This window comes from Salinimicrobium terrae DSM 17865 (genome assembly GCF_000424665.1).
In the GTDB taxonomy this organism is placed as follows: Bacteria; Bacteroidota; Bacteroidia; order Flavobacteriales; family Flavobacteriaceae; genus Salinimicrobium; species Salinimicrobium terrae.
The window spans coordinates 57,672-115,342 of sequence record NZ_KE384221.1 but is presented as its reverse complement, the minus strand read 5'-3'; the positions used below and the strand labels follow the sequence as shown (position 1 = coordinate 115,342).

Below are 57,671 nucleotides of genomic sequence, written 5' to 3'. Positions count from 1 at the left end.
TTCTCGTCGGACTCCATCAGCGGAAAAAAGATCGATCTAAATCCTTGCTCTAAATGACTTTCAGACAATACTACAGCGGCATCCTTTTCGGCCAGTGCCATGGCATTTTTGGTCTGGTGATCTTCGGCCACGTTTGGTGACGGAACAAAAACTACCGGCTTACCAACTATGCATAATTCAGAAACTGTTCCTGCGCCGGCACGGGAGATGATAATATCTGCCGCAGCATAAGCCAGGTCCATCCTCTTCAAAAATGCAAATGTCTGGATGTGTTCAAGTTCAGCGTATTTCCTATAATCATTAAAATATGACGTTCCGGTTTGCCAAAGCACCTGAAGGTTGTGTTTCTCAAACTCCTTCAGGTGATCCTCTACCAATTGATTGATCTTAAGAGCACCCAGGCTTCCGCCAAGTACCAGTACCGTCTTTTTTGAAGGATCAATTCCGAAGAATTCAAAAGCCTCCTCCCGCTTTTCTTCCACCTTGAGCAGATCCTGCCGTACAGGATTGCCCGTAAGGACGATCTTCTCTTCAGGAAAAAACCTTCCCATGTTTGGATAAGCCGTACATATAGTGTTAGCTCCCTTTGCCAGGAGTTTATTAGTAATCCCCGGATAGGAATTCTGTTCCTGGATCAAAGTCGGGATGTTTTCTCTATTTGCCATCTGCAGTAATGGACCGCTGGCAAAACCGCCGGTACCAATAACTACATCTGGCTGAAATCTTTTGAGAATATCCCGCGCCTTCCACAAACTCTTTACAAGTTTAACCGGAAAGAGCAGGTTTTTAACCGTCATGCGACGTTGAAAACCGCTTATCCACAGACCTTCGATCTTGTAGCCCGCTTCGGGGACTTTTTGCATTTCCATTCTATCCTCTGCCCCCACAAATAAAATCTCACATGTGGGATATCTAAGTTTTAACTCATTGGCAATAGAAATAGCAGGAAAAATATGTCCTCCCGTACCTCCACCAGAAATGATCACTCTCAATTGATTTTTCATATTGCCTCGCTTAAAATTTCCAGCGGATTATCTTCATCCGCCTTTGTTACCTGTTCTTTTTCCTGAAGTTCTTCTTCCCGTTTGGCACTTACGCTCAACACCATTCCAAGTGCCAGGCAGGTCATCCAAATTGAAGAACCTCCACTACTTATAAGCGGCAAAGTTTGTCCCGTGACCGGGAACAATTCGACCGCAACAGCCATATTCACCAAAGCCTGAAAAATTATAGGCAGGCCTACACCAATAACCAGTAATTTTCCAAAAACAGAATTGGCTTTTGTGGCCACAATAATTATCCTGAAAAACAGAAGTAGATATGCAAGCATTACTCCTATTCCTCCAATTAATCCCATTTCTTCTACGATAATCGCATAAATAAAATCTGAAGAAGATTGCGGAAGAAAATTGCGTTGCACGCTTTTCCCAATGCCCTGCCCGGTTACGCCACCGCTTGCAATAGCTATTTTGGCATATTCAATTTGATAGTCCCCTTCAGTAACTTCATCATTCGTAAAATTTTCTACCCGGCTTATCCATGTATCCACCCTGTTAGGGAAAAGTCCCGGAAAAGCTTTGGCTGTCAACATAAAAATTGATAGTACCACTATTCCCGCACCAATAATACCAAGCAAATATTTCCATGGATACCCACCAATAAAAGTCACCAGCAGGACCATTAGAAATAAAATTGCGGTGGTCGAAAAATTGGCAGGTAAAATAAGTCCCAGCACCAGGGCTACAGGTATCCAAAGCGGGAGAACAGACTGCTTAAAAGTGAAGGTTTTATCTTTCATTTTTGCCATGTACCTCGCCACATAAGTCAATAAAACTACCGATGCCAGGGTAGAAGTCTGAAATGTTTTATTTATAAAGGGAATAGTCACCCACCGGCTGGCATTGGCCCCGTCAATCACCATTCCCTGGGACACCGTAAAAGCCAGCAGCAGAATAAGAATGGGTAGCACCAAAATTGAAAGGCCCACAAAATAATGATATGGCACTTTGTGCACAAAGAACATGATCACAAAACCAAGAAACAGGTAAATAAAATGATTTACCAGGTACGGGAACGTACTGCCGTCACCGTACAGGTAAGCCAAGTTACTACTTGCACTGTAAACCGGAAGAAACGAAAATATCGCCAGCAGTCCGGCCGAAGCCCAGATAGTTTTATCACCTTTTATTCTTGAAAAAAATCCTGTCATTATTTACCCTTTTTCACACTTTAATTTTTAAAGATTCCTTACTGCTTCTTTGAATTGTCTACCCCTGTCTTCGTAATTTTGAAATAAGTCAAAGCTTGCACAAGCCGGCGACAATAGAACTGCATCTCCTTTTTCGGCAAGCTTGTAGGCCTGTTGCACAGCTTCTTCCATTGATCGTGTCTCAAAAATTTGATCAACACAATTTCCAAAAGCATTTAAAATAGGTTCATTGTTTATCCCAAGGCAAACTATCGCTTTCACTTTTTCATTTACCAACGGCAGCAATTCGGCATATTCATTTCCTTTATCAACTCCGCCTACAATCCAAATGGTTTCAGATTCCATACTTTCCAGGGCGTAATACGTGGCGTTCACGTTGGTAGCCTTAGAGTCGTTGATGTATTGAACGTTATTTATTTTAAGGACCTTTTCAAGCCGATGTTCCACCCCCTGAAAACTCTCCATGCTCTGTCTTATAGTCTCTTTTCTAATGCGTAATAATTGTGCAACTGTAGCTGCGGCCATCGCATTCTTGGCGTTGTGTTTTCCTTCAAGGGTTAAATTTGATGTTGGCATGGTCATTTCTGAATTTTCTGTACGTACAATAAGTTGTTCATCTTTTATAAAAGCTCCTTTTTCAAATTCCTCCCGGAGTGAAAAAGGCAATTTTTGGGACTGTATCGGGTTTTCTTTAAGCCATTTTGTGATCACGGGATCATCGGCATCATATATAAAATAATCTTGGTCTGTCTGGTTCATTACAATCCTGAACTTACTTGCGATGTACTGGTTAAAGTCATGCCGGTAACGATCAAGATGATCTGGAGTTATATTAGTTAACACTGCAATATGCGGCCGGAATTTCTCTATTCCATCAAGCTGGAAGCTGCTAAGCTCCAATACATAATGGTCTGCATTTGTTTCGGCAACTTGTTTGGCAAAACTTTGTCCCACATTACCTGCCATTCCAACATTTAATCCGCCTTCCTTTAGAAGGTGATGTGCAAACATGGTAGTTGTAGTCTTACCATTACTACCGGTAATTCCTACCAGTACTGCATTAGTAAAAGCGTAGGCAAATTCAATTTCAGAAATTACTGGTATTCCCTTTCCTCTTAGCCGGCTGACGAGGGGGGCATCGTCAGGTATTCCCGGACTTTTCATTACCAGGTCGGCTTCAAATATTTTTTCTTCGGAATGCTGCTCTTCTTCCCAGTCTATTTCATGTGCATTAAGCTGAGCCTTGAACTGATCCTTTATCTTTCCTTTATCTGAAACAAATACGCGGAAGCCTTCCTTTTTTCCAAGGATGGCAGTACCCACACCACTCTCGCCTCCTCCAAGGATGACAAGAAAATTACGGTCTCTATTTTTTCTTCCTCCTGCCATTACCTAATCTTAAGAGTTACAATGGTTACTATCGCCAAAAAGATCCCAATGATCCAAAATCTCACTACGATTTTACTTTCGTGAAATCCTGACTTTTGAAAATGATGATGTAAAGGCGACATTAAGAAGATCCTTCTTCCTGCCCCGTATTTTCTTCGGGTGTACTTAAACCATCCCACCTGCATTACTACCGAAAGGTTTTCAATAAGAAAAACTCCGCATAAAACTGGAATCAACAATTCCTTTCTTGTCGCAAGAGCAAGCACGGCAATAATTCCACCGATTGTAAGACTTCCGGTATCTCCCATAAAAACCTGTGCAGGAAAAGTGTTGTACCAAAGAAATCCTACTAAAGCTCCGGCAAAAGCCGAAATATAAATTGTCATCTCTCCTGTCCTCGGGATGTACATCACATCAAGATAATCTGAGAATATAATGTTACCAGATACCCATGCAAAAATCCCAAGGGTAAGCACTATAATAGTGGAGGTTCCGGCTGCGAGTCCGTCAATCCCGTCGGTGAGATTAGCTCCGTTTGAAACAGCAGTCACGATGAAAATTACAATAGGAATAAAGATTAGCCACGCGTATTGCGCCCATTCAGGATTGATCCAGGTAATTAAATCTGCATAGTCCAATTCATTGTTTTTTACGAATGGAATGGTGGTCTTGGTAGATTTTTCTTCCACAGAAGTGGTGACAGGATTCTCAGCAGATGAAATTAGCTCTACGGCATTTGCACTTCCGGGCAACTGCGGATTCTCATTTATCGTAATATCCGGATGAAAATAAAGTGTAGCACCTACTATGAGTCCAAGTCCAACCTGGCCTACCACTTTAAAAATGCCTTTTAGACCTTCTTTATCTTTCCTGAAGGTTTTGATATAATCATCCAGAAAACCAATAGCTCCCATCCACAGCGTGGTTACGATCAACAGGATGACATAAATATTGTCGAGCTTAGCCACGAGCAATACCGGAATAAGAGTGGCAATAATAATAATTAAGCCTCCCATGGTTGGAGTGCCCGCTTTCTGGCTTTGCCCTTCCAATCCAAGGTCTCTTACGCTCTCTCCAATCTGTTTCTTCTGAAGAAAATTGATGATTTTCTTTCCATAAATAGTCGAAATCCCCAAAGAAAGAATGATTGCTACAGCCGATCTAAAGGAGATATACTGATATAGTCTCTCCCCCGGAAAGGTGTAGGCATCTTCAAGATATTCAAACAGATGGTATAACATATGCTTTGACTTTCCCTGCTGGAGAAATTATTTTTTCAGTTCCTTTAAATATTCGCTTACGATCTTGAAATCGTCAAAATCTTTTCTAACTCCGTTGATCTCCTGATAAGTCTCATGACCCTTCCCGGCGATGAGGATGATATCATTCTTATTTGCCAGCTGGCAGGCAGTTTTTATAGCCTGCAGCCTGCTGGTAACCGACATTATTTTTTTAAAATTTTGAGGTTCCACCCCGGACTCGACCTCTTCGATGATCTTATCGGGATCCTCGGTGCGGGGGTTATCACTGGTAAAAACCACTTTGGTGCTAAGAGCCGAGGCAATGTGACCCATTTTTGGCCTTTTTGAGCGGTCACGATCTCCGCCACACCCAACTACAGTGATCAATTCTTCATTCTTGGTCCTAATGCTGTTAATGGTATCCAGTACGTTCTGCAAAGCATCTGGCGTATGAGCGTAATCCACAATTGCAGTGATTTTCCCTTCGGAAATATGATACTGAAAACGCCCGCTTACGGCATTAAGTTCGCTGATGTACTTCAGGCTTTCCAGGGTTGTTAATCCAAGTAATTCTGAAGCTGCGTATATCGCCAGAATGTTATATGCATTAAAACTCCCAATTAGTTTGGTCCAAACTTCCTGCTCGTTGATTTTCAGTAGCATTCCACCAAAACTATTCTCCAGGATCTGCGCCTTATAATCGGCTACAGATTTGAGAGCGTAGGTATATTTATTTGCTTTTGAATTCTGAAGCATTACTCCTCCATTCTTATCATCGCCATTTGTCAAAGCAAAAGCTGAAGCAGGAAGCTGATCAAAAAAGGCTTTTTTGACATCCCTGTATTCTGCAAAGTTGCTGTGGTAATCGAGGTGCTCGTGAGTAAGATTGGTGAAAATTCCGCCGGCGAATTTCAATCCGGTCGTGCGATGTTGGGCAATTCCGTGAGAGCTCACTTCCATAAAACAAAACTCCACCCCCGCTTCATTCATCTTTTTTAAATAAGAATTGATGGTAAGGGAATCTGGTGTAGTATGCGTAGCAGGAAATTTCTCCTCTCCCACCATAACATTCACGGTAGAAAGCAATCCTACTTTAAATCCTGCTTTAGTAAATAACTGGTACAGGAGAGACGCAACTGTAGTTTTTCCATTAGTTCCTGTTACCCCTACAAGCTTTAAATTTCCTGAAGGATTCTCATAGAAGTTATCGGCCATGTAAGCCATAGCCTGCTGCGAATTCTTAACCTTAACATAGGAAACACCATTGACGATCGTCTTTGGCATTTCCTCACAAACAACTGCTAGTGCACCCTGTTCTACGGCTTTTTCAATGTAGTCGTGACCATCTGTTTGGGTACCACGAATGGCCACAAATACATCATTGAATCTCACTTTTCGCGAATCAAAATGGATTTCATTGACTGCGATGTTGGTATTGCCAACAACTGCCTCCAAAGAAACCCTGTATAATATGTCTTTTAAATAGATCAACTTAATTTTAATTTTATCACCTGGCCTTCTCCGATCCTTGTACCCGGTTTTACAGATTGCTGACTAACTTCTCCATTCCCGGAAAGTTCATACTTGACTCCCAGATTTTCCAAAAGAGAAACTGCATCCATAGCAGGCAGTCCCATAAGATTTGGCATCACCTCACCAAGGTTCCTGGCTGTGGTAAAATATTTCTCGTAATTCTTTTCAATAACAGGATTCACGGTCTCCAAAGTCTCGAATTCATCGAGCACCGGAGTATCTGTGAAGATCTTTTGTGCGATTCTTTTAAAGACAGGTCCGCTAACGTCGGCCCCGTAGTATCCAACTTTGTTATCAGGTTTATGGATTACCACGATACAGGAATATTTAGGATTCTCCACCGGGAAGAATCCAACAAATGAAGAAATATATTGCGGATTCTGCGCCCAGCCTTCTTTCCAGTATTCTGTTTGTGCAGTTCCGGTTTTACCGGCCATTGAAAAATTAGGATCATACAGGCTCTTTCCTGTTCCCCGCTCCACAACATTCTTTAATAAATCTGTGACTTTTGCAACTGTTTCGGGGCTACATATTTGGGGATCAATGATTTTCTTTTCAAATTTTTCGATAGTCTTGTCCCACTCCTTTACTTCTTTAATAAAACGTGGCTTTACCATTTCACCTCCATTGGCTATGGCATTGTAAAAGGTGAGCGTTTGCAGCGGAGTGATCTGGATACTTCCGTAGCCGTAGGCCATCCACGGCAGGGATAATCCACTCCAGGTTTTATCTCCTGGGGTGGGGATGTAAGGAACTCCTTCTCCCTTAATGGCAAGACCAAGATTTTCATCAAGATGCATGGCTTTTAAGCGGTTCACGAATTTTTGAGGCTGATCCTTATAATTTTCATAAATAAGTTTGACGATCCCTACATTTGAAGAAACCTCGAAAGCCTTTCCTGCAGAAATCTTTCCGTAGCCGCCGTGTTTGGAGTCACGCACTCTTCTACGGTGAATGATCATCTGACCTTTTTCTGTATCAACCACAGTACTGGTGTCGATCATCTTATCTTCCAAAGCCACCACCATTGCCATCAACTTAAAGGTAGAACCGGGTTCATGAGCTTCGCCCACTGCATAGTTTAATTTTTCAAAGTATGTTCCTTTGGAGGTGCGGCCAAGGTTTGAGATCGCCTTGATCTCCCCGGTTTCAGTTTCCATTACCACTACAGAACCATGATCGGCTTCATATTTTTCCAGCTGCTTTAGCAAGGCATGATGAGCAATATCCTGGATCTTCACATCAATCGTAGAAATTAAATCATAACCATCCTTAGGCTCTACTTCATTGTTATCGCTGATAGGTTTCCACTGCCCTTTAGCAATACGTTGCTTAAGACGTTTTCCCTCTTTCCCTCGAAGATAAGGCCCAAAGGCTCCTTCCAGCCCCACACGGGTATAGTAGCCGCTGTCATCCTGCCGCTCATATCCCACGGTGCGCTCGGCCATTTTTCCAAGAGGATGCTCCCGAACCGTTCTTTGCTCCACAATAATTCCTCCCCGGTTAGAACCCAGTTTAAACATTGGAAAATTTTTGACCCTGATGTATTCTGAATACCCAAGGTTACGTGCAATAAGCAGGTAGCGATGTTTATTAACACGGGCAGACCGAAGTTTTTGCACCCAACGGGAAGAGGATTCGCCAAACATTTTGGCAAGCTCTTCTGCAAGGGGGCCCACATTTTCCTGAAAATTTTTATCTGAAACTGTTACCGCATCAAATCTTATATCGTATTTGGGAATCGAAGTTGCCAGTAAATTACCATTGGTGTCATATAGATTTCCCCGGTTTGCCGGAATTACAAAATTGCGATAAGTACGCTCCTCGGCTATCTCCCGGTAGTTTTCTCCCTCAACTACCTGGATATTGAGAAGCTTAAAGCCCACAGCACCTGCCAACAGGAACATTAGACCTGCTACAACATAGATGCGATATAGTATGTGCTTCTCGGTTGTTGCCATTATTCTTTTTCTCTAACTATAATTTTTGTAGGAGGAACATCTGAAGGTTTAATTCCCTTCGCTTCCATTCTCCTGGTAATTGTTGACTCCATTTTGAGCTTCATCAGGTTCGACCTGCCATCCAGAAACTCTGTCCTTAACTCCAGCACCTCATCATTTAGCCTTGCTATCTCATGAACTTTTTGCTCTGCACTATGAGAACTACCAATCATGAAAATTGCCAGCAGCGTACAGAAAAGAATAAAACGCCAGTTGTTAAAGGCATCGTTACTTATTAGAAATTTCCCTTTCAGGATATTGTATAAGCTCTTTTTCATGTTACTCGATTCTTTCGGCTATTCTTAATCTTGCACTCCGGGCACGATTGTTCTTTTTAATTTCCTCGGAAGAAGGCACGATCATTTTTCCCACTTTTTGAAAAGGAACTGAAATATTTCCGTAGAAATCCTTTTCAGGTTCGCCTTCGAACATGCCACTTCTTATATATCTTTTCACCAGCCTGTCTTCCAGGGAGTGATAGGAAATAAGACTAAGCCGGCCTCCAGGCCTCAATAGATTCTCGGTTTGCAAGAGGAACTCTTTTAAAACCTCAATTTCCTGATTCACTTCTATTCTTATTGCCTGGTATACCTGGGCAAGTACCTTGTGTTCCCGTCCTGCCGGTAAAAAAGGCTGCAAAACTTCTTTTAATCTTTCACTCGTAGCAATTTCCCCTTCCTTTCGGGCAGTGACAATGGTTCTGGCTATTTTAGGAGCGCTTCTCAATTCTCCATAGCTGAAAAGCACAGTTCTGAGTTGCTTTTCCTCATAATTATTCACTACTTCGAATGCGCTAAGACTGCTACCCTGATCCATTCTCATGTCAAGTCTGGATTGAAATCGGGTTGAAAAACCTCTTTCGGCCACATCAAACTGGTGAGACGAAACTCCGAAATCGCCAAGTATTCCATCAACTTTCTTCACATTATAGAATCGCAGAAAACGCTTCACAAACCTGAAGTTCTCATTAATAAGAGTGAACCTTTCATCATCGATCTTATTCTCCAGAGCATCCTTATCCTGGTCAAAAGCATAAAGCTTTCCCTGAGGTCCAAGCCGACTCAAAATCTCTCGGGAATGCCCGCCGCCGCCAAATGTGACGTCCACATAAACGCCCGAAGGCTGAATATTCAGCCCGTCAACACTTTCCTTCAGCAAAACAGGATTATGATAACTCATTTCCTTCGGCACTTTTATTACCCATTACACGTTCGGCGAGTTCGGCAAATTCCTCGGGCGGAGTATCTATTGCCTTCTCGTATTCTTCCTTATCCCATATCTCGATGATATCGATTGGAGAAGCGATCACTACTTCTTTATTGATTCCCGCAATTCGGATTAAATCTTTTGGTATAAGAAGTCGGCCGTTTGCATCAACTTCGACAAGTTTAACGCCTGCGGTAAACTTCCTTATAAAATCCATATTCTCTTTAACAAAGCGATTAAGCTTTCCCACCTCCTGCATTACTTCATTCCAACGTGCCATAGGATAAAGCTCAAGACAGTTCCCAAAAAGAGAACGTTTAAGTACGAAACCATCCTGTAGAATTGGCACAAGTTGCTTCTTCATAGGCGCAGGAACCATCAAACGGCCCTTAGCGTCTACTTTACATTCATATGTACCAATGAGATTTACCACTCCTATAGTTTACAGATTCAAATATATCGAAATTTAAACCACATTTTACCACTTTTTACCACATTGTTAATAAATTTTCCACTTCCTGACCCATTAGTGCCTGCTATACCAACTACTTGAAGCAGTTTCAGTTGTAATTTCATTTTGTTAAAAAAAACCTGTTAAGGATTAGTCTGGTGGAATTAAAAATCTGAAATTTGAAGAGGAGAAAATTATGGCAGCTTCGGTAAAATCAATATACTTGTAAGGAAATCATTATATTTGCGAAGCTAACAGCAAAGGCATCAATGGAAAATAATCTACGGGAAGAAGGGAAATTTAGTTATGTGGAGGAAGGTGAAGGAACACCAATAATAATCCTACACGGGTTAATGGGAGGCCTGAGCAATTTTGAAGGCGTCCTTGATTTTTACCCGAAACACGGTTACAAGGTTGTCCTGCTCAAGTTACCTTTATATGAACTTTCCTTACTTAAGACCAGTGTTGCCACTTTTGCAAAATACCTCAAGGAATTTATAGATCACAAGAAATTTCAAAAGGTGATCCTTCTGGGAAATTCTCTTGGTGGGCATATAGCATTGCTTTGCACCAAACTATATCCTGAATCCATAAAAGCTCTTGTCATTACAGGTAGCTCCGGTCTATATGAAAGCGCCATGGGAGAAAGCTATCCTAAAAGAGGAGATTACGAATACATTCGGAAAAAAGCCGAAAATGTTTTTTATGATCCTAAAGTGGCGACCAAAGAAATTGTTGATGACGTTTATGAGACAGTAAATGACCGTAATAAGTTGATCAAGACGCTCGCCATAGCGAAAAGTGCTATTCGCCATAACATGTCAAAAGATCTTCCAAAAATGCAAACCCCCACCTGTATTATTTGGGGACGTAATGATAACGTGACTCCGCCCGAAGTCGCAGAGGACTTCCATCGCCTGTTACCCGATTCCAACCTCTATTGGATAGAGAAATGTGGCCATGCAGCCATGATGGAACATCCCGATGCTTTTAACGAGATCCTTTACCGGTGGTTGACTGCCCGTAAATACTAAATCTTATGAAAATCAAATCGGCCGAATTTGTCATCAGTAATTCTGATGTTTCCAAGTGTCCTGATACAAAATTGCCGGAATATGCTTTCATAGGCCGAAGTAACGTGGGGAAATCGTCACTTATTAATTCGCTCACAAATCGTAAAGACCTTGCAAAAACTTCGGGCAGGCCGGGAAAAACTCAGCTAATAAATCATTTTTTGATCAATCAAAGCTGGTATCTGGTTGACTTGCCCGGTTATGGTTATGCCCGCGTGTCAAAATCGGCTAAGAAGACTTTTCAGAAGTTCATTACGCAGTACTTTGAGAAGCGGGAGCAAATGATTTGTGCTTTCGTGCTTATTGACAGTCGCCATAAACCTCAACCTATAGATTTGGAGTTCATGTCATGGCTGGGGGAGCATCAGGTGCCTTTTTGCATCATCTTTACCAAAGCCGATAAAATGAAACCAAAAGCTTTGGAAAGAAACATTAATGACTACCAGGCCGAGATGCTCCAAACCTGGACCGAAATGCCTCAGTATTTTGTTACCTCCTCAGCCAGCGGCAAGGGTCGGGAAGAAGTGCTGGAATATATACAGGGCATTAATGAAAATTTGCTTCCGCAGAAATAGGCTTCAAAAAGGCCCTTTTTAAAAGGTCTTATATTAAGGCCATGCTACCCGAATTTTGAGCTGCGTATTGACAAAGGTTTCTCGGCACTAACCCCCTACTTATCAAGTTCCTACAGAGCCTGAATCCAGTAAGTCCCCCCTGATCTGACCACCGAACACTGATTACTTTTTACTCTTTCTTGATCTCCATTTTATCTGCGAAGAAATCACAGAAATCTTTCATGGTATCACGCATCTTATCGTCCTGTGTAGCACGATAAAAGGTGTCACTCATGGTGACAAGGGTTTGATGGAAAAATATTTTCATATCATCCATGGGCATATCTTTTGTCCACAGATCAATCTTTAAAGTTTCCTTTTGTTCTCCATCCCACATGGACAGCAGCATTGCCTTAGCCTCCTGATTTTCCACTCCCCCGTCTTCGGCACTCCAGTGGAGTTCTTCGGGCACGCGGTTCTCATCAAGGGCTACATTTATATTGATGTTAGATTTCTTTACTATTGCCATTACTTTTGAGGTTTATATTTTGAATGTTTAAAAATTGTTGCTGCATCTGTTTGGACCATCTCTTCTACAGAAACATCATTTTTCTCCATGTATTGTCTTACAATTTCCCAGCCTATGAACTGCCCCAGGCGAGGAGGGGCTTCAGCATCAAGCTCCAGATAGAATTTTGAAAATGGTGCCGGGTACAAGAATCTGGTTTGAAGGTCGGAATCTGACGAATAAAGCAGTTCCCGTTCCACAAAGTACCTCCACACCTGTTCCTCATTGGCTTCGGCCCATTCCATTTCCTGTGGTAAATAAGTCATTTTCTGCGCATCGGTCTTAAAAGGGATGAGCAGGTCTTTCAGGTAGAGGATTTTTCCGTAGTAGATCATGTGCGCAAGGAAATCCCGGGAAGCGGGTCGCGGTACCACATTTTGTGCAAATGCTTCGGCAACATCAACTGTAACTTGTTCCTTTTGCATCTCCTTTTTTATATAATCCTGAACACCTGTGTAAAGTGGATGATCCATACCCAAATAAGTATCAAGAGCAATCAACAGCAGGGAATCTGCCCATACCACCTGGTTGCGGTAATCCACATCGCTGGTCAATGTTACCACCTTTGGAATCTTGCGCTGCGGAAAATAATATTTTATATGCTGAAAAAGCCTTTCAAGATTTTCTTCCGTTTCGTCCAAATTGGGAAATTCGGCAGCCACAGCTTTATTGAGTTCTAACTGGATGGTATCATTCATTTTTTCCACCCAAAGAATATCGGGATACTGCCGGGGAAAGAGGAACGCGAAATCTTTTTTTAGAGAGGGAAGACTATCGGCCGTAGCATTTGCAAAGCGTTGATCAAACCTTTCAACCTCCATATCTATGGAAATAGCTGCAATTTCTTCTTCTCTCCCGTCATCTTCTACACAAGAAAAAAGACTTGCAAATAAGAAAATAATTAGGAGTCTTTTGAGCATAAGCAAATTAAGAATGGTTTAACGTGAGCTATTTCGGCAAACTAGGCTGAAAAGCTATATTTGTTAACAAAGATATTGTTTCCGGCACAAACAGACCAACTATTATGAAAACTAAGCAAGTAATTGACCATATTGTAAACTGGCTAAAGGAATATGCCTCTAATGCTAAAATGAACGGTTTTGTAGTTGGAATAAGTGGAGGTGTAGATTCTGCAGTTGTTTCTGCCCTCTGCGCCAAAACGGGAATGAGAACTCTTTGTGTTGAACTTCCAATTCATCAGTCACAGGCGCAGGTTACCCGGGCCGGTGAGCATATAATGAATTTGAAAAAGAAGTTTGCCAATGTGACCGATGTAGAGGTAGATCTCACAAACACCTTTGACACATTTGCCCAAACAATGCCCCAGGTTGAGGAAAGTCCAAAGCTGCATCTTGCCCTGGCCAACGTTCGTGCCAGATTGCGTATGACTACTTTATATTATTTTGCCGGACTACACAACTACCTGGTAGCAGGCACAGGTAACAAAGTAGAAGATTTTGGCGTAGGTTTCTTCACTAAATACGGTGATGGCGGGGTTGACCTAAGTCCCATTGCAGATCTTATGAAGAGTGACGTCTACGAAATTGCAAGAGAACTTGATGTGATCGACAGCATTGTAATTGCCGCTCCTACAGACGGTCTTTTTGGCGACAGTAGAAGTGATGAGGACCAGATTGGAGCTTCCTACGACGAGCTCGAATGGGCTATGAAGGAAGCTGAAGCAGGAAAAACTGAAAAAGATTTTTCAGGTCGCCAGCAGGAAGTTTTTAGAATCTACAATATGCGTCATAGCGCTAATAAACACAAAATGGTACCCATTCCGGTATGTGAAATACCTCTTGACCTGAAATAATTGCACTTTATCGAAAAAATTATTTTTCGAGAGAATAAGGCAGTAAATTTCATTCTCCCCCTAATTTTACGATTCAAACTAATAATCAGGCGGTTATGTTACATAACTGAATAGGTTTCTTGTGCTAAAATTCAAACAATGACTAAAATTCTAATAGCAGACCACCATCCCATAACCCGCATGGGGATTTCTTCCCTTTTGGAGAAAGAAGGAGTGTATGAAGTAGTAGGAAAAGTGACTAATGGGAAGGATCTTTTCCGGGCTTTAAAAACCAGAAATCCAGACGTTTTGATCCTGGAGATCGATCTACCGGAAATAAATGGTATTACCGCCCTTAGAACTATAAAATCTGAAAATCCCGGTATTAAGATCCTTATTCTTAGCTGTCATCCCGAGGAAATGTATGCTTTAAATTCTATAAAAGCGGGGGCCGCTGCTTATCTTTCAAAAACTGTTTCTACAGATATCCTTTCAGAAGCAGTCCATCAGGTTGCCAGGGGAGGAATTTACCTCAACAAAGAGATAAGTGAAAAGATCAATTCGGGAACCACCAGATCCAATAACCTCGTAAGCCGCTACAAAAAGCTCTCTACAAGGGAAATTGAAGTCCTCAATTTACTTTCCACAGGAAAACGAAATAAAGATATTGCCGAGGCTCTAGATATCAACGAAAAAACCGTAAGCACCTATAAGACAAGACTGCTGAAGAAATTAAGAGTAGATAATCTGGCAGATTTGATTAATCAATCACGTTTGTTACAAATACGGCCTACATAACCCGGTTAAGTTTTCCCGACAGGACTTTCTTAAGGGAAATATAATCCATTATATCCTGCAGGATCCCATTTGATTCTTCGGGAGGGACTTCTTTTATTTCTCGATTGAGCTCGTTTATTTTCTTGTTCACCAAATACCTCCTTAGAGCCAGAATGGTTTCATTTACCAGGCGGCCAATTTCAGCTTTTTTCCCCTTTACAAAAATATCCATCCTTTCCCAGTCGTGAAGCACGTACTGTTCTTCATCCATTAAAATGCCGGTTACTTCCGAAGCATTTTCCGGAGGTAACTCATTTATAAAAGTGTCAATGGAAAATTCTTCTTCCTCGTTGTATTTTTTAATGACCATTTGATAGATCTTCTGGAAATGTTCATTCGCAAAAGCCACTTCATCTTCCTGAAGATCAAGAAAGATCTTCTCATACACCTTCGCCCTCACTATCTCCGGCTCCAGGGAAATCTCCCCCTTCTCATCTACCTTTACTACCAGATCTTCAAAATCCTCTTCCATCATCCCATAATGAAGTAAAAGACTAATAATTGTGCGTTCCAGCACATACAATTCATCGACCTTCACCCGCGGAGTGGGATCATCTCTTACTACTTCGAACTGCTTCGTTTTTTTAGATGCAGGTTTTCCTGAACCTTTACCGCTAAGTTGGGCAAGAGTGGTAAACAACACTTCTTCAGAAATATCCATGATTCGGGATGTCTCCTGTACATAAACTTCCTGCTGAATATTATCGGGAATCTTCGAAATACTGCTAACCATATCCCGAATGAGCGAAGCTTTTTTAACAGGATCATTCTTTGCCTCCTCCATCAGCAAAGAAGCCTTGTAATTGATAAAATCCTTAGAATTTTCCTGAAGGTACAGCCTGATATCCTCCTCAGAATTTTTCTTTGCAAAACTGTCGGGATCTTCCCCTTCCGGAAAGGCACAAACTTTCACATTCATCCCCTGCTCCAGAATAAGGTCAATTCCACGAATGGATGCCCGCTGGCCCGCAGCATCGCTGTCAAAAAGCACAGTAATATTCTTGGTAAGCCGGTTAATAAGCCGAATCTGCTCGGGAGTTAAAGCAGTACCCGAAGAGGAAACAACATTTTCAATGCCGGCCTGATTAAATTGGATCACATCTGTATATCCCTCTACTAAATAACAGTTATCTTCTTTGGCAATACTCTGTTTTGCATGGTAGATCCCATAAAGCACCTTACTCTTGTGGTAGATCTCACTTTCTGGACTATTTAAATATTTTGCTGCTTTTTTATCATTAGTTAGAATCCTACCTCCAAATCCCAGAACTCGACCACTCATGGATTGGATTGGGAACATTACTCTCCCTTTGAACCTGTCAAACTGCTTATCTTCTTTAACAATAGTAAGTCCGGTCTTTTCCAGATATTCAAGCTTGTAACCTTTTGCCAGAGCTTCATTAGTAAAAGCATTCCAATCATCAAGACAATAGCCTAAACTAAACTTCTTTATAGTTTCATCGGTAAATCCGCGTTCCCTGAAGTAACTGAGTCCAATAGCTTTTCCCAGCTCGTTCTTAAGCAAATTGTTCTGAAAATATTTTGCGGCAAATTCAGACACCAGAAACATGCTCTCCCGCTCATCTGCCTGCTCTTTTTGCTCCTGACTCTGCTCGGTTTCTTCAACTTCTATATTATACTTTTTAGCCAGGTATTTTATAGCTTCGGGATAAGTAAAATGTTCGTGTTCCATCAAAAAGGCCACCACATTCCCTCCTTTTCCGCTGGAAAAGTCTTTCCATATCTGCTTTACAGGAGAGACCATGAAACTAGGGGTACGCTCCTCACTAAAAGGACTAAGGCCTTTGTAGTTGCTGCCCGATTTCTTTAAATTGACAAAATCCCCCAACACCTCTTCGACCCGGGAGGATTCAAAAACTTTATCTATGGTGCTTTTTGATATCAAAATTTGTGGTGGAAATTTTTCAAATGTACGCAAAAAGAAGAGCCTTTTAAAAAGGATATATCGTCAAGCTAAAGTTGTTATAGCTTCTCCCCAATCAACGGACTGATAGATCCGGAAATGAATCAGGATGACAATTTTACCTCCTTAAAAAGCTCTTTTAAAAAATGACTGCTTTTTAAATTGCATCAAATCGTATCCCTACAGAAATGTTGTGCAACTCCGGATTGGGATCTTTAAAAATAGGGTTTAAATCATACTTCACATATAGTGCTGTACCTCCAAAACCTACGTAACCACTAAGTCCATAAATAAAATCATTAGTGTTGTAATCTCCTTTTAATTTTTGTTTGACATCTTCTCCATTTTCCTCAAATTTTAATTTTTGACGCTCTCCCAGATTCACTCCGGCGTAACCTCCTAAACCGATTTTGAATTTATTATGGGTGGAGAACCAAACACTTCTGGGGGTTTCAACCTTTTTTGATGGACCAAATTCAAAATGAACAGGAAAGACCAGGTTATCCATTCTAAATTTCGATTTATCCAGTTCAAGAGGATACTCCACAAGCTGCGTTTGTCCATCTTCCTCTACAAAATACCTGTTATCTGTCGGTTTCAGACCGTTGAATTGAAAAGAAAATCCGTAGAGTAATCGTGCAAAATTACTGTGTTCAAACACCCGGGTTTTCCATGCTATTCCAATTTCAAAAAATCGGCTACCGCCAACCTTAAAATCAGAATCATTAATAGACTGACCTTCGGTTAGGGCATTATTAAATCCCGCAGCAACTACTAAATAAGTGGAGGTACGACTGTAGTGGCTCTTATTATACCAGTGGTCGTCATCTTCACTGCCACCTTCCTCCTCATCATCCCAGGACCACTCTTCGTTTTCCTCTTCCCGGGTTAGCAGTGCAATCTGGTTATCGATAATAGCTACCCTGTTCTGAATATTCAGAGCATGTTTTTTGGCGGCCTCACTTTTAAGTCTTTCGGCCTCTTCCCAGTCAATTTCTTTTGCTTCGGCACGCCTATTAATAGCTTCCACTTCTTTTTTAAGAGCTTCTTTCTCTTCAGTGATGATCTGTTCCTTTTGTTTTTCCAGCTGTTCGATCTTTTCCCGATGTGATTGCTCCTGTGCAATAGCAGGATTAATAATGAAAGAACAGAATGTAAAGAGCATTAAAAATGTAACTTTTTTCATGGTTTTGATTTTTATGGACTTCTAAAAGAAGTCCGTTAATTGATTGATTGATGAAATTTTATTAGAAATCACGGTTTGCGACTGCAGTTTTCGCTTTGGAAAACCCTTCTTTTACTACTTCAAAAACTTTTTGTCTGAATGACTGTTCCAGTTCATATTCCACCTGGTGCAGTAACTCATTTGAATTAATTGTAAAGGCAGGATCAGACTTCAATTCGGCAGTGGCCAATAGTAGAAGGGCTTCCACTTCGAGGTCACTAACTTCGGATGGTGACATCTCAGATATTTCAGGTTTCCGTTCTGCGAGCAACAATTCACTTTCTGACTTAACAACTTCAGGTACTTCAGAAGTAATTTCTGAAGCGAGTAGATCTTCTTCTTCAGTAGTCCTCCCAAATGGGGTTTCAAAAATGGCATTTTTGGCAGGGCTTTCTGCTGAAGGTTTTTTCTCTGTTTCAGACTTTTGAGTTTTCACTCCACTTTCTGAAGTAGCCAATTGGATCACCTCAGGCTCCACAACTTTTTCCTCCAATACCTTATTTTTAGGTGTTTGCTCCACCAATTGAGACTCTTCCGAAGCTATTGGCGCATTGAAATAAGCACCCAAAATAAAGAAGATTGCAGCAATGGCTGCAGCCGATGCTCCCCATAACAGGTAAGGCCGCTTTTTTCCTTCTTTTTTCTCCAGGCGCTGCTTGAGTTGTTCCCAGCTTTGAGAAGATGGTTTTATCTCCCTCTCTCCGAACACCTTTTTGATATTATTTTCAAATTTTTCCGGTTCCATATACTGTCTTGTTTTCCTGTTCCAGTTTTTGCTGCAACATTTTTCGCGCTTTAAAAAGCTGTGATTTAGAAGTACCTTCAGAAATATTCAGGATTTTTGCAATTTCCTGATGCTTGTAGCCTTCTACGGCATACATCAAAAACACCATTTTATAACCTTCCGGCAAACCATCGATCAACTCCTGTATGTGTGCCGCATTAAATTCGGCAGTAAAGGAGTATGAAAAATCGGTGTTTTCAGGTACCTCATCTTCAGCAAACATTGAGCGCTTATTTGTTCTAAGAAAAGAAATTGCTTCCCTAATCATGATCCTGCGCATCCAGCCTTCAAAGCTGCCCTCATTCCTGAAATCTTCCAGGTGAGTGAACACCTTGAAAAATCCATTGAGCATTACTTCTTCTGCATGCTGAAGGTCCTTTACATACTGCCGACAAACGCTGAGCATCTTTCCGGAATGCCTCTCATAGATCTTTCGTTGTGCCTGCCGGTTTCCCGCGGCTGCACGTTTTATTAAATGAAAATCATTTTTAAAGAGTTGAATTACTTTCACCTGCTTTGCTTTTCTAAAGGCCTTCTATTAACATAGACGCGTGAAAGTTACAAAAGGTTGCCTGAGGCTGAGAAATTTTTTTGAAGATTAGCTTCTTCTATTCGCTGGATTACTTTCAAATCTCTAAAATCCATTTAAAAAAAGTGAATTTAGATCTATTTTTTACGCTCAATAACGTAATTGACCATAAGAATAAGAGAGTCTTTATAAGGAGAGACAGGGTATTCTTCCAGTAAGGCCAGCGCCTCTTGTTGAAATAATTTCATTTTGGCAACGGCATAGTCCAAACCACCATTGTCCTTAACAAAATTGATCACTTCTCTCACTCGCTTACTATCCTTGTTATGGTTTTTGACCGAATTTATCACCCATGCCTTTTCTTTGGCAGGAACTTTATTCAGCACATAAATAAGCGGAAGAGTCATTTTTTGCTCTTTGATATCAATGCCAGTTGGCTTTCCTATTCGTTCATTTCCGTAATCAAAAAGATCATCCTTGATCTGAAAAGCCATGCCTATAAGTTCTCCAAAGTGACGCATTTTTTCTACTTCAGGAGAATCCGGCTGGACTGAGGCTGCCCCGAGGCTGCAACAAGCCGCTATAAGGGTAGCAGTTTTTTGTCTTATGATCTCGTAGTAAATATCTTCAGTTATATCCAGGCGCCGCGCCTTTTCAATCTGCAGCAATTCACCTTCGCTCATTTCTCTTACAGCGACAGAAATGATTTTCAGTAAATCAAAATCGTTATGATCAATAGAAAGCAGAAGTCCCTTTGAAAGCAAATAATCTCCCACCAGTACGGCGATCTTATTTTTCCAAAGCGCATTTATGGAAAAGAATCCGCGGCGGCGGTTAGAATCGTCCACCACATCATCATGAACCAGGGTAGCAGTATGAATAAGCTCAATAACAGAGGCTCCCCTATAGGTGCGTTCGTTCACCTTCCCGTCTGCAACCATTTTTGCGACAAGAAAAACGAACATGGGCCGCATTTGCTTACCCTTGCGATTTACTATAAAATGAGTGATCCTGTTTAAAAGGGCAACCTTCGAAGACATCGACTGAGTGAACTTTTTTTCAAAAAGTTCCATCTCCTTTTCTACCGGCAGCTTTATTTTGGAAATTACCTTCATAAGGGCTGCTAAGATAGTTAAAAGATTAAATTTTTAACCTCTTCAAAAAATGCCTTTTTTGCCACTTTAGGTGGGAACTTCTTTAGATTTGTTCGCAAGTTGTCCACAGGCTGCATCAATATCTTTTCCGCGTGACCGGCGGACTGTACAGGTAATTCCGTTGCGTTCCAGTTCCCTTACGTACATGTCTGTAGTTTCTGAAGGAGCCTGCCGGAAGGTTTCATCACCTATATCATTATATTCTATCAGGTTAACCTTACAGGGAACGTATTTACAGAACCTTACCAAAGCATCAATGTCTTTTTTACAGTCATTAATTCCCTTCCATACTACATATTCGTAGGTGATTCGGCTCTTTGTCTTTGCATACCAATATTCCAGGGCTTCTCTTAAATCTTCCAACGGGAAGGTCGCGTTGAAAGGCATTATTGATGTACGGACTTCATCAATGGCTGAATGTAATGAAACAGCAAGCTTGAATTTCACCTCCTCATCGGCCATCTTTTTTATCATTTTTGGCACTCCTGAAGTCGAAACGGTAATACGCTTTGGGGACATATTTAAACCTTCAGGAGAAGTGATCATTTCAATTGCCTTAAGAACATTATTGTAATTCATGAGCGGCTCTCCCATTCCCATAAAAACAATATTGGACAGCGGCTTATCAAAGTACAACCGGCTCTCATTGTCAATAGCGACTACCTGATCGTAGATCTCATCGGGATTGAGATTACGCATTCGCTTCAGCTTTGCAGTAGCACAGAACTTACAATCGAGACTGCATCCAACCTGAGAAGAAACACAGGCTGTAGTTCGCGATTTTGTAGGAATTAAAACGGATTCCACGGTGAGGTCATCATGCAGCTTGACAGCATTTTTGATGGTTCCGTCACTACTTCGCTGCATCTCGTCCACCCGTATGTGATTGATCACGAAATTTTCATTCAGCATTTGACGGGTATTCTTCGAAATGTTGGTCATATCTTCAAAAGAATGGGCTCCTTTTCCCCACAGCCACTCGTATACCTGAGTTCCGCGGAAGGATTTATCTCCCTGAGAAACAAAGAATTGCTGAAGCTGTTCTTTGGTCAATGCCCGTATGTCTTTCTTTCCGTTTTTCACGCTGCAAAAATACTAAAGTAATTGCGATTTTATATACCTCTCTAAAATGTCATTTTTGAGGATCAATAAGTTAGCCGCAAATTACAAACCAGTTATTTAGCTTCCTTTCTTAATAATTAAACCCTTACAACCCTTACAGGGTTCCAAACCCTGAAAAGGTTCAAATAGAGATGCTGAAACAAGTTCAGCATGACGTAAAGATCCAAATGAAAACAAGTTCAGCATGGCATGAAAAATATCCCTTCACCCTGAACTTATTTCAGGGTCCTGCCGGGTTGCTATCTTAAAGAGATGCTGAATCAAGTTCAGCATGACGAAGAGGTCGAGGCAAAAACAATTGAAGTATTATAAAAAATAGAATTTCACCACGAGGCACAAAAAAACCTCCCAGTTCTGAATGATCCGTGAGGTTTAAATTTACTTTACTGCCTACTTAAAAACTGCATCCTGCGTGCTTACAGAATAAGCATCGCATCACCGTAAGTGTAGAATTTATATTTTTCTTTTACCGCTTCAGCATAAGCCTTCTTCATAAAATCATGCCCGGCAAAGGCCGAAATCATCATTAATAAAGTAGATTTAGGCGTATGGAAATTGGTGATCATACAATTAGCAATACTAAAATCATAAGGTGGAAAGATGAATTTATTGGTCCAGCCACTGAATTCATTTAGAGTTCTGTTTGAAGAAACAGAGCTTTCCAATGAACGCATCACAGTAGTTCCCACTGCACAAATTTTACGTTTTTCGCTAATAGCTTTGTTAATAGTATCTACAGCAGGTTTTTCAATAAAGGCTTCCTCGCTGTCCATTTTGTGTTTAGAAAGATCTTCTACCTCGACCGGGCTAAAAGTTCCCAATCCCACATGCAGGGTCACCTCGGCAAAATCAATTCCTTTGATCTCAAGTCTCTTTAAAAGATGCTTTGAAAAGTGAAGTCCGGCAGTAGGAGCCGCCACAGCACCTTCAGATTTTGCATAAATCGTTTGGTAACGCTCTTTATCTTCAGGTTGAACATCTCTTTTTATATATTTGGGAAGAGGAGTTTCACCCAGTTCGGTTAATTTATCACGGAATTCTTCATAAGATCCGTCATAAAGAAAACGCAGGGTTCTTCCGCGGGAAGTCGTGTTATCAATAACTTCGGCAACAAGACTTTCATCCTCGCCAAAATATAATTTATTTCCAATTCTTATTTTTCTTGCAGGATCAACAAGTACATCCCACAAACGGGTTTCAGCATTTAATTCTCTCAGCAAAAACACTTCAATTCGGGCACCGGTCTTTTCTTTATTCCCAAAAAGACGTGCCGGAAAAACCTTGGTATTGTTCAATACCATCACATCCTGAGGTTCAAAATAATCTATAAGATCCTTAAACTGCTTGTGCTCGATAGTTTGGTCCTTACGGTTTAAAACCATGAGGCGAGCCTCATCCCTGTTTTCTGAAGGGTACTCTGCCAATAGTTCATCCGGAAGGTCAAAACTGAAGTGCGATAATTTCATTCCCATATAAGATAGATTTTTAAGAAGCTGCAAATATACGACCGCGAGATAGGCGTTGTCAAGTAAATGCCGGTTTATTTAAGAAATGTGTGGTTCTATAAGGCACACAATGGGTTCTACTGATTATTTTTTAATCTCTAGCCGAATCTTTTACGGAAAATTTTAGCTGCTGCAAATCTTTCCAGAACTCGGGAAATGATTTGCTCACCACGCCCGCATCCTTTATCTCCAGAGGAACTTTTAAAGCCAGGGGAGCAAAGGCAAGCGCCATACGGTGATCATTATAAGTTTCAATAGAAATATTGGATCTAATTTCTTTTGAAGCTGAAAGCTGAAGGGAATCTTCTGTAATTGAAACTTTGCCTCCAAGCTTCTCAATTTCGTTCTTCAATGCCTGAAGCCTGTCGGTTTCTTTAATTCTTAGCGTATGTAATCCCGTTAACCGCGCTTCCATTCCCAGGCCGAAGCAGGTGACCGCAATTGTCTGAGCAAGATCGGGGCTATTTGCGAGATCGAGTTCCAGAACTTTGGGAAGTTGTACTTCCATTTTCTCCAGCCCTATCTCACCTTCCAAAAAGGTGGTTTTTACACCTAATTTTTGGTAAATATCTGCTACGCTCCTATCGCCCTGCAGACTGTTTTCACGATAGGAAGTCAGAGATATTTCAGCAGAATCAGACAGGGCTGCCAGGCTGTAAAAATAAGAAGCCGAACTCCAGTCGGATTCTACAACTATTTCAGTTTTTGGCACCGATTTTTGTGGCTCAATAGAAATTTTATTGTTTTCAAAACTTCCGGAGATCCCGCACTGCTTCAGAAGCTGCAGGGTCATTAAAATATAAGGTACAGAAGTGACTTTTCCTTCGAGGTGGATATGCAAACCTTCGGGCAAGGAGGGCGCCATCAACATCAAAGCAGAAATATACTGGCTGCTGATGTTTGCTTTTACCTTTACCTCATTTTTCAGCAGCTTTTTGCCTTTGATGCGCAAAGGTGGATAACCTTCTTTGTTTTCATAAGAAATTTCTGCTCCCAATTCTTTAAGAGCATCTACTAGAATGGCAATGGGCCGCTCCTGCATACGCTGACTTCCCGTAAGAACCACTTCCCGGCCTTCACGAGTTGTAAGATAAGCAGTTAAAAAACGCATTGCAGTACCTGCATGGTGAATATCAATTACTTCTTCGGAAGAAGCCAGGGCCTTTTGCAGTACCCGTGTATCATCACTATTGGACAGGTTTTGAATTTCAATTTCAGGAAATTGCGCCTGCAGGATCAACAGCCGGTTCGATTCACTTTTAGAACCGGTGACAGAGATACTCCCGGCAAGGTTCCGGCTCGTGGTAGAAAGTTGCACGTGCATAGGTTATTCTCTTTTGAAGTTTTTACGCCTGCTCGTCATGTACATCGCGTAAACAAAACTTATTGCAGCTTTAACAAGAAAATATTCAATCCATTTTCCATTGGAGAATTCATCCTGATAAATTACCGCAAACTCCCCCGAAATTATTTGATTAAAATGGGAAATAATCAGGGAAAGCCCCACAAATATTACAAAGAATATAGTTCCCAGCTGTAATACCCTTACCCAGTAATTGGGATTTTTAATGTCTTCTAAAATGCGCATTTTACTGTAGCTTTTCGTTATTTTTATGGCGATCCTTATCGCGCTGAGTCTTTAGGTTCAGCTTTTTGTCAAAAGCCTCCTGAAGATTAATACCGGTTTGATTTGCCAAACAAAGCACGACGAAAACAACGTCGGCCAACTCCTCTCCCAGATCTTTTGCCTTATCACTTTCTTTCTCACTTTGCTCTCCATATCTGCGGGCAATAATGCGGGCCACTTCCCCTACTTCTTCGGTAAGCTGGGCCATGTTTGTGAGCTCATTGAAATACCGTACCCCGTGCTCCTTTATCCAATCATCTACTGCTACCTGAGCGTCCTGAATATCCATACTATCAAATTTTCTTCAAAACTATAGCTTCTAATTGTTTCTCCACCAATTGAGCACAAAATTCTTTTAGGGCAGAATACTGTTGAGGCAAAAAGACGGTGACATTTTCATGAATTTTTACCTAACGGTTGGTTTAAAGACTCTTTACAAGAACTGCTTTTTGGTTGCCAAGAGCATTTATCATATTCATGAATTTTCTAAAATCCTCTACAGATTCGGCAGGCCAAACACCGTCCCTAAGCACATAATCCCGTTCTACTATCAGGACATCTCTACCATTCTTTTCAATTACCTGCACCTCCATCTTAAAACTTCCAAAATCTCCATCAATATTTACTGCTTCAGGAATTGCTTCCTGTTTAAATCCTGCCGGCAAGACAAATTCAAAGACATCAACATCATGTCTTCCCCTGCTTATTTGTAAGGGTAGTTTCCTGTTGCTACTGCCGGTAAGTGAATAGTAACTTGGGATAAAAAAGCTGAGAGGCAGCAGCAGGCGATTTCCTGCTTTTGAAGTATACCTGTCCCCGGTGAACTTAAGAACTTCAGTAAATTCCTGATTTTCCCTGTCGTTAATAAATTTCGGCTTTTGAAAATTCAGATTCTTTAAGTGACCCCAGTTCTTCTTGTAGAACAGGATCTGATCATCTTCCTTTGCCGTTGTAATTACGTAGATGTTTCCGTAAGGAATTCCGCGGCTTTTTTGCACTACCGAAGCCTCAAAATTCCCATCTTCGTTAAGTTCTATGGTAGTAGAGGTCTCTCTTATATTTTCTTCCAGGCTGTAGTTTTTAGTGCGTACAATTTCACCACCTTCAGGCTTTACCAACAGGACAAAACGATCATCTGTAAAATCTCCCAGATAATTAAAAGGACTGGTTTGACTGGTACATTCCAGCCAAATGTCTTCTCCATTCTCCTGCGGCAGGTTCAGGATCACATGATTTCCCTGCATGGAAGTAAAATCGGGATCAATATTTTTCTTTTCTTCCCCTGCAAAAACCACTGCATAATGGGAGAGGATATTTTGAGAATCCAACAGGGCTTTAGTGTAATTGGTAAGTCCCTTACAATCCCCGTATTTTAACTGATCTACTTCTGCAGCCGGCACCGGCTCCCATCCCCCAATTCCCAACTGCACACTTATGTACCTGGAATTCTTCTGAACGTAATCATATATGATCTTTGCCTTTTCTACATCAGTTTTTGCTTTGGAAGTAAGCTGAGTTATTTTATTTACGGTAGTTTCAGGAAGCTTATTCCTTCCCTGCAACAGGTTTTCATATTGCCATTTTCCGAAGTCCTGCCAGGTAGTGCTGCTTCCATTCACTCCTACCAGCGAAAAATCCTTTAAAGCTACCCGCAGTTCAGGATTAAATTCTTCCATAGAGGGACTGAACGGTTCCGATTTGTAGGCAGGAAGATTTTTTAATATGTAAACCAGGCCATTATCGGGAAAAGACTTTTCTATATGGAGACCATCAAGATTTCGCTCCTTGTAGCGCAATTCGATATTAGCAGGATTATTCAGAACATAAGTTGAACTTTCGGTACTTATTAAATAGCCTTTAAGAGGGTCCCAACCTTTCACAAAAATTGTATTGTTGCTTATAACCTCACTTTCATAGACCATCGTGTATGGATAATCCTGAGGGGTAAACTCTGCATAGCTTATCCTGTCGTCACTGTAAAGTGTTCCGGAACTTACAGCACTGCGGTCCTTAAAATGTTTCTGTTTAAATTTTTGAATTTCTGCTCCATTCTTGTCCAGAATTAAAAGACTTTGATCTTTAATCTTCATTTCATCGCTGTAGAAATCTCCGGCAAAGGCAAAACTGTCTCCCTGGGTATTTAAAATGGTTAATACCTTCCGGGTAAAAATCTTCATTTTATCAACTGCCTCGACGGTTATTTCTACCACTTCATCACGGACAACTGCGTTGGCGTTTTCCGTTAATGCGGGATCAATAAGGTTACTTGCGTAGGGAGAGATTTGAGAGAAAACTGCCGTTGAATTGATCAACAAAAACAGAAAAAATAAATGGCGATACATTGATAAACAGATTGTTGGCTAATATAGCAATTTTAACTGTTTTTAACATTTATTTTTAGAATCAATAATTATTGTTACCGGACCATCATTTAAAAGCTGAACTTTCATATCTGCACCAAATTGACCGGTACCCACTTTCTTACCTAAATCGATCTCCAGTTGCTTTACGAAATCCTCGTAAAGCGGAATTGCCACCTCTGGCTTTGCAGCTTTTATATAACTCGGTCTGTTCCCTTTCTTAGTACTCGCGTGCAGGGTAAACTGGCTAACTACAATTGCATCTCCTTTTACATCGAGGAGGGAATCATTCATTACCCCATTGCTGTCATTAAAAAGGCGCATGTTCACAATTTTCCTTGAAAGCCATGAGATATCTTCAAAAGTATCATCATTATCTATCCCAACCAGGATCAATAAACCATTCCCTATTTTGGCATTTTTGACACCTTCTATGGTTACAGCTGCCTCAGAGACCCTTTGAATTACTGCTCTCATTCGGGTTGATGATTATCAAATCGATAATTTTGCTCGTCTTCGCCTTTTAATATCTGAAGATAACTTTTGTAGCGGGACCAGGGGATCTTGCCGGCTTCCAAGGCTTCTTTAACGGCACATTTTGGTTCCTCCAGGTGCAGACAATTGTAAAATTTACAATCCTGTTTACGGGCAAAGAATTCCGGAAAATAATCTCCCAATTCCTCTTTTTCAATATCTACCACCCCAAAGCCTTTTATACCCGGAGTGTCAATGATCCTTGCTCCTAAATCAAGATCGAACATTTCGGCAAATGTTGTGGTATGTTGTCCCTGCCGGTGTTGTTCAGAGATCTCGGTAGTTTTAAGATCTAATTTGGGTTCGATTGCATTCACTAAAGTAGATTTTCCTGTACCGCTGTGGCCTGAAATCATACTCGTCTTATCCTTCATGAGCTCTTTTACCTGCTCAATATTCTTCCCGGTTTTAGCTGAAATGCCGATGCATTGATAACCAATTTCCCGGTACATGGCCGCAAGATATTTAACTTCATCCAGCTCCTCTCCCTTCAGGGTATCAATTTTATTAAAAAGTAAAATTGCTTTAATGTGGTAAGCTTCTGCAGTGATCAGGAAACGATCAATAAAGGTGGTAAAAGTTGTTGGATTATTTAGAGTTATAAGTAAAAAAGCCTGATCAATATTGGAAGCAATAATATGAGTTTGCTTGGAGAGATTTACCGATTTCCGAATGATGTAATTGTCACGTTCCTTAATTCCAGTGATCACACCATTTTGATCCTCTTCTAAAGTATCTTCAAGTTTAAATTCCACCCGGTCTCCCACTGCCACAGGATTGGTGCTCTTAATATCTTTGATCCTGAATTTCCCTTTAATACGGCATTGGTAGAACCGCCCGTCATCTGCTTTTACCTGGTACCAGCTTCCGGTGGATTTGTAAACGGTTCCTGTCATAAATATGATTGTTTCTAAAATTTTGAGGGGTCTAAGCTTATTAGGCAACCCAACCCTTTTACCTCACTTTTGCCTCACTTTTGCCTCACTTTTGCCTATAAAAACAAAATTACATTTATTTATTCAATACCTTATAATTTTAAGTATAGCCGAGATCGCAACAGGAGAAATCCCTGCAGGATCCATATTGGAACACCTTTAAAAAACAAGAACCCCATATTGGGGTTCTCAATAAAAATTATTTTATAGACTTCATTACCTTCTCCTGGTGGTCAATAGACTCCTGGTGAATGGCTTTATAAATTCGCATAATGAATTCTTCACTTAGTCCATTCTGCTCCCCCACCTTGGTCATTTTATCTAAAATTTCGCTCCATCGCTGATTTTGTAGTACTGCTACGTTCTGTGCTTTTTTAGCCTTACCTATCTCGTCTGATATTTTCATCCTTCTGGAAAGCACATCCAGAATTTGTGTGTCGGCGATATCTATCATTGCCCTGAGGCTTTGCAGTTTAGTCTGGAACTCCTCACTTTCCGAAATCTCTTTTCTAATCTTGAGATCCTCCATGAATTGCACCAGGGTAGCAGGGGTTATCTGCTGTGCAGCATCACTCCAGGCATTATCGGGATCGTGGTGTGTTTCCACCATGATTCCGTCATAATTGAGATCAAGGGCCGTTTGGCAGAGGTCAAAAATGGAAGTCCTGTTCCCGGCAATGTGAGACGGATCAAGAATTAATGGGAGATCGGGAAATTTTGTCTGGAGATCGATTGGAATCTGCCACTCGGGATTATTCCTGTACCTTGTCTTTTCGTAAGTAGAGAATCCACGGTGAATAACTCCAAGATTTTTTATATCACATGTGTAGAGTCTTTCGACGGCTCCAAGCCATAAAGAAAGATCGGGATTTACAGGATTTTTTACCAGGACCACCTTATCTGTGCCCTTAAGAGCATCTGCAATTTCCTGAATAATAAACGGTGAAACCGTGGTTCTTGCACCTATCCATAAAATATCGACATCATGTTTCAACGCTAGGTCAACATGGTTTGGGTTCGCAACCTCGGTAGTGGTAAGCATTCCGGTTTCTTCCTTTGCCCTTTGTAGCCACTTTAAACCCAAAGCTCCAACTCCCTCAAAATTTCCCGGGCGGGTTCTGGGTTTCCAGATTCCTGCTCTCAGTACAGTCGCATCGGTATCTTTCAACTGGTGGGCAATCTTTAGCACCTGCTCTTCTGTTTCTGCGCTGCAAGGTCCCGCAATTACAAGTGGGTGGTCCAGCCCAAAATTATCTAACCAGGTTCTGAGTTCTTTCTTGTTTTCCATGATATGATCAGTTTATTCCGTTTAAAATCGTTTTAATATGATTGGTTCTTTCCATCTCCAGGAAGACCTCCTGAAAGTCATCATTCTCAATTAGCTTTTTGAATTCGGAAAGATTATTTATATACTCCTCAAGGGTTTCGAGGATATTGCTTTTATTTTGCTGAAAAATTGGGGTCCACATAGCGGGTGAACTTTTTGCAAGGCGAACTGTAGAAGCAAATCCGCTGCCAGCCAGGTCAAAAATGTCTTTTTCATTCTGTTCTTTCTGAAGCACTGTTTTCCCCAGCATAAAGGAGCTGATATGCGACAGGTGGGAAACGTAGGCGATATGGCGATCGTGTGACTTTGGGTCCATGTACCTTATGCGCATTCCCAGTTTCTGAAATATTTCCAGAGCTCTTTCCTGCAGTTTAAAAGCTGTTTTTTCTACTTCACAGATGATATTGGTCTTGTCGTGGAAGAGATCTTCTATAGCTGCTGAAGGCCCAGAGAATTCTGTACCCGCAATAGGATGAGCTGCAAGAAAATTCCGTCGGTTTGGATGTCCGGCGATAGCTTCACATAGTCCGGATTTGGTTGAACCTGCATCAAAAACCAGAGTGTTCGCACCTACATGATCCAGCACCTCAATGGCTACCTTTTTTGCTACATCAACAGGAACAGCTATGATTACAACATCTGCCTGCTCCACATCCTCCAGCCCCGCCGAATTGTCAATTAATTTAAGCTCTTTTGATTTCAGAAGATGATCTTCACTTGCATCACTTCCGGAGATCTCGACGTGCGGAAATGCCTTCCTTATTCCCAGCGCAAATGATCCTCCTATTAAACCTATACCTATAATGTGAAATTTCATGCTTTCAATCGATTACAGGCTTTTAAAATATTTTCTTCTGTAGAACATAGGGAAAACCGGATGTATCCTTCGCCCTGACTTCCGAAAATGAATCCCGGGGCCGCAAAAATATGATACCTTTTTAAAAGATGATCCACAAAACCGTCTGAGGTGGTACCCTGCGGCACACGACACCACAAAAACATCCCCGTTTGATCTTCAGTAAAATTACATTCCAGAGCTGTAGCCAGTTTTACGATTTCCTCTTTTCGTCTTAAATAAACCTTATTCTGCTCGCTAAACCAGCTTTGCGGCAGCCTTAGCGCCATGGCGGCCCCAGCCTGTAGCGGAAAGAACATTCCGCTATCCATATTAGTCTTCACTTTAAGTACCGAGTTAATGTTCTTTTCACTACCGCAAAGCATCCCAATTCTCCAGCCAGACATATTAAAGCTTTTACTGAGGGAATTCAACTCCAGTACTCCATCTGTTTCGTCGGAATATTTCAGGATACTCTCCGGCTCTTCATTAAGGATAAGACTGTAGGGATTGTCATTCACTATGAGAATTCTGTGTTTCTTTCCGAAGGCGATAAGTCTTTCAAAAAGGTCTTTTTTTGCAACGGTACCGGTAGGCATGTTGGGGTAATTGACCCACATAAGTTTCACCTTGCTCAGGTCCTTTTTCTCCAGCTCATTAAAATCGGGCAGCCAACCCGTTTCCTCACTTAGGTCATAAAGAACAGAAGTAGCTCCGACTAAACGGCTAACCGCCGCATAGGTAGGATATCCGGGATTGGGAATAAGAACCTCATCACCTTCATTTAAAAAAGCCATTGAAATATGAGTGATCCCCTCCTTACTGCCCATTAATGGAAGTATCTCGGTCTCAGTATTTAGTGTGACACCATAAAAATTCTGGTAGAATTCCCCAATTGCATTTCTAAAATCTGTTGTCCCACGATACGGCTGATACTGATGAGCACCCGGATTTAATAACGCTTGGTGAAGCGCCGTCATCACCTGCGGCGGGGGCGGCAGGTCGGGGCTTCCAACTCCCAGGTTAATAATAGGCTGCCCGGAATCCTGGAGTGCCCTTATTTCCCTTAATTTTGTTGAAAAGTAGTACTCCTCAACATGGTTCAATCTACTGGCCTGTGCTATCATAATAAGCCGCTTTTATAAATTCCTAATACTTTTAATTCCTGGGTTAATCCCCCCAGGACCTCAGTTACTTTGTGTAACTCCTCTTCATCCTGGAACAGCACATCTATAAAAAATGCATATTTCCAGGGAACATCCACCACGGGAACACTTTGGATCTTAGTCATATCAAGATCAAAATCCCTTAAAATATTCAGCACACTTACTAAACTTCCCTTTTTGTTTTCAAGTACGAATTTAAGAGATGCTTTATTTGCCCCGTTGACCACAGGAGCCGCATTTTTAGAAGAAAGCACAAGGAAACGGGTGGAGTTGCTCTTCATGGTTTGAATACCTTCCTCCAGGATCTCCAGGTCATAAAATTTAGCCGCTGCCTTGCTTGCTATAGCTGCAACTCCTTTCAGGTTTTGCTCCCTTATCCTTTTTGCCACTTCGGCAGTATCTGTGTCTTCAATAAGTTCCAAATGAGGATAATCCTTAAAAAATGTCTGGCACTGGAGAAGAGCCATGGGGTGAGAACAAACCTTTTTTATATCAGCTATTTTTTGGCCGGAAAGGGCCATGAAATTCATAAAAATGGGAATATAATGTTCCCCTTTTATCTGAAGATTGTTCTCATCAATAAGGGCGTAATTTGGAAGTATAGTACCCGCTGTAGAATTTTCTAAAGCCATTACTGCACTTATAGACCGGTTCGTCAACAAACTGTCAACCACTTCTTTGAAGGACCGGCATTCATCAACTAAAACTTCTTTACCAAAATATTCCTGAGCCACCTGGTGGTGGAAAGAACCTTTTATTCCCTGTATGGCAATCTTTTCTTCCATTTTAAAAGCAAAAAAAATCCCGATGCTTACATCGGGATTTCAGTTATAATTTTTATTTAATTATACGGCACCCCCGATCCTATCTCTGCTATAGAAATAAAAATAATACCAGGCGTTCCAGATTAATAAATTGTTCATTTTCATCTTTGTAATAAGCTAATGTAGCATATATTTTTAAAAAACGATATTTTTTCCTGAAAAAATCACGAGAACGATTGCGCTGATTTAGTACTCCTTGAGTTACCTTCTTAAAAACTTCTTCCTTTTAAAAAACTTCAATTACTTTTGAAAAAAAGCTGTTATGTCTATACAGGTAAATAAGATCTCAAAATACTACGGGGAACAAAAAGCACTCGATGAAGTTTCTTTTTCTATACAAAAAGGAGAAATTGTAGGTTTTCTTGGACCAAACGGCGCCGGAAAATCAACTTTAATGAAGATCCTTACCGGCTATCTGCAACCTTCTTTTGGCGAAGCTACTGTAAACGGATATCCTTTGACTGAAGATATGCTGAAGGCGCAGAAAAGTACCGGCTACCTGCCCGAACACAATTCCCTCTATACCGAAATGTATGTGCGTGAATATCTGGAATTCAATGCAGCTATTTACAAGGTCCCAAAAAAGCGAATTGAAGAAGTAATTATTCAGACGGGACTTTCCCCCGAAGCCAATAAAAAGATCGAGCATCTTTCCAAAGGATACCGGCAACGGGTAGGACTTGCAAATGCCTTACTGCACGATCCCTCTGTGTTGATCCTCGATGAGCCGACAACCGGTCTTGATCCCAATCAATTAGTTGAGATTAGAGAATTAATTAAACAAACCGGAAAAGAAAAAACTATTTTCCTCTCTACTCATATTATGAGCGAAGTTGAGGCTTTGTGCGAGCGGGTGATCATTATCAACAAAGGCAGAATTGTAGCCGATAAACGTCTTGCCGAACTCCGCGATGAACAGGTGCAGATCCTTGAAGTGGAATTCGACTATCGAATTGAAGAAGTTGCACTTCAACGACTTCCCTATCTAATAAACACCAGAAATACCGGCGGATTCGTTTATGAGCTTACATTTGACACTCAAAAAGACATGCGGCCAACCGTCTTTGATTTTGCCCACGACAACGGATTAAAAACCCTGCAACTGAACAGGAAAAATAAAAATCTTCAGAATTTATTTTCAGAATTGACTTTGAAGAAATAAATTCCAATGCTGACCTGCAAGGTTTTAAAAACATTTTAGGTCTTTTTATAAAAGCGTTTACGGACTCATTAATATTTCTCGGCTCCTAAGGACAAACCTACAAGGTCAAAAAAAGACCTTGCAGGTTAGGTTCTGATCATCCCTCTCCCCACAACCCTTCCACGGTTTCAAACCCTGAAAGGGTTAAATTAATTAAAAAACAACTTTCCGGTATAGAAACTCTCTAGCTCCACCACCGGCGGCCTGTTTACTGAAATAACATCTCCAGTACTTCTTATCTCACCTTTCAAAACCTGCTGCGGATTCACAATAAGCTTGTTCGTTCCCCGGTGCTGAATTTCAACCGTGCCGGCAATCAGGTCCTGCGCCTCCACCCTTCCATCGCCGTTAGCAATATACAGGTTCAGATAATCGGTTTCCCCACGGAGAAAGAAGTTTGAAAAATCATCTCCTGTCACCCGAACATTTTCTGAAAACAGATGCAGATCAAAATCTCCTACGGTATAAACTCCCTTTGCCCGTTCCTGATTTAAACTGCGCAGCCAGATGTTTTTAAAATGCAATTCCCCAACGCTATTAATAACCCGGTTTCCTGCATTTTGAATCCATACGAGATTGGGCACGGTGACATGAATGCTGGTCACATCATATTCACGAAAAAAATTACAACCGCTATCGTTCCTTAGAATAAGTCGGTCGTCAATAACTTCTGCAGAGATCTCATTTAAAAGATTTTCTCCGGTCTTAACCACTACCTTATATTCTGTGCCTTGTTCGATAAAAAGATCTATGTCTTCAAACACAATAAGCTCATTAAATGGTTCAACCTGAAGTTCTTTTTCGACTATTTCTCCGGAAGTCTGGAAACAATCTGGCGCGTCTTCAGTGTCGCAACTTGACAACAGCAGTAGGCTCAAAAAGGGGAAAATCAGCAGATATTTTTTTAGTAGCGCTGTCATAACCTGTATCCAATTGAAAATTCCACTGCTTCGGCATTGGCACCATGTGATCTCACAGTTACAGAACCAAAAAGGTCTTTATAAATTTCCCTTTGAAGACCGATACGGTTATAGATACGGTCAACATAATGATCATAAGGGTAATAGGCATAATATCCCAGATGTGTTATAAAGGAAAGCTTCCTGAAAGTAAGCTGATGCCCAACAAAAACTCCCACCCGCTTTGCATCTTCATCTCCGGTGGTACCGACCAGTGGAAACGCGACCGAATAAAAGTAAATATACTCTTCCAGTGCCCTGGACAGGAAAAGTTCAGCTCCGGCATGCAACGTGCTTTTATGATTCAAAGATTTATCGGCGTAAGCCGAAATAGTGAGAAAAGGGTAGGATTCCGAACCTATGACCCCTGTAGTATTCACACCACCCCGTAATACAAGATTATATCGTATGGGTGCCGAAAATGGCATTTTTGGTTCCTTTTCTATAAACTCTCTTTGGGAGGCGTGATTGAAATCGTAATTAAGTCCTGCACTCCAGGCAATGGTATTGGTGGAGCTATTTGGAGATTTAAAATCGGCGTTAGAGTAATGGATAAGGGAGAGGCCGGTTTGAAATCCGACACCCCCAATGAGGTTTTCGAACTGGAAATTCCCGGTGAAGATCGTGGAACTCAGCAGCCGCGAGCCGTAGGCATTGTTACGGTAGTTATCATCAGGATGATATGGATTTGTAGTTACTGCCAGCCCCTGACCTACCTTCAGCAAAAGGTGCCGGTTTAAGATGTAGAATCCGAGATGGGCATAAGCACCAAAGTTCTCTCCCAAATGCTCATTTTTGAAATCCTGGTAGGACAGCGAAAAACCAACGTTGGGATAGTTGTACCGTCGCTCCCAGGGTTGGTCCCCATAGGTCTTCCGGTTGAAGTGCAACAACATTCCATGGGGATGTTCGGTAATGAGATGAGAAATATTGGGATTGTGCTCCCAGATGCTTCCGTAGAAATAATTTGCCTCTACAGTATAATGCTTCTCCTGGGAAAAACCCCGGATGCTAAGGCAAAGAAAAAGGAGAAGCAGAAATTGTCTCATGGGGGAAATGACACCTGAATTACTTTCTAACCGGCGAACCGTTTAATATAACTTCCGAAGTAATTTCAGCTGTTTTTTCAAGCATCTTTGCAACCGAACAATATTTCTCCAGGGATAGGTCTACCGCCCGAATGGCTTTGTTTTCAGGAATTTCTCCGTCTATGACAATTTTAAGGTGAATTCTTTTAAAAACATTCGGAACAGCTCCGTCCACACGGAAACCTTCAACATCCATCTCAAGGTTGGTCATCTCCAGTTGCTGCTTCTTCAGGATCATCACAATGTCAATACTGCTGCAACCTGCAATGCCCATAAGCAGTAATTCCATAGGGCTTGCTCCCTGTGGATTTGGCTCGCTCTTGTTGTCGAGATGCACTACATCGCCGCGCTCATTTACAGTTTCAAAATGATAATTTTCGTTGAGCCTTTTAAGATGGATCTTCATTGTAAATAGAATTTGCGCAAAGTTAGGGAAAATCTATTCCTTAACCTTCCATCACATCATCATCCATCCCCCGCCCTTCCCGAAGGAAAGGGAGGTCAATTTTATTAAAAACAGTATATCCCAGAAATTCTAGCCGATGCTCTGTACCACTTCTCGCTTTGCTTCTTTTTTAGTGCCGTCAAATCCTTCTACTCCGCCAACAGTGGTATATTTTAGAACATACTTCTTGTTTGGATTAATTCGCTGGTAAGCGCTCTGACACATAATGGCCGCCTCATGAAATCCTGAAAGAATCAGTTTCAGCTTTCCTTTATAGGTGTTGACATCACCAATTGCGTAAATGCCGGGGATGTTGGTCTGGTAATCGTAAGAGTTATCGACCTTAATGGCATTTTTCTCTATTTCCAGTCCCCAGTTTCCAATAGGCCCTAACTTTGGAGAAAGTCCGAAAAGAGGAATAAAATGATCTGTGACTTTCAGCTCCTCCCCGCGGGCCTTATCATTATGCCTTATCACTACGTGCTCCAGTTCATTTTCTCCTTTGAGTCCTACTACTTCAGCATTTGTGATTAATTCTACTTTACCCAGTTTGGCAAGTTCAGAAAGTCGCTCCACAGAATCCAGCGCTCCTCGAAATTCATTTCTTCTATGTACGAGAGAAACTTCAGCAGCTACATCGGCCAGGAAAATTGCCCAATCCAAAGCTGAATCTCCTCCCCCGGCTATAACAACCTTCTTGTTGCGATAAACTTCAGGATCTTTTATAAAATACTCCACACCTTTCTCCTCATAATCTGCAATGTTGGAAATAGGTGGCTTTCGAGGTTCGAAAGAACCTAAACCTCCCGCAATCGCTACTACCGGAGCATTATGTCGGGTTCCTTTGTTAGTGGTCACCACAAAACTATCGTCTTCTAATCTCTCAATAGTCTCGGCCCGTTCCCCGAGAGTGAATCCGGGATTAAAGGGTTTGATCTGCTCCATTAAGTTATTTACCAGATCTCCCGCAAGAATTTCGGGAAAAGCAGGAATATCATAAATGGGTTTCTTTGGATATATTTCTGAACACTGCCCTCCCGGCTGCGGCAAAGCATCTATTAAATGTGTCTTTAGCTTTAAAAGTCCCGCTTCGAATACGGTGAACAATCCGGTTGGTCCGGCTCCTATTATGAGGATGTCTGTCTTAATCATTACTTTCTCTTTTTGCTTTTAAGGATTCGGTTATTTTATTCATCTGGTTCACTTTCTCATCAAAATCCCCTTTAATGGTCGAGCGGTATTCATTTAAATTTTCAACCATCTGGTTGATATTTTCGGGTATTACCTCTTCAAAAAACTGCCGCAGTCGCTTTGCTGTTGTTGGTGATTTCCCGTTGGTAGATATTGCGATCTTTACATGTCCTTTGTTGACAATGCCGCCCATATAAAAATCACACAGCTCTGGCGTGTCTGCAATGTTTGCGAGTAAATACCTTTTTTTAGCGTGGCTATATATTCTTTTATTTAGCTTTTCATCGTTTGTAGCTGCAATAACCACATGCCGTTTTTTAAGCTGTTTCTTTTTATACCTGCTTTTGGTGATCTTCAAACCATGTTTTTTGGCCAGTTCTTCAGTCTCCGGTAGAAACCATTTTGCGACTACTTCAACATTGGCATTAGGACTTGACTTCAGTAAAAAATGAAGTTTTTCATGACCTACATTTCCGCCGCCGATGATAAGAATATTTAATTTGTTGACTTTTAAAAAAACAGGATATAGTTCGTTTCTTTCTTCCATTCTCCAGCCCCCTAGCCCCCAATGGGGGAATTAAAATAATTATTCTCTTGAATCACGTGTGCAAAAACAGCCTGTAATTTTGGCCTTTCGTTTACCACTTCTCCAATGACAATAATTGCAGGAGATGTAAGCCCTTTTTCGGAAACCACTTTTTCGATATTCCGGATGCGGCCAAACCCTGATCTTTCGTTTACGGTTGTACCATTCTGGATGATCCCCACAGGAGTATCTTCTTTTCCATAGTGACTGAAAATATCTACGATCTCATTCAGTTTTCCCATTCCCATCAAAATCACAACGGTTGCGGTAGATTGTGCCGCCAGCCGCACGTCTTCTGAAAGTTTCCGCTGAGTAGTAGTACCTGTGATCACCCAAAAGCTTTCAGAAATCCCTCTTTTTGTCAACGGAATCCCCACATTGGCAGGCACCGAAATTGAAGATGTTATTCCTGAAACAACTGTAGTTTCTAACCCTTTACTCCTGGCATAATCAATTTCTTCAGAACCACGTCCAAAGATAAAAGGATCACCACCCTTTAGCCGCACCACGTGTCCGCGTTGGCGGGCATACTTTACGATCAATTCATTTATCTCGTCCTGGGAATAGCGATGTTTGTCTTTACGTTTCCCCACGAAAATATGTTCTGCCTGCGGTGCGTAGTCCAATAATTCCCTGTTGATAAGGGCATCATACAACACTACATTAGCCGCTTTCAAGGTATTGACAGCTTTAATTGTTATCAATTCAGGATCTCCCGGCCCAGCTCCGACCACACTAAGTTTTGGTTGATTAAACACTTTGCACCTCCTTTGTTCTATAGGCATCTACCCGCTTAAGAAATAGCTGCGAGTCTTCTAAATACTTTTTAGCAAATTCTTCTGTCGGTTCGTGCTCGTTCATTTGATACACAAAATCTTTAAATGTAGTTGACAGAGAAATTTTTCCGGTTTCGACAAACAGCTCATCAAATTGTCCTATAATTCCTGCCTGGGTATTAGTAGACTGATTCTCTGCCAAAAGCAAAGCCTTTGCGGAATTCACAAGAGATGTATAGGAATGGTAAATACTGTCTGACCATACTTTTCTTTCGAAAGCACTTTTTGCATTGTCTATTTTTTCCTCGCTTTCAAAAAGCAGGGTTGCGATAAGATCGATCACCACTCCGGCACATTCCCCCACTCCAACTGCTTTGATGTAAGGTTGTGTATGTCCCCAGTCGACAAAGTCTTCTTCAGTTATTGTGCTGGTATCGGAAAGTTCTTTAAGCAGGTCATAAAAATAAGTCTTCCCCTGCCTGTCGTAGTAATGGATAAATTTCTCGTCTGCAATTGAATTTGCTTCAAAATCGTTCAGCAACAATCGCAGCGCCTGTGGTCCCCTTTTGCTGGGAACTTTAGCTACTTTATCTGCAAACCGACCTTCTCCGTTTCCAAGGGTTCCTCCTCCGAGTAATACCTGAAGAGCCGGTGCTACTGCTTTTCCAACTTTAATTGACATTCCCTGGAAACCAATTTCAGCCATGTTGTGTTGCCCGCAGGCATTCATACATCCACTGATCTTGATCGTTATATCGCGGCCATTGACCAATTGCGGATATTCCTCTTTAAGCACATCTTCCAGCACATCTGCTATTCCCGTGCTGCTGGCGATTCCGAGGTTACAAGTATCGGTTCCGGGGCAGGCGGTGATATCAACAGTTTTATTATATCCTGCCTCAGCCAGCCCCATTTCATTTAATGTCGTGTAGAAAAATGGCAGCAGATCCTCCCGTACGTGACGGATGAGAATATCCTGTCTAAGAGTAAATCTCAATTCATTACCAGCATAATCTCTAATAAGATCGGCCAGCTTTCTGGCAGCACCTGTGTAAAAATCTCCCAGCGGAACTCTCACTCCAACAGCGTATAATCCATTCTGTTTTTGAGCCGTGACATTGGTGCTTTCCCATTCTTCGAATGTCTTAGTATCCTCAATAACTACCGGCGGAATTTTTACCTGAGAAAGGGTTGGTTCCTCTTTAAAAGCTTCAAAGTCAAAATTCACAGCTCCATTGGAAATAGCGGTCTGTTGTTCCTGGACAAGCTCCATAAAAGCTTCCTTGCCTATATCTTTAATAAGATATTTCATCCTCGCCTTCATCCTTTTTGAACGCTCACCATGCCGATCGAATACTCTTAAAACTCCTTCTATGAGCGGAATTATTTTTTCAGCCTCTAAAAAGTCAAACAGTTCATCGGCATGTCGCGGCTGCGAACCAAGTCCTCCGCCAAGCATGACTTTAAAGCCGCGTTTTCCGTCTTTTAGTTTAGCAATGAATCCGAGGTCATGAATATAGCTTAGTGCAGTATCTTCTTCTGAAGCTGAAAATGAGATCTTGAATTTTCTCCCCATTTCCTGGCAAATAGGATTCCGCAGGAAGAATTGAAAAGCTGCATGTGCATAAGGCGAAACATCAAATGGTTCATTTACATCGATTCCTGCAGTTGGTGAAGCGGTAATATTTCGAACCGTGTTCCCGCAGGCTTCCCGAAGCGTGATGTCATCCTTTTCGAGTTGTGCCCATAATTCAGGAGTTCGGTCCAGGCTCACATGATGTATCTGTATATCTTGCCTTGTGGTAATATGTAATCTTCCGGTGGAATATTCATCTGAAACATCTGCTATCCTGTGCAACTGCTGAGAAGTCACTTTTCCAAAAGGCAGTTTTATCCGCACCATTTGTACACCGGCCTGCCGCTGACCGTAAACCCCACGTGCCAGCCTAAGGCTTCTGAATTTCTCTTCATCTGCCTTTCCCTCCCTGAACAACCTGATCTTTTTTTCGAGATCTATAATGTCCTGTTCTACAATGGGATTCTCTATTTCGGTTCTAAAACTTTCCATTTTCTGTCTTTTATGATTTGTGTAAGAGATTAGGCGTGTAAACCACATTCCCGGTTTGTCAGCACTTTGGTAGGATCAAAATATTTAAATTCGTTGGGCAGGCTATGTGCTGCCAGGTAATTATCGAGTTTTTCATCACTCCAGTGGTAAAATGGGCTTACCTTCAAAATTCCGTCCTTGCTGTAACTCAGGATGCCAATACTGTCCCTGAAGGCAGTTTGTCCTTTACGAAGATTGGTGAACCAAACATCGGGATCCTGTTCCCCCATTGCCCGCTGAAAAGGTTCCAGCTTAACCTGCTGTGTGAATTCAATATGATCGGGATGATCGACCTGAGGAATTCCGCCAAAAAGGGCATCCCGGTGGGCTGCTGTTTGCAAAGGCATGTACAACTTAACATTTAGATGCAGCTTATCAATAACTTCTTTGGCGTGTCTGTACGTCTGCGGCGTATTATAGCCTGTATCGCACCATATTACTTTTATGGTTGGCAGGATATCTGCACAGGCGTGCAGGATCGCAGCCTCATAAGGACGAAAGTTGGTAGTCACCACCGGCCGGTTACAATTATCAATCACCCATTGTATAACTTCTGCAGGTGGAATTCCCTGCAAATGCCTGTTAAAATTTTCAAGCTCGTCTTGTGTAAACTTTTTCATAACTATTCTTTTCCAAAATTGATCCTGTTCCAAATTCGTTCGTGTCCAAAGTAGAGCAGCATTTTCGTGATAACCTCTACTGTGCCTATTGCGAGCGCCGTCTTGAGCTCACCCGTCAGGAACCAGGATACTAATATGGTATCCAGGGTTCCGATTATTCTCCAGCTTATTGCCTTAGCTACACTTCGAACCGGTCTTTCAGAAATTTCCTTCTTCTTTTCGCGGTTTTTAGTATAAAGCTGATCTAATATCATAATCTGAAATTTAAATACTATTAACCTATCGGAATAGTAGGTTATTAAAAAATAAAAGTAACTTAAATAAATTTTAAATCGGCTTCTCCACCGCCTTTTTTAAAATTTAATTAACTTCCTTCCTCTTTGTCTTTTGTTATATCTGCCAGTGTATTGTTCCCCAGCACCTTAAGAGTACTATCTCTTACCTGGATCATTAGCTGGTGTACCGAGCAGGTTTCTTCGTCCTTACAATCATCGCATTTCTCGTAGTAGTTAAGACTCACACAGGGAACCATTGCAATAGGCCCCTCCAGAATTCTTATCACTGCCGTCATGCGAATCTCAGCCGGATCCTTGATCAGATAATAACCTCCACCTTTACCCTTTTTGGCACCTAAAAACCCCGATTTTCTAAGTTGCACCATAATACTTTCCAAAAATTTATGGGAAATATTCTCGTTCTCTGCAATTTCTGCGGTCTGTACAGGCTTCTTTGAGGGTTGCCTTGCAATGTAGGTAAGCGCTTTAATACCGTATTTCGTCTTCTTTGAGAGCATAGGACGAAGATAACTATTTATCTTAATTCTACGCCTCTAGTTAGGTCTCCGGGTTTATTGCGCCCCTACATTTATCTCAATCATACTTAGGTATTTAAAGCTCTTTTTAAATCGGAAAAGATATCCTCTACATTTTCCAGCCCTACGGAAATTCTTACCAGCCCCGGTTTAATTCCTGCTTCAAGTCTTTCTTCTTCCGTTAATCTACCATGGGTTGTTGACGCCGGGTGAGTAACAATAGTTCGGGTGTCACCAAGATTGGCAGATCTGGAGCACAATTGCAGGTTGTCGATAAACTTTCTGCCGGCCTCCAGTCCTCCCTTAATTTCAAATGATATTATATTTCCCCCCAGCTTCATTTGTTTTTTCGCCACCTCGTACTTTGGATGAGATTTCAAAAATGGATATTTTGTATTTTCAGCATTTGTTTCCTTTTCAAGAAGTTCAGCTATTTTTAGCGCATTTTCACAATGTCGGTCCAGTCTCACCGGCAGGGTTTCGAGACTCTTCGAAAGGATCCAGGCATTAAAAGGGGATAAAGCGGGCCCGGTGTTTCGGGAGAAAAGGTAGATCTCCCGTATTAGATCTTCCCGTCCCACCGTTACTCCACCCAAGACTCTGCCTTGTCCATCGATCAACTTGGTCGCCGAATGTATCACCAGGTCTGCTCCAAATTTTATAGGATTCTGAAGATAAGGCGTGGCGAAGCAATTATCTATAATGAGCAGGAGATTATGCTTTTTTGCAATTCTCCCCAGGTTCTCAAGATCCAGAATATCAACTCCGGGATTTGTAGGCGACTCTGCAAAAAGGATCTTCGTCTCCGGTTTTATAAGGCTTTCAATTTTATCCTCTTCGTTGACATTGAAATAGGTATGTGAAATATTCCACTTCGGAAAGTATTTTGTAAAAAGACTATGGGTGGATCCAAACACAGATCTTGCCGACACAATATGATCACCACTGTTAAGGAGCGTAGCCAGAGTTGAATACACAGCCGACATCCCCGTGGCAAAAGCGAAACCTGCCTCAGCCCCTTCCATAATAGCAATTTTCTCAATAAATTCTGAAGTATTTGGATTGCTGAATCTGCTGTAAATATTTCGTTCTTTTTCTTCAGAAAAAGCAGCTCTCATTTCTTCAGCATCCTCAAACACATAACTTGAGGTTAGAAATAATGGTGTGGAATGTTCCTGATACTGGGTTCTCTCCAGTTGTGTTCTTATGGCTATTGTTTCAATCTTTGACATACTATTTATTTAATTTTATCTGCAAGCTGAAGAATATCCGAAACCACTCCGCGTGCCGTTACTGCTGCTCCTGCCCCCGCACCCTGTATTACCACAGGTTGATCTCCATAAGACTCAGTAAAAATCTCAAAAGAAGAATCGGCATTTTTAAGACTTCCAAGAGGAGAAGTTCGTGTTTCTTTCACCAGTTTAACATCTAAAACCCCTGTTTGAAGATCCAGCTCGCCCACATGCCTTATCACCTCATTTTCTTTTAATTCCTTCTTTAACTTGAGAAAAACAGGATCCAGGTCTTTTTTATTTTTCTGAAAATTCTGTAAAGTGGAGTGCCCATTGAGGTGCGACGGCACCAGATCCTGAATTGTTATTTCTTCAAATTCCTTTTGCAAACCAAGTTCCCTTCCCAGGATCAACAATTTTCTCGCGACATCTTTCCCCGAAAGATCCACCCGGGGATCGGGTTCGGTAAAACCTTTTTCTGTGGCTTCAGTAAGGACTTCAGAAAAAGCCTTTTCTTCCTCACAAAAGGTATTAAAAATGTAACTAAGGGAGCCTGAGAAAACACCTCGTACCCGTGTCACACGTTCATTGGCGCGATGAAAATTCCGCAGTGTTTCTATAATCGGTAAACCTGCGCCAACATTGGTTTCATAGAGGAAAAATTTATAGTGTTCCTGTAGCGTTGCGCGCAGTTCAGAATAAAATTGAGAAGAAAGAGTATTGGCCACTTTATTGGCTGCGACAATATGAAAACCGGCCCGGACAAGGCTTAGGTAATTATCTACAAACTCTTCACTGGCTGTAGCATCTACAGCAACGAGGTTCTCATAACCCTGCTTCTGAACATATTCCAGAATATCCTCCAATTTATATGGAAATCCAAAGTTCTTAAGGTCGGCTTCCCATGAAGGTTGTTGATTTTCCTTTTGGAAGAAGGCGGTTGAAGAATTTGCAATAACAGGCAAATTGATCTCCAGTTCTTCTTCTTGCCGCAGTCTTTCCCTCGCCTGCAGAATTTGGTTCACCAACTTGCTCCCCACATTACCGGTTCCAAAGAGAACTATATTTATTTTTTTCATTTCGTGTAGTATCCTTATTAAAAATGGGTTCTAAAATTTGTGACAGTTGCTCATATTCAATGAGAAAGGCATCATGGCCATGGATGGATTTAATTTCATGGTAACTCACGTTCTCTTTTACTTCGGAAAGCTCCCGGTAAGTTTCCTTTATCTCCTCCGGAAGAAAGAACAGGTCACTGTCAACTCCTACCAGAAATATATTCCCGCTGATCTTTTGTGCTGCAGCTGAAGGTTCCCCGCTCCCGCCAGAAATATCTATGGTAGTAAGCAGGTGGTTCATCAATTTATAGGCAGGAAGTTCAAAGCGACTTTCCAGTTTCCTGCCATGGTAACTAAGCCAGTTGGCCACTTCAAACTCAAAATTGAGTTCATTTTTTTTTCTGCGGAATTTTGCTGAAAAAGATGCCGGAGTGCGATAAAAAGTCATTGCATGCATACGGGCATCGTGAATGGGATCTTCCGAATTATTAAGGATCTGATCCTGCACTTTACACTGCCCCAGCACCCAGTCGGTCGCCTTAAGATCTGTCGCGATTGGGATCAGGTTTTGGATAAGATCTGGTTTTAGCGCCGCCAGGTGCCAGGCCAAAGCTCCACCTATAGATCCTCCAATGGCGGCAAACAGGCTGTTGATCTCCAGCTTCTCCAGGACAACAGAAAAAATTCGGGCAACATCATCCAGAATAAAGTCCCTGTAGTTATGCAGCAGGTATTCGTTACCTCCTCCGGCTCCATTGCCCGGCATATTGATGGCAAGTATGGTAAACCTATTGGTATCTATACATTTTTCAGGCCCTATTAGTTCCTTCCACCAGCCGTTATTTCCCGTAACCTCGGCATTCCCAGTTAAGGCATGATTCACCAGAACCACAGGTGCGGTCCCAACTTCCCTTCCAAAAAAGCGAAAAAATACATGGATTTTTTGCCGGGTTCCGGCAGAATTCTCAAAATCCGGTAGAATTATTTCCTGTAGCATATCTATCATTTAAACCGAACGGCAGAAATTCTCCACCTTTCCGAAGCCCAATTTATGCAGTTTTAGTTTGTTTACCGGAAGAAATCTTTGTTAAAGCCTGTTCAAGATCGGCTTTTAGATCTTCGAGATCCTCCAATCCTACAGAAAGCCTTACGAGATCTTTTGTCACTCCTGTTGATTCCTGCTGTTCATCATTTAATTGTTGATGTGTGGTACTTGATGGATGAATAATTAAGGATTTAGTATCTCCAATGTTAGCAAGGAGTGAGAAAAGCTTAGTTTCATCTACCAGAACTTTTGCTGCTTCATATCCACCTTTGACTCCAAAAGTTACTACTCCACTTTGCCCTTTTGGAAGATACTTTTGAGCAAGTTCGTAATAATCGCTGCTCTCTAATCCCGGATAATTCACCCAACTCACTTCCTCTTTTTGCTTCAGCCATTTAGCCAGGGCTAAAGCATTTTCGCTATGTTTTTTGATCCTTATTTCCAAAGTTTCCAATCCCTGAATAATCTGAAAGGCATTAAAAGGACTTAATGCGGCACCAAGGTCACGAAGACCTTCGATCCTTACTTTTGCGATAAATGCGGCTTCTTTCAAAGCTTCATGGTAAATTAAGCCGTGATATCCGGCAGACGGTTCTGTAAATTCCGGAAATTTACCATTGGCCCAGTCAAATTTCCCTGCATCAATAATGACTCCTCCAAGGGAAGTCCCGTTACCGCCGATATATTTTGTAAGGGAATGGATCACGAGATCTGCTCCATGGTCAATTGGTTTGACCAGTGCAGAAGTGGCTACAGTATTATCGACAATGAATGGCACTTTATGCTCTTTAGCCACTTTTGAAATAGCTTGCAGGTCGAGCACATCGAGTTTAGGGTTTCCGAGGGATTCTACAAATACAGCGCGAGTATTCTCTTTTACAGCATCAGTAAAATTCTGCGCATTAGAAGGATCAACAAAAGTGGTGGTAATCCCGAGCCTTGGCAAAGTGACACTTAATAAATTATAAGTTCCGCCGTAAAGGCTGCTTGAAGCGACGATATGATCTCCAGACTTGAGCAGGGTAAGCAAGGTGGTGCTGATAGCCGCCGTACCCGATGCAGTTACTACAGCTGCGATTCCACCTTCGAGGGCCGCAAGTCTTTGTTCCAGTATGTCGTTAGTAGGATTATTAAGTCGGGTGTAAATGAACCCTGGCTCTGCCAGTGAAAAAAGATTGGCAGCCTGATCTGAATCTTTAAAAACGTAAGAGGTCGTTTGATAAATGGGAACTGCTCTTGTTCCTCCGTTGGCAATTACATCGTGCCCTGCATGTAAGGCATTGGTCGAAAATTTTTGTGGTGTACTCATTTTTCTAATGTTTAAGGAATAAAGGTTAATGGTTATTTGTTATTTGTTAATTGTTAAAGGTTAATCGGATGTTGTTTATTATTTATTCTTTGTTGTTCAAGACCTCTCGACTCCGCTCGAGGTGGCATTCGATATTGTTTCACGTTGCATGTGATCCGTTGCGGTTTTTTTGTTATTTCGACAGCCCATTTTCTTTCGGGAGAAAAGATCCCATCAGGTTTCCTCTGTTGTTATCTTTTACTTATTGGTGACTGATTATTTTATATTGTTCATTGCTATGTTCATTTTACAAAAATGGTTTTTCAAGAAAAAAATCCCCTTGGCCGGCTTGCCAAAGGGATTTTAGTAACTGGATATATAACTAAATTAGATCCTTATCTCTTGGCAATAGCGGAGTGGTGTGACATCATGCACATCATCATACAACACATTATCATAGTTACTGTCTGTTTATTTCTCATCTTGAAATTGTGGTTGATCCCCACCTCAATTTTAAAAGGTTCCAAAAATGCCATTTTTGGCACCTCATTAATTCGAATTTGTATTAAACAAAAAAGCCGCTGCGGTGGCAGCGGCTTTTTACAATTTTATCATTTTCAGATTCATGCAATAGGACGCGCTGCAGAGTTTCTCCACATCATACACATCATATTACAAATTACCTGGTTCATTTCTCGGTTTGTTCTGTGACAAAGTTAACGACAGAAAAATGTAAGGAACAAATAAAATTCAGATTAATTTAATTTTTTGAGGATTGACAGGCTCTCGCAGGGTAGAGGAATCTAAAGTCACGGATTTAGAAATGTCGTAGGATCACTCGATTCCTGCCAGCCGGGCGAGAAAAAGATATTCGTTGTGAATTAATCATTGCTAATTGTTCATTGAGAGATGCGCTAAGTATAGAGCGGTTGTTGGAGCTCTTACCAAACCGGGAGGTTTGGGAAAGCGACCCGCGAAAGCCTGACGCCAAGAACGGGAGGACGCGGCGGAGCGCCCAAAAAGAAATAATTATCCTGAAAAAGACTATTTTTTCCTTAAAATGTAGGAAAAACTAGGCCTCAGCTCATAAAAAATCGTGAAAAAGCTATTAAATAGTATTAATAATTTTCTGGTAAGGGAACATGGTTCTTACCTTCGGAGAAATTTTTAAAAACAAGAACTATGAAAAAGATTTTACTATTAGCAGCATTAATGATTGTTGGTTTTTCAAACACCTCTCATGCACAATTAGAAGAGGGGAACATCATGCTTGGAGCCGATATTGGGAGTGGTATTTCCACAACAACTACCAATGGACTTTTTGGATTTAATTTAGGATTGGATGAAAATTCAGGATATAACATTGGAGTGAGTCCAAAAATAGGATACTTTCTTAATGACGCGTTTGTTGTTGGTGCTATCGTAAACCTGGGTTATGATAACGCGGAAGGAAAAGATGATATCACCAGCAATACTTTCACTTATGGAGTACAAGGATTTAGTAGATTTTATCTGACTCCGTCCGATATTGATCTTGGTGATGAAATTCCAGCGGGACAATTTTTCATTGAAACTAATGCAGGTTTAGCCGGAGTTAATATCGAGGATGCTGAGTCTACCAACGGTTTCACTTTTGGTTTTGGACCGGGTTATTCCCTTTTCTTAAATGATTCCGTTGCCCTTGATGCAAGTGTAAAATACAACGGGCTAACCGGTGTTGGAAGTGATAATTATACGCACTCCCTGGGAATAAACCTTGGAATACAGGTATTCATTTCACGATCTCAGGCAGAAGACACTGTTGATCAATTCTAATAATTTAAGAATGACCCTTTTAGAAAAGGCTTTTTTGGAAGTTCCCAAAAAAGCCTTTTTTTATGACCTGTATTGGCCAATAAAAAGTGCTCAAAAAGAAGTTAAAGCTCGAGGCATGTTTAATTTTAATTTTCTACATTTGCTAATGATAATCACAGGGAAAAATTTGACTGATTGCAACCCTTAAAAATGCTAAAGCAGTGACAACTCCTCTAGCGCTTCACGTCAAATTTCTTCTTAAAATTTAAATCTTTAAAAACGAAGGAGCATGCCATATTTATTTACTTCAGAAAGTGTTTCTGAAGGCCACCCCGACAAAGTTGCAGATCAGATTAGCGATACCCTTTTAGACAATTTTCTTGCCTTTGATCCTGAATCAAAAGTTGCCTGTGAAACACTTGTGACTACCGGACAGGTGGTACTTGCAGGCGAGGTAAAAAGTGATACTTACCTTGATGTGCAAACCATCGCGAGGGATGTGATCAATGACATAGGCTATACTAAAGGAGCGTACAAATTCAGCGGAGATTCCTGTGGGGTAATCTCTCTTATTCATGAACAGTCCCAGGATATTAACCAGGGGGTTGATCGTGGTAAAAAAGAAGAACAGGGTGCAGGTGACCAGGGAATGATGTTTGGCTACGCTACCAAAGAAACTTCAAATTACATGCCGCTGGCTCTCGATATCTCCCACAAAATTCTTGTCGAACTGGCAAAATTACGTCGTGAAAATAATGATATTCCCTATCTGCGACCCGATTCCAAAAGCCAGGTAACCATTGAGTACAGCGACGATAATGTGCCTCAACGAATTGAGGCTATCGTAGTTTCTACCCAGCATGATGAATTTGACGAGGATGACAAGCGTATGCTGGACAAGATCAAAAAAGACATTATTGAAATACTTATTCCAAGGGTGCAGGCACAGCTTCCGGAGTATGTTCAGAAGTTGTTCAACGACCAGATCAAATATCATATTAACCCTACGGGAAAATTCGTGATTGGAGGACCTCACGGCGACACAGGGCTCACAGGAAGAAAAATTATCGTAGATACCTACGGCGGAAAAGGAGCGCATGGCGGGGGAGCATTTTCAGGAAAAGATCCAAGTAAAGTAGATCGCTCTGCAGCTTATGCAGCAAGACATATCGCCAAGAACCTTGTAGCTGCAGGCGTGGCCGACGAGGTGTTGATCCAGGTTTCCTATGCAATTGGTGTGGTGGAACCTACTTCTTTGCTGGTCGAAACCTACGGCACCAAAAAAGTTGAATTGAGTCACGGGGAGATCGCTAAGAAAATACTGGAGATCTTTGACATGAGACCTGCGGCTATCGAAGAAAGACTTGGCCTTAGAAATCCTATTTACCGGGAAACCTCAGCTTATGGTCACTTCGGAAAAGAGCCACGGACTGAAAGAAAAGTTTTTAGAAGTCCCTATAACGGAGAAAAAACTATTGAAGTAAACCTGTTTACCTGGGAGGAACTTGATTTCGTGGAAAAGGTGAAGAAGGAGTTTAATATTTAGTATACAAAATAAATGAGTTACGGGAATCCTGGAGAGGTTCCAGTCTATATAAAAAACCCCGAGCATCTGCTCCGGGTTTTTTTATTAAGCCGAAATTTTATTTCAGAACATAGGTAGCCAGTAGTTGCTGCACCTCATAAACATTGACAGATTTATTGAACCTTTGGGAGATACTTGGTTGCTGTTCACCTGAGATCCAGATCTTAAGTTCTGCATCAAGATCAAAAGTTCCTGCAGTTTCAATACTAAACCGTGAAATGCTTTTGTAGGTAACGGAAAGATATTCTGTTTTCCTTCCTGTAAGACCCTGTTTGTTCACAAGGATAAGTCTTTTATCGGTAAATATAAATGTATCTCTTATCAGCTTAAATCCGACTTCGATTTGTTCATTGGGAGACAGCAGTTGACCGTATTCAGCCGTTAGTTTTTCTTTAGCAACTGCTCCCGCATTGCCCATTAATGATGATAATATTCCCATATTTTTTAACTTTGAAAAGCGAAGTTAATTCAATTAAATTAAAACCGAATCGAAAGAAAGCTTCAGAAAGTAATTTTCATGGGAAAACAATAAAAAAGCCTTAGAAGTGAATATTCTAAGGCTTTTGAAGTTTGAGGGTTATTCTTAATTAATAAATGATTCTCTCTGTGGGTTCACTTCTCCACTTTTCTTCTCCTCCTTCTTCCATATGTTTTTTAAACTGCTTCAGGTCATTTTTTACAATTTTTTCAAAAGCAGGATTGAATAACTTAGCGGCGTACTCCCCTGCCTTTCCTGCAGGCGGATTATAGGATATTGTAGTTTCCACAATAGTTTCCAGGCCTCCGGCAGCATGCTTAAATCGGACCTCTCCCGCATTCTCAATGTCCGCATCTGCAATTGATCTCCAGGAGATATATTCGTTTGGACGATCCTGTTCGATCACTGCCTCCCATTCTATAGTGCCAACACCGCCGGGAATCTCGGCAGTCCACATGGATCTTCTCTCATCAATTTCCCTAATATCTTTAATGTGGCTCATAAAATTTGGAAGATTTTCAAGGTTCCTCCAATATGCATATAGTTCTGCGGGCGTTCTTTTTATTGTCTGCTTTGTATGAAGCTGAATATTTTCAGTTCCTTTAGAGGAAGATCCTTTTCCCCTCACAGCTTTATATATAAGTGCACCACCGGCCACTATTCCTGCCACACTCAAAATCTTTTTAAGGAAATTTCCTTTTGAATCTTCAGATTCTGTATTCCTGTTGTATTCCCTGGTCACCCGTACTTCCGGACTTCCCGGTTCATAAATTGGGGAATCCTGAGTTTCTGATATATAACCTGTTTCTCCGGTCCTTAGGTTCTGCGCGGCTTGTCCGGACAATCTGGTTCTTGTTCTTTTTTCTTTTAAATCATTTTTCATTTGATCTTTTTCCATAATAGTCTTTTTTTTTATTTTTTTACAGTCTCCTAAATTTACAACCGACAAATTTCATATCAAGATAAATCATGCTAAATCTTTGCTAATTAGGCTGTTATTTAACCGATCGATATGTTTTAATTAACCTAATTTATACCACGGCCACGGTAAAGGGATTAAAAATGATCTAAAATTACAATTGAATTATCTGCATAACCTTATGTGACACTCCTGGAGATCAACACCGGGTATAAGCCATTAAAGGCGTTTCATTTGTAAATTCATCAGGATCTTCGCTTATTCCTGCAGTTTCTGCTTATTCCTGATACTGTTTGAGAAAGCTTTAACAAGTTGCCTTTTCTTTAATCCCTACTTTTAGAAAAACATAAAATTATGGCCTTCTTTGGAAAAGTCAGGAATACCATTAACCTGTTAAAGAACATCGACCTTGATCAACTATCGAAGATCAACAAACAGATCGATCTTTCAGAAGCTATGCAGACACTGGGACAGCTGGATGAAAATCAGCTCAAAGGACTCATGAAAATGCTGAAGACCAAACGAAGGAAAGGTCAGAGTGACCTTCCGCCCATAGACGGTGACTTCTATAATCTGGACCTGAAGCTCAACGAAGAACAGCGCGAGTTGCAACTAAAGGTGCGCAATTTTATGGAAGATGAGGTGCGGCCATTGATCAACGACCACTGGAACCGTGCTAAATTTCCTTTTGAAGTCATTGATAAGTTTAAAAAATTAAATATTGTTGGTGTGCCGTATGAAGGATATGGCTGTCCAAATCTGCCATTTTTAATGGAGGGTATAATTGCGCAGGAGATCGCGCGGGTAGATGTTTCTATTTCCACCTTTTTCGGAGTTCACAGCGGTCTCGCGATGGGCTCAATTTATCTCTGCGGAAGTGAGGAACAAAAACAGGAGTGGCTCCCAAAAATGCAGCGACTGGAGGCGATAGGCGCATTTGGGCTTACCGAACCCAATGTGGGAAGCGGAGTAGCCGGCGGACTTGAAACCACGTGTAAGTTTGACGGAGAGCACTGGGTACTTAACGGACAGAAAAAATGGATTGGAAATGCCACTTTTGCCGATGTGATCGTGATCTGGGCCAGAGATGAAGACTCTAATCAGGTAAAAGGTTTTCTGGTTAAAAAAGACAATCCGGGCTTTAAAGCTGAAAAGATGGAGGATAAAATGGCGCTGCGCATTGTGCAGAACGCCCTAATCACCCTTACAAATTGCAAAATTGAGGAGAAAGACCGACTTCAAAAAGCCGAATCCTTCAGAGACACTGCCAAGGTGCTGAGAATGACCCGGGCCGGAGTAGCCTGGCAGGCTGTGGGCTGCGCCCGGGGAGCTTATGAAAGTGCACTGAAGTACACTAAGAAGAGAGAGCAATTTGGAAGGCCTATCGCCTCCTATCAGTTGATCCAAAATCACCTGGTGGAGATGATCGCCAACCTCACGTCTATGCAAACTTTATGTTTTCGCCTATCGGAATTACAGGATCAGAATTTACTAAAAGACGAACATGCCTCACTGGCAAAAGTCTATACAAGTATGAGAATGAGGGATGTTGTAAGCAGGGCGAGAGAAGTCATGGGTGGCAACGGAATCCTCCTCGAATACGACGTTGCCCGGTTCGTCGCCGATGCCGAAGCCATTTACAGCTACGAAGGCACCAAGGAAATAAATTCCCTTATTGTGGGAAGAGCGATTACGGGCTATAGTGCGTTCGTAAACTAGAGACCGACCGCTGCGCTGCCAGAACCAACCAAGACTTTCTTAGTGCGCAGTGGACAGTGGACAGAGGACAGAGGACAGAGGACTTAGGTAGTAAAAAAATAATAAAAGCTCCTCTTCTTTTGTAGAGGCGGGGTAAGGATGAAATAAATAAAAACAAACAAGTTTAGGTTCTAGACTCTATTAACATCTATACAAAAACCTATGTCATTCCTAATAATAAGTTCCCAAAGAGATCCCAAGAACTGGGTAAAGGCACTAAAAGAACATTATCCCAAGCTCGATCTTGAGGTATACCCTGAGGTTAAAGACCCTTCTAAAGTGGAATTCGCTCTTTCATGGAAACATCCACATGGGATATTCCGGGATTATCCCAATTTAAAGGTCATCGCCTCTATGGGTGCGGGAATTGATCATATAATTGGCGATAATGAAATACCAAAAGACATTCAAATCACCAGAGTTGTAGATGAACAGCTAACGAAAGATATGAGCATATTTGTGCTATCTCTCATCCTGGAATACATCCGCAATTTGGCACAGCACCACTGCAGTAAGGAATGGAAACCCGGTTCCTACCTGCGACCAGAAGATGTACAGGTGGGCATTATGGGCATGGGCGTTCTGGGAGTGGGCGTAGCCGAAAAACTTATTCAAAACAAGTTCAACGTCACGGGCTGGTCACGCACCAATAAAGAGATCCTGGGAGTGACCACCTACCATGGAGATGACCAACTCGGGAAATTCCTGCAAGAGAGCCGAATACTGGTGAATTTACTACCCCTTACCTCAGAAACAAAAAATATTCTCCAAAAAAGCCTTTTTGAAATGTTACCCAAAGGGGCTTACTTGATCAATGTCGCCCGGGGCGAACATCTTGTTGAGGATGACCTGCTGGAAGTGATAAATAATGGACATCTTGAAGGCGCTGCTCTGGATGTTTTCAGGCAGGAACCTTTACCCAAAGACCATCCATTCTGGAACAATAAAAAAATCAGGGTCTCCCCACATATTGCAAGTATTACCAATCCAAAAACCGTAGTACCGCAGATTCTGGATAATTACGAACGCATGAAAGAAGGAAAGGAACTTCAAAACGTGGTTGATCGGGAAAAGGAATATTAGAGAAAAAATTAGAACCTGAAATTTGGACGGCTATGAATAGACAATGGGTAAAACAGGTAAGCATTTGAACTGAATTGGGAGAGTTGAGACAACCATAAATTTCAGGTTTGATTTTTCCGTTCTTTAAAACCTGTAGAAAATATTGAGTCCCGCAGATGGCAATACCAGTCCTGTAAAATCCAGATCAAAATCGCCGAAGTATGTAGAAGGATTTTCTTTTTTGACTTTTTCATGTTCAGACAAGATGACCAGAAAACCAGCCTCCAGTGCTACTCCAAATTTAGAAGAAATGTTGAACTCCCTGCCTATTCGGGGAACAATTAAAAAAGAGGTTTCCCGCCTCCATTCATTTTCAGTACTCATGTAGGTAAGTCCGGTTTTGAAAAACCAGGGCTGAATCGATGTTAATTCAGATCTCCCTCCAAAATGATAATAGAAGTCACTCGATATGGTAAAATTACTGTCACTGCCCGGCACTGTTCCAAAAGCTATTCCTATTTGAGTACGTTCAAACTGCATCCTGAGGCCGAGGTTGAGCATTTCGGGAAGTCCAATACCTGCCGTGACATTTATGCCCTCCTGTGCATTACCCCTACCGGAATTCAGCAAGAAAATTAAAACTAAAAACAAGTCAAAAACACCATTTTTCATAATGTAATTTTTAAAAGTAAAGAAGGGGCTGGTTCGAAAAGAAAATTGAAATCAACCTGAACGATTTCAGTTCCAAATTTAACCTGAAGTTAATTATATAGGAAGACTTCATGGTTTCCTTCATTTAAATATATAAAAAAACCCGCCGAAAGCGGGTTTTTTTAAAGCTGATTCGCCTGTTGCCTAGGCATCTACATTCAAAGCCTTATCTATTCTCGCAATAAGATCATTCCAGTGATAAACGGTAAGCATATCATTAGTCCCGGATTTTCTGGCTCTTATGTCCCTTTTCAATGCTTCAAGTTCCCCACGCATAAGGGCGATAATGTCACTTTCTGCAATCTCACTGTCACCTTCGGCGCCAAGCTTCTCAACATATCCCGTGGCAGTATCGACATAAGAACGCTGAATGTTCCTACGGTAAGCATCAACTGGGCGCCCTCTGTATAACTCGCTGAAGAGACCTGCTCTAAGGTCGTTCATCATTTGCACAGCGGTATAAGCTTCGTCGCCAATGAGCTGCTGATTTGTGATCATCCTCTGTAATCGATCCTTGTCTAAAAGGTCATTTAAGGAACGGCTTTGTAAATTTTGAATCCGCTCAATAGTTCCCGAAGATTCTATTCTTCCCAGCAACTCCTCATTCAGCAGCCAGTGCGGAGTAGTGAACGCGTGCTCATTCAAAAATACAATCGCAGCCTCTTGTTTTTCTGCAGGAACGTGAGTGTATACTGTTCCTTCCTGGTCGGCGGTCTTGCGGGTTTCATAGATTCCCCCAACATTAGCCACCACGTGGCTTATGTAGCCTCTCCACATTCCATTTAGTTCACGATAAACTTCGGCCAGATCATCATAATTCTGATTATCCCTGGAAGTCCACTTCACAAGGTTTGGCACTACCTCCTTCAGGTTGGCTAGTCCGTAAGCACTGGCTTTGATCTGGTCGTCACCAAGACTTTCTCTTTGGGACTGCGGATCAATTCCGCGGTATCCATTCCCGAATTCATAAACAGGATCTCCGGCTTTTTCAAGAATCCATTCACTAAGCAACTCCTTTTCCTCTTCTGTTGTTGCATCTGGAATATAACGATAGCCCCAATTAATTGCATACTTATCGTACGGCCCCATCATCCTGATATACCGCACCCCTTCATCTCCCGGTTGTGCAATGTAATTGACCCTGGCATAATCCATAATGGAAGGTGTCAAACCATACTTCTGAGTAAACTCGGGAGAGCGTAATGAATCTGTCGCATAAGCCGAACTCGCTTTCATGTTATGTGGCAAACCAAGTGCATGACCCACCTCATGGGCGATCACCATACGCATCATTTCTCCTATTTCCTCTTCGGGAGTATTAAGAGTACGTGCTTTTGGATTCTGTGCCCCGGCTTCGATCATAAAGCGGTTACGGTAAGAACGCAGATGGTTGTGATACCAAACAATGTCACTTTCAATGATTTCCCCTGTTCGCGGGTCGGTCACCGAAGGACCCATTGCGTTCCGGGTGGTACTAGCGACATAACGTACTACCGAATAGCGTGCATCTTCGGGACTGAATTCGGGATCTTCTTCTTTTGTTGGAGGATCCTTTGCAATAACGGCATTTTTGAAACCTGCCGCTTCAAAAGCTACATTCCAATCTTCAATCCCCTGCTTAAAATAAGGTCTCCATTTTTTGGGCGTCGCAGGATCAATATACCATACAATAGGCTTTACCGGCTCTACCAGCTCCCCTCTTTTATAAGCCTCAATATCCTTTGGCACCAGCTTCCAGCGGTTGATTATCTGGTATTCATCGGCTTTAAGTTCTTCAGAATTGTAGTCGTATTTCCGGGTAGTAAACCAACCCACGCGATGATCGGCAAGGCGGGGCTGCATCTTTTCTTCCGGAAGCAGGATCATAGACTGGTTCATAAGCATTGAAATCGTCCCGGCCTGGTCCCTTTCGGGCGGTTCTTCAGCTTCATAGGTCATCACGTGCTTAACTTCAATGTTCTTGGGATACGCGTGTGCCGACTCTATATAGGAACGGCTCTTATCCAGGCGCTTCACCTTGTAACGCTTTCTGAGACGGGGAGAAACGCCGTTTATAGCGTCTATATCTTCTTTAAACAGATCACTCGCTTCTATCACTGCGGAAGTTTTGTCATCGTTAAAGGCCTCGATCTTTGAGCTGAAGAGAATCGGAAAAAAATTATTCGCCTGCACCGACTGATAGATCGGGGAACCTTCTTCGCTTTCATTCTCAAAGCTTACCACCTTCATGTCAATATGATTGCCCCGCCTGGT

General features: G+C 41.6%; 55 protein-coding genes (2 of these 55 cut by a window edge). 9 read left to right on the top strand and 46 right to left on the bottom strand.

The features are described 5' to 3' along the window. The 9 genes in view from murG to mraZ are tightly spaced (at most 27 nt apart) and all read right to left on the bottom strand, a layout consistent with a single transcriptional unit that may run on beyond the window. Positions 1–1,004, bottom strand: the 5' portion of a protein-coding gene (gene murG / locus H148_RS0112820; RefSeq protein ID WP_029035164.1) for an undecaprenyldiphospho-muramoylpentapeptide beta-N-acetylglucosaminyltransferase. Its footprint begins 100 nt before the window's first position; the window shows 1,004 of its 1,104 coding nt (coding positions 1–1,004); its start codon is at positions 1,002–1,004; its stop codon lies off the left edge, out of view. Continuing rightward, positions 1,001–2,209, bottom strand: a complete 1,209-nt coding sequence (locus H148_RS0112815) for an FtsW/RodA/SpoVE family cell cycle protein (protein WP_029035163.1) — start codon at positions 2,207–2,209, stop codon at positions 1,001–1,003. The genes murG and H148_RS0112815 overlap by 4 nt, the downstream gene beginning before the upstream one ends. 27 nt (positions 2,210–2,236) lie before the next feature. Beyond that, positions 2,237–3,598 carry a UDP-N-acetylmuramoyl-L-alanine--D-glutamate ligase gene (gene murD, locus H148_RS0112810; RefSeq protein WP_051286448.1) on the bottom strand — a complete coding sequence of 454 codons (1,362 nt, stop codon included), beginning with the start codon at positions 3,596–3,598 and terminating at the stop codon, positions 2,237–2,239. Next, positions 3,598–4,839 carry a phospho-N-acetylmuramoyl-pentapeptide-transferase gene (gene mraY / locus H148_RS0112805; RefSeq protein ID WP_029035161.1) on the bottom strand — a complete coding sequence of 414 codons (1,242 nt, stop codon included), beginning with the start codon at positions 4,837–4,839 and terminating at the stop codon, positions 3,598–3,600. Before mraY ends, murD begins: the two co-directional genes overlap by 1 nt. Before the next feature lie 27 nt (positions 4,840–4,866). After that, complete coding sequence (locus H148_RS0112800; protein ID WP_029035160.1) at positions 4,867–6,330, bottom strand: UDP-N-acetylmuramoyl-L-alanyl-D-glutamate--2,6-diaminopimelate ligase; 1,464 nt, start codon at positions 6,328–6,330, stop codon at positions 4,867–4,869. After that, positions 6,327–8,333 carry a penicillin-binding protein gene (locus tag H148_RS0112795; RefSeq protein ID WP_029035159.1) on the bottom strand — a complete coding sequence of 669 codons (2,007 nt, stop codon included), beginning with the start codon at positions 8,331–8,333 and terminating at the stop codon, positions 6,327–6,329. The genes H148_RS0112800 and H148_RS0112795 overlap by 4 nt, the downstream gene beginning before the upstream one ends. Next, positions 8,333–8,650: an FtsL-like putative cell division protein gene (locus H148_RS0112790; protein WP_029035158.1), complete on the bottom strand. Its 318-nt coding sequence runs from the start codon at positions 8,648–8,650 to the stop codon at positions 8,333–8,335. Before H148_RS0112790 ends, H148_RS0112795 begins: the two co-directional genes overlap by 1 nt. 1 nt (position 8,651) lies before the next feature. Next, the gene (gene rsmH / locus H148_RS0112785) at positions 8,652–9,551 is read right to left on the bottom strand and encodes a 16S rRNA (cytosine(1402)-N(4))-methyltransferase RsmH (protein WP_029035157.1); all 900 of its coding nucleotides are present in this window, start codon (positions 9,549–9,551) and stop codon (positions 8,652–8,654) included. Beyond that, complete coding sequence (mraZ, locus tag H148_RS0112780) at positions 9,538–10,011, bottom strand: division/cell wall cluster transcriptional repressor MraZ (protein ID WP_029035156.1); 474 nt, start codon at positions 10,009–10,011, stop codon at positions 9,538–9,540. The genes rsmH and mraZ overlap by 14 nt, the downstream gene beginning before the upstream one ends. A gap of 287 nt (positions 10,012–10,298) precedes the next feature. Here mraZ and H148_RS0112770 point away from each other — a divergent pair, with 287 nt between their 5' ends. Both H148_RS0112770 and yihA read left to right on the top strand, forming a co-directional pair. Further along, positions 10,299–11,063: an alpha/beta fold hydrolase gene (locus H148_RS0112770; RefSeq protein ID WP_029035155.1), complete on the top strand. Its 765-nt coding sequence runs from the start codon at positions 10,299–10,301 to the stop codon at positions 11,061–11,063. A gap of 5 nt (positions 11,064–11,068) precedes the next feature. Next, positions 11,069–11,677: a ribosome biogenesis GTP-binding protein YihA/YsxC gene (gene yihA / locus H148_RS0112765; RefSeq protein ID WP_029035154.1), complete on the top strand. Its 609-nt coding sequence runs from the start codon at positions 11,069–11,071 to the stop codon at positions 11,675–11,677. A 169-nt stretch (positions 11,678–11,846) separates the two neighbouring features. Here yihA and gldC read toward each other — a convergent pair whose 3' ends face one another. Both gldC and gldB read right to left on the bottom strand, forming a co-directional pair. After that, positions 11,847–12,185, bottom strand: coding sequence for a gliding motility protein GldC (gene gldC, locus H148_RS0112760; RefSeq protein ID WP_029035153.1), 339 nt, complete (start codon positions 12,183–12,185; stop codon positions 11,847–11,849). Beyond that, positions 12,185–13,144, bottom strand: coding sequence for a gliding motility lipoprotein GldB (gene gldB, locus H148_RS0112755; protein WP_029035152.1), 960 nt, complete (start codon positions 13,142–13,144; stop codon positions 12,185–12,187). The genes gldC and gldB overlap by 1 nt, the downstream gene beginning before the upstream one ends. Positions 13,145–13,248: 104 nt before the next feature. Between gldB and nadE the strand changes: the two genes are divergently transcribed. Together nadE and H148_RS0112745 are read left to right on the top strand one after the other, a co-directional pair. After that, the gene (gene nadE, locus H148_RS0112750; protein ID WP_029035151.1) at positions 13,249–14,037 is read left to right on the top strand and encodes an NAD(+) synthase; all 789 of its coding nucleotides are present in this window, start codon (positions 13,249–13,251) and stop codon (positions 14,035–14,037) included. Positions 14,038–14,175: 138 nt separating this feature from the next. After that, on the top strand, positions 14,176–14,814 hold the full coding sequence (locus H148_RS0112745) for a response regulator transcription factor (protein WP_029035150.1): 639 nt from the start codon (positions 14,176–14,178) through the stop codon (positions 14,812–14,814). On the opposite strand, the gene dnaG is transcribed toward H148_RS0112745, so the two are convergent. From dnaG to H148_RS0112655, 17 genes are all read right to left on the bottom strand, one after another. Further along, positions 14,807–16,759, bottom strand: a complete 1,953-nt coding sequence (dnaG, locus tag H148_RS0112740; protein ID WP_029035149.1) for a DNA primase — start codon at positions 16,757–16,759, stop codon at positions 14,807–14,809. The two genes, H148_RS0112745 and dnaG, sit on opposite strands and share 8 nt — an antisense overlap. A 175-nt stretch (positions 16,760–16,934) precedes the next feature. Continuing rightward, a complete protein-coding gene (locus H148_RS0112735; RefSeq protein WP_029035148.1) occupies positions 16,935–17,963 on the bottom strand; it encodes a hypothetical protein in 1,029 nt (342 codons plus the stop codon). A 61-nt stretch (positions 17,964–18,024) separates the two neighbouring features. Next, complete coding sequence (locus tag H148_RS0112730) at positions 18,025–18,747, bottom strand: hypothetical protein (protein ID WP_029035147.1); 723 nt, start codon at positions 18,745–18,747, stop codon at positions 18,025–18,027. Then, positions 18,728–19,297: an RNA polymerase sigma factor gene (locus tag H148_RS0112725; protein WP_029035146.1), complete on the bottom strand. Its 570-nt coding sequence runs from the start codon at positions 19,295–19,297 to the stop codon at positions 18,728–18,730. Before H148_RS0112725 ends, H148_RS0112730 begins: the two co-directional genes overlap by 20 nt. A gap of 155 nt (positions 19,298–19,452) precedes the next feature. Continuing rightward, complete coding sequence (locus H148_RS0112715; protein WP_029035145.1) at positions 19,453–20,430, bottom strand: polyprenyl synthetase family protein; 978 nt, start codon at positions 20,428–20,430, stop codon at positions 19,453–19,455. A 66-nt stretch (positions 20,431–20,496) separates the two neighbouring features. Beyond that, positions 20,497–21,552: a dual-specificity RNA methyltransferase RlmN gene (rlmN, locus tag H148_RS0112710; RefSeq protein WP_029035144.1), complete on the bottom strand. Its 1,056-nt coding sequence runs from the start codon at positions 21,550–21,552 to the stop codon at positions 20,497–20,499. A gap of 455 nt (positions 21,553–22,007) precedes the next feature. Continuing rightward, positions 22,008–23,063, bottom strand: a complete 1,056-nt coding sequence (gene queA, locus H148_RS0112705) for a tRNA preQ1(34) S-adenosylmethionine ribosyltransferase-isomerase QueA (RefSeq protein WP_029035143.1) — start codon at positions 23,061–23,063, stop codon at positions 22,008–22,010. Between the two features lie 124 nt (positions 23,064–23,187). Beyond that, complete coding sequence (gene aroA / locus H148_RS0112700; protein WP_029035142.1) at positions 23,188–24,420, bottom strand: 3-phosphoshikimate 1-carboxyvinyltransferase; 1,233 nt, start codon at positions 24,418–24,420, stop codon at positions 23,188–23,190. A 3-nt stretch (positions 24,421–24,423) separates the two neighbouring features. Then, positions 24,424–24,684 (bottom strand): hypothetical protein, encoded by a 261-nt coding sequence (locus H148_RS0112695; protein ID WP_029035141.1) that lies wholly within the window; start codon positions 24,682–24,684, stop codon positions 24,424–24,426. Between the two features lies 1 nt (position 24,685). Continuing rightward, a complete protein-coding gene (locus H148_RS0112690; protein ID WP_029035140.1) occupies positions 24,686–25,012 on the bottom strand; it encodes a nucleotide pyrophosphohydrolase in 327 nt (108 codons plus the stop codon). 133 nt (positions 25,013–25,145) lie between these two features. Further along, a complete protein-coding gene (locus H148_RS17865; protein ID WP_037325219.1) occupies positions 25,146–27,065 on the bottom strand; it encodes a DUF3857 domain-containing protein in 1,920 nt (639 codons plus the stop codon). A gap of 42 nt (positions 27,066–27,107) precedes the next feature. Further along, on the bottom strand, positions 27,108–27,560 hold the full coding sequence (gene dtd, locus H148_RS0112680; protein WP_029035139.1) for a D-aminoacyl-tRNA deacylase: 453 nt from the start codon (positions 27,558–27,560) through the stop codon (positions 27,108–27,110). Then, positions 27,557–28,513, bottom strand: a complete 957-nt coding sequence (gene rsgA / locus H148_RS0112675; protein ID WP_029035138.1) for a ribosome small subunit-dependent GTPase A — start codon at positions 28,511–28,513, stop codon at positions 27,557–27,559. The genes dtd and rsgA overlap by 4 nt, the downstream gene beginning before the upstream one ends. Before the next feature lie 238 nt (positions 28,514–28,751). After that, positions 28,752–29,840 (bottom strand): bifunctional 3-deoxy-7-phosphoheptulonate synthase/chorismate mutase type II, encoded by a 1,089-nt coding sequence (locus tag H148_RS0112670; RefSeq protein ID WP_029035137.1) that lies wholly within the window; start codon positions 29,838–29,840, stop codon positions 28,752–28,754. A gap of 7 nt (positions 29,841–29,847) precedes the next feature. Beyond that, entirely contained in the window at positions 29,848–30,696 is an 849-nt protein-coding gene (locus tag H148_RS0112665) for a prephenate dehydrogenase (RefSeq protein ID WP_029035136.1), read from the bottom strand. Further along, positions 30,693–31,841, bottom strand: coding sequence for a pyridoxal phosphate-dependent aminotransferase (locus H148_RS0112660; RefSeq protein WP_029035135.1), 1,149 nt, complete (start codon positions 31,839–31,841; stop codon positions 30,693–30,695). The genes H148_RS0112665 and H148_RS0112660 overlap by 4 nt, the downstream gene beginning before the upstream one ends. Continuing rightward, positions 31,838–32,665, bottom strand: coding sequence for a prephenate dehydratase (locus H148_RS0112655; RefSeq protein ID WP_029035134.1), 828 nt, complete (start codon positions 32,663–32,665; stop codon positions 31,838–31,840). The genes H148_RS0112660 and H148_RS0112655 overlap by 4 nt, the downstream gene beginning before the upstream one ends. 301 nt (positions 32,666–32,966) lie before the next feature. Between H148_RS0112655 and gldA the strand changes: the two genes are divergently transcribed. After that, positions 32,967–33,866: a gliding motility-associated ABC transporter ATP-binding subunit GldA gene (gldA, locus tag H148_RS0112650; RefSeq protein WP_029035133.1), complete on the top strand. Its 900-nt coding sequence runs from the start codon at positions 32,967–32,969 to the stop codon at positions 33,864–33,866. 188 nt (positions 33,867–34,054) lie between these two features. Here gldA and H148_RS0112645 read toward each other — a convergent pair whose 3' ends face one another. From H148_RS0112645 to H148_RS0112580, 14 genes are all read right to left on the bottom strand, one after another. Then, the gene (locus H148_RS0112645; protein WP_029035132.1) at positions 34,055–34,825 is read right to left on the bottom strand and encodes a head GIN domain-containing protein; all 771 of its coding nucleotides are present in this window, start codon (positions 34,823–34,825) and stop codon (positions 34,055–34,057) included. Further along, entirely contained in the window at positions 34,822–35,913 is a 1,092-nt protein-coding gene (locus tag H148_RS0112640; RefSeq protein ID WP_029035131.1) for an acyloxyacyl hydrolase, read from the bottom strand. The genes H148_RS0112645 and H148_RS0112640 overlap by 4 nt, the downstream gene beginning before the upstream one ends. Positions 35,914–35,932: 19 nt before the next feature. Continuing rightward, the gene (locus H148_RS0112635) at positions 35,933–36,358 is read right to left on the bottom strand and encodes an OsmC family protein (RefSeq protein ID WP_029035130.1); all 426 of its coding nucleotides are present in this window, start codon (positions 36,356–36,358) and stop codon (positions 35,933–35,935) included. A gap of 129 nt (positions 36,359–36,487) precedes the next feature. Then, positions 36,488–37,549: an NAD(P)/FAD-dependent oxidoreductase gene (locus H148_RS0112630; RefSeq protein WP_029035129.1), complete on the bottom strand. Its 1,062-nt coding sequence runs from the start codon at positions 37,547–37,549 to the stop codon at positions 36,488–36,490. After that, entirely contained in the window at positions 37,542–38,135 is a 594-nt protein-coding gene (locus H148_RS0112625; RefSeq protein ID WP_029035128.1) for a precorrin-2 dehydrogenase/sirohydrochlorin ferrochelatase family protein, read from the bottom strand. Before H148_RS0112625 ends, H148_RS0112630 begins: the two co-directional genes overlap by 8 nt. Before the next feature lie 11 nt (positions 38,136–38,146). Further along, positions 38,147–38,959, bottom strand: coding sequence for a uroporphyrinogen-III C-methyltransferase (cobA, locus tag H148_RS0112620; RefSeq protein WP_029035127.1), 813 nt, complete (start codon positions 38,957–38,959; stop codon positions 38,147–38,149). After that, positions 38,925–41,018: a HEPN domain-containing protein gene (locus H148_RS0112615; protein ID WP_029035126.1), complete on the bottom strand. Its 2,094-nt coding sequence runs from the start codon at positions 41,016–41,018 to the stop codon at positions 38,925–38,927. Before H148_RS0112615 ends, cobA begins: the two co-directional genes overlap by 35 nt. 29 nt (positions 41,019–41,047) lie before the next feature. Next, positions 41,048–41,677 carry a phosphoadenosine phosphosulfate reductase domain-containing protein gene (locus H148_RS0112610; RefSeq protein WP_029035125.1) on the bottom strand — a complete coding sequence of 210 codons (630 nt, stop codon included), beginning with the start codon at positions 41,675–41,677 and terminating at the stop codon, positions 41,048–41,050. 2 nt (positions 41,678–41,679) lie between these two features. After that, positions 41,680–41,931 carry a DUF2061 domain-containing protein gene (locus tag H148_RS0112605; protein ID WP_029035124.1) on the bottom strand — a complete coding sequence of 84 codons (252 nt, stop codon included), beginning with the start codon at positions 41,929–41,931 and terminating at the stop codon, positions 41,680–41,682. Between the two features lie 110 nt (positions 41,932–42,041). Next, complete coding sequence (locus tag H148_RS0112600; RefSeq protein WP_029035123.1) at positions 42,042–42,470, bottom strand: RrF2 family transcriptional regulator; 429 nt, start codon at positions 42,468–42,470, stop codon at positions 42,042–42,044. Positions 42,471–42,556: 86 nt separating this feature from the next. Next, positions 42,557–43,720 (bottom strand): trans-sulfuration enzyme family protein, encoded by a 1,164-nt coding sequence (locus H148_RS0112595; protein WP_037325218.1) that lies wholly within the window; start codon positions 43,718–43,720, stop codon positions 42,557–42,559. 5 nt (positions 43,721–43,725) lie between these two features. Further along, positions 43,726–44,799 carry a homoserine dehydrogenase family protein gene (locus tag H148_RS0112590; RefSeq protein WP_029035121.1) on the bottom strand — a complete coding sequence of 358 codons (1,074 nt, stop codon included), beginning with the start codon at positions 44,797–44,799 and terminating at the stop codon, positions 43,726–43,728. Continuing rightward, positions 44,762–45,775 (bottom strand): alpha/beta fold hydrolase, encoded by a 1,014-nt coding sequence (locus H148_RS0112585; protein WP_037325313.1) that lies wholly within the window; start codon positions 45,773–45,775, stop codon positions 44,762–44,764. The genes H148_RS0112590 and H148_RS0112585 overlap by 38 nt, the downstream gene beginning before the upstream one ends. A gap of 52 nt (positions 45,776–45,827) precedes the next feature. Next, the gene (locus tag H148_RS0112580) at positions 45,828–47,132 is read right to left on the bottom strand and encodes an O-acetylhomoserine aminocarboxypropyltransferase/cysteine synthase family protein (RefSeq protein ID WP_029035119.1); all 1,305 of its coding nucleotides are present in this window, start codon (positions 47,130–47,132) and stop codon (positions 45,828–45,830) included. A 1,161-nt stretch (positions 47,133–48,293) separates the two neighbouring features. On the opposite strand from H148_RS0112580, the gene H148_RS0112570 reads away from it, so the two are divergent. After that, complete coding sequence (locus H148_RS0112570; protein ID WP_156877256.1) at positions 48,294–48,926, top strand: hypothetical protein; 633 nt, start codon at positions 48,294–48,296, stop codon at positions 48,924–48,926. Between the two features lie 268 nt (positions 48,927–49,194). After that, positions 49,195–50,451 (top strand): methionine adenosyltransferase, encoded by a 1,257-nt coding sequence (gene metK / locus H148_RS0112560; protein WP_029035116.1) that lies wholly within the window; start codon positions 49,195–49,197, stop codon positions 50,449–50,451. Between the two features lie 97 nt (positions 50,452–50,548). Here the strand turns inward: metK and H148_RS0112555 are convergent, their stop codons facing one another. Then, on the bottom strand, positions 50,549–50,929 hold the full coding sequence (locus H148_RS0112555; protein WP_029035115.1) for a PH domain-containing protein: 381 nt from the start codon (positions 50,927–50,929) through the stop codon (positions 50,549–50,551). A 148-nt stretch (positions 50,930–51,077) separates the two neighbouring features. Beyond that, the gene (locus tag H148_RS18375; RefSeq protein WP_156877255.1) at positions 51,078–51,866 is read right to left on the bottom strand and encodes an SRPBCC family protein; all 789 of its coding nucleotides are present in this window, start codon (positions 51,864–51,866) and stop codon (positions 51,078–51,080) included. A 375-nt stretch (positions 51,867–52,241) separates the two neighbouring features. Between H148_RS18375 and H148_RS0112545 the strand changes: the two genes are divergently transcribed. Together H148_RS0112545 and H148_RS0112540 are read left to right on the top strand one after the other, a co-directional pair. After that, complete coding sequence (locus H148_RS0112545; protein WP_029035114.1) at positions 52,242–53,606, top strand: acyl-CoA dehydrogenase family protein; 1,365 nt, start codon at positions 52,242–52,244, stop codon at positions 53,604–53,606. A 201-nt stretch (positions 53,607–53,807) separates the two neighbouring features. After that, positions 53,808–54,728, top strand: a complete 921-nt coding sequence (locus H148_RS0112540) for a 2-hydroxyacid dehydrogenase (RefSeq protein ID WP_029035113.1) — start codon at positions 53,808–53,810, stop codon at positions 54,726–54,728. 123 nt (positions 54,729–54,851) lie between these two features. Here H148_RS0112540 and H148_RS0112535 read toward each other — a convergent pair whose 3' ends face one another. Next, on the bottom strand, positions 54,852–55,379 hold the full coding sequence (locus H148_RS0112535; RefSeq protein WP_029035112.1) for a hypothetical protein: 528 nt from the start codon (positions 55,377–55,379) through the stop codon (positions 54,852–54,854). A 183-nt stretch (positions 55,380–55,562) separates the two neighbouring features. Continuing rightward, positions 55,563–57,671, bottom strand: the 3' portion of a protein-coding gene (locus H148_RS0112530; protein ID WP_037325216.1) for a zinc-dependent metalloprotease. The gene runs 336 nt beyond the window's last position; the window shows 2,109 of its 2,445 coding nt (coding positions 337–2,445); its start codon lies beyond the right edge, outside the window; its stop codon occupies positions 55,563–55,565.

Excerpts from the sequence above, each read along its gene's own strand:
- H148_RS0112815 (WP_029035163.1), bottom strand. The coding sequence starts at position 2,209 with ATGACAGGATTTTTTTCAAGAATAAAAGGTGATAAAACTATCTGGGCT.
- murD (WP_051286448.1), bottom strand. The coding sequence starts at position 3,598 with ATGGCAGGAGGAAGAAAAAATAGAGACCGTAATTTTCTTGTCATCCTT.
- mraY (WP_029035161.1), bottom strand. The coding sequence starts at position 4,839 with ATGTTATACCATCTGTTTGAATATCTTGAAGATGCCTACACCTTTCCG.
- H148_RS0112795 (WP_029035159.1), bottom strand. The coding sequence starts at position 8,333 with ATGGCAACAACCGAGAAGCACATACTATATCGCATCTATGTTGTAGCA.
- H148_RS0112790 (WP_029035158.1), bottom strand. The coding sequence starts at position 8,650 with ATGAAAAAGAGCTTATACAATATCCTGAAAGGGAAATTTCTAATAAGT.
- rsmH (WP_029035157.1), bottom strand. The coding sequence starts at position 9,551 with ATGAGTTATCATAATCCTGTTTTGCTGAAGGAAAGTGTTGACGGGCTG.
- H148_RS0112770 (WP_029035155.1), top strand. The coding sequence starts at position 10,299 with ATGGAAAATAATCTACGGGAAGAAGGGAAATTTAGTTATGTGGAGGAA.
- yihA (WP_029035154.1), top strand. The coding sequence starts at position 11,069 with ATGAAAATCAAATCGGCCGAATTTGTCATCAGTAATTCTGATGTTTCC.
- gldC (WP_029035153.1), bottom strand. The coding sequence starts at position 12,185 with ATGGCAATAGTAAAGAAATCTAACATCAATATAAATGTAGCCCTTGAT.
- gldB (WP_029035152.1), bottom strand. The coding sequence starts at position 13,144 with ATGCTCAAAAGACTCCTAATTATTTTCTTATTTGCAAGTCTTTTTTCT.
- nadE (WP_029035151.1), top strand. The coding sequence starts at position 13,249 with ATGAAAACTAAGCAAGTAATTGACCATATTGTAAACTGGCTAAAGGAA.
- H148_RS0112745 (WP_029035150.1), top strand. The coding sequence starts at position 14,176 with ATGACTAAAATTCTAATAGCAGACCACCATCCCATAACCCGCATGGGG.
- H148_RS0112735 (WP_029035148.1), bottom strand. The coding sequence starts at position 17,963 with ATGAAAAAAGTTACATTTTTAATGCTCTTTACATTCTGTTCTTTCATT.
- H148_RS0112730 (WP_029035147.1), bottom strand. The coding sequence starts at position 18,747 with ATGGAACCGGAAAAATTTGAAAATAATATCAAAAAGGTGTTCGGAGAG.
- H148_RS0112715 (WP_029035145.1), bottom strand. The coding sequence starts at position 20,430 with ATGAAGGTAATTTCCAAAATAAAGCTGCCGGTAGAAAAGGAGATGGAA.
- queA (WP_029035143.1), bottom strand. The coding sequence starts at position 23,063 with ATGGGAATGAAATTATCGCACTTCAGTTTTGACCTTCCGGATGAACTA.
- aroA (WP_029035142.1), bottom strand. The coding sequence starts at position 24,420 with ATGCACGTGCAACTTTCTACCACGAGCCGGAACCTTGCCGGGAGTATC.
- H148_RS0112695 (WP_029035141.1), bottom strand. The coding sequence starts at position 24,684 with ATGCGCATTTTAGAAGACATTAAAAATCCCAATTACTGGGTAAGGGTA.
- H148_RS0112690 (WP_029035140.1), bottom strand. The coding sequence starts at position 25,012 with ATGGATATTCAGGACGCTCAGGTAGCAGTAGATGATTGGATAAAGGAG.
- H148_RS17865 (WP_037325219.1), bottom strand. The coding sequence starts at position 27,065 with ATGTATCGCCATTTATTTTTTCTGTTTTTGTTGATCAATTCAACGGCA.
- dtd (WP_029035139.1), bottom strand. The coding sequence starts at position 27,560 with ATGAGAGCAGTAATTCAAAGGGTCTCTGAGGCAGCTGTAACCATAGAA.
- rsgA (WP_029035138.1), bottom strand. The coding sequence starts at position 28,513 with ATGACAGGAACCGTTTACAAATCCACCGGAAGCTGGTACCAGGTAAAA.
- H148_RS0112670 (WP_029035137.1), bottom strand. The coding sequence starts at position 29,840 with ATGGAAAACAAGAAAGAACTCAGAACCTGGTTAGATAATTTTGGGCTG.
- H148_RS0112665 (WP_029035136.1), bottom strand. The coding sequence starts at position 30,696 with ATGAAATTTCACATTATAGGTATAGGTTTAATAGGAGGATCATTTGCG.
- H148_RS0112660 (WP_029035135.1), bottom strand. The coding sequence starts at position 31,841 with ATGATAGCACAGGCCAGTAGATTGAACCATGTTGAGGAGTACTACTTT.
- H148_RS0112655 (WP_029035134.1), bottom strand. The coding sequence starts at position 32,665 with ATGGAAGAAAAGATTGCCATACAGGGAATAAAAGGTTCTTTCCACCAC.
- gldA (WP_029035133.1), top strand. The coding sequence starts at position 32,967 with ATGTCTATACAGGTAAATAAGATCTCAAAATACTACGGGGAACAAAAA.
- H148_RS0112645 (WP_029035132.1), bottom strand. The coding sequence starts at position 34,825 with ATGACAGCGCTACTAAAAAAATATCTGCTGATTTTCCCCTTTTTGAGC.
- H148_RS0112640 (WP_029035131.1), bottom strand. The coding sequence starts at position 35,913 with ATGAGACAATTTCTGCTTCTCCTTTTTCTTTGCCTTAGCATCCGGGGT.
- H148_RS0112635 (WP_029035130.1), bottom strand. The coding sequence starts at position 36,358 with ATGAAGATCCATCTTAAAAGGCTCAACGAAAATTATCATTTTGAAACT.
- H148_RS0112630 (WP_029035129.1), bottom strand. The coding sequence starts at position 37,549 with ATGATTAAGACAGACATCCTCATAATAGGAGCCGGACCAACCGGATTG.
- H148_RS0112625 (WP_029035128.1), bottom strand. The coding sequence starts at position 38,135 with ATGGAAGAAAGAAACGAACTATATCCTGTTTTTTTAAAAGTCAACAAA.
- cobA (WP_029035127.1), bottom strand. The coding sequence starts at position 38,959 with ATGCCTATAGAACAAAGGAGGTGCAAAGTGTTTAATCAACCAAAACTT.
- H148_RS0112615 (WP_029035126.1), bottom strand. The coding sequence starts at position 41,018 with ATGGAAAGTTTTAGAACCGAAATAGAGAATCCCATTGTAGAACAGGAC.
- H148_RS0112610 (WP_029035125.1), bottom strand. The coding sequence starts at position 41,677 with ATGAAAAAGTTTACACAAGACGAGCTTGAAAATTTTAACAGGCATTTG.
- H148_RS0112605 (WP_029035124.1), bottom strand. The coding sequence starts at position 41,931 with ATGATATTAGATCAGCTTTATACTAAAAACCGCGAAAAGAAGAAGGAA.
- H148_RS0112600 (WP_029035123.1), bottom strand. The coding sequence starts at position 42,470 with ATGCTCTCAAAGAAGACGAAATACGGTATTAAAGCGCTTACCTACATT.
- H148_RS0112595 (WP_037325218.1), bottom strand. The coding sequence starts at position 43,720 with ATGTCAAAGATTGAAACAATAGCCATAAGAACACAACTGGAGAGAACC.
- H148_RS0112590 (WP_029035121.1), bottom strand. The coding sequence starts at position 44,799 with ATGAAAAAAATAAATATAGTTCTCTTTGGAACCGGTAATGTGGGGAGC.
- H148_RS0112585 (WP_037325313.1), bottom strand. The coding sequence starts at position 45,775 with ATGCTACAGGAAATAATTCTACCGGATTTTGAGAATTCTGCCGGAACC.
- H148_RS0112580 (WP_029035119.1), bottom strand. The coding sequence starts at position 47,132 with ATGAGTACACCACAAAAATTTTCGACCAATGCCTTACATGCAGGGCAC.
- H148_RS0112570 (WP_156877256.1), top strand. The coding sequence starts at position 48,294 with ATGAAAAAGATTTTACTATTAGCAGCATTAATGATTGTTGGTTTTTCA.
- metK (WP_029035116.1), top strand. The coding sequence starts at position 49,195 with ATGCCATATTTATTTACTTCAGAAAGTGTTTCTGAAGGCCACCCCGAC.
- H148_RS0112555 (WP_029035115.1), bottom strand. The coding sequence starts at position 50,929 with ATGGGAATATTATCATCATTAATGGGCAATGCGGGAGCAGTTGCTAAA.
- H148_RS18375 (WP_156877255.1), bottom strand. The coding sequence starts at position 51,866 with ATGGAAAAAGATCAAATGAAAAATGATTTAAAAGAAAAAAGAACAAGA.
- H148_RS0112545 (WP_029035114.1), top strand. The coding sequence starts at position 52,242 with ATGGCCTTCTTTGGAAAAGTCAGGAATACCATTAACCTGTTAAAGAAC.
- H148_RS0112540 (WP_029035113.1), top strand. The coding sequence starts at position 53,808 with ATGTCATTCCTAATAATAAGTTCCCAAAGAGATCCCAAGAACTGGGTA.
- H148_RS0112535 (WP_029035112.1), bottom strand. The coding sequence starts at position 55,379 with ATGAAAAATGGTGTTTTTGACTTGTTTTTAGTTTTAATTTTCTTGCTG.